This is a genomic window from Blautia sp. DFI.6.71 (assembly GCF_020593585.1).
Lineage (GTDB): Bacteria > Bacillota > Clostridia > Lachnospirales > Lachnospiraceae > Blautia_A > Blautia_A wexlerae.
On the sequence record NZ_JAJDMJ010000016.1, the window covers coordinates 1 to 57,671 of the forward strand.

Sequence of the window (57,671 nt, forward strand, 5' to 3'; positions counted from 1 at the left end):
GCGTATTGCCTGCAATCGTCAAAACATACACAATGAAGCAGTAAGAAGTATTCGTAAGGACTTCAATTTCTCGATGTGTTTGGGTATATTTAAACACATTTGGAGTGGCAGAACAAGTATGGACTTTAGAACAGATAAACTGCTCCATGGCGGTGATTACAACCCGGAACAGTGGTTAAAGAGGCCGGATATTCTGGCAAAAGATATTGATATGTTGGAGGAGTCTGGCTGTAATGTAGTAAGCCTTGGGATTTTTTCCTGGTCTACACTGGAACCGGAAGAAGGTGTATTTCATTTTGAATGGCTGCAGGAAATCATTGATAAGCTTTATAAAAGAGGAATTTCTACAATCTTGGCTACACCGTCAGGTGCAAGACCAAAATGGATGGCAGATAAGTATCCGGAGGTACTTCGTGTAGATGAAACGCGTCACAGAGCGTTATTTGGATTCAGACATAATCATTGTTATACTTCTCCTGTTTACAGAGAGAAGGTACATATTATTAACAAAAAGCTGGCACAGGAGGTTGCCACACATCCGGGTGTGATCCTGTGGCATATTTCCAATGAATATGGCGGAGAATGTCACTGCCCATTGTGTCAGGAAGCATTTCGTAACTGGTTGAAAGAGAAATACCAGACTATTGAAAACCTGAATGATCAGTGGTGTACCACTTTCTGGAGTCATACCTATAACAGCTTTGACCAGATTGAGAGTCCGTCTAAGATTGGTGAGACACAGCTTCATGCACTGAATCTGGACTGGAAACGCTTTGTCACTCATCAGACTGCTGATTTCATTCATCATGAGATTGCAGCACTGAGAGAGGGAGGAAGCACACTTCCGACTACTGCTAACCTGATGCATTATTTTGGAGGTTTAGATTATTTTAAGATTGCGAAAGAGATAGATGTGGTTTCCTGGGATACCTATCCTACATGGCATAAAGAGGCTGTGATCGATACAGCTTATGACAATGGAATGTGCCATGACCTGATGCGTTCTCTGAAAGGAAAGCCGTTTTTCCAGATGGAATCCTGCCCGACTTCTACAAACTGGCAGAGTGTGAGCAAATTAAAGAAACCGGGAATGCTTTTTGCACAGTCCATGCAGGCGATCGCACATGGCGGAGAGGGTGCTCTCTATTTCCAGATCCGTCAGAGCAGAGGTGCTTCTGAGAAGTTCCATGGAGCAGTGATCGATCATTACGGTGGAAATGATACAAGAGTGTTCAAAGAAGTTTCCAGAGTTGGAGAAACTTTGAAAGAAATAAGAGAACTGGCAGGAACAACTGTGAACAGTTCGGCTGCCATGCTTTATGATTGGGACAGCCAGTGGGCAATGGAGGACAGCCAGGGACCGAGAAATAAAGGACTTCATTATCTGGAAGCAATGCTGAAATTCTACAGAGGTTTCCGTAAGCAGGGCGTGAATGTGGATGTGATAGATATGACCTGTGAGCTGGACAAATATAAAGTATTGGCTCTGCCAATGGTTTATATGTTCAAGGAAGGTTTTGCCGAAAAGGTTCGTGAGTTTGTGGAAAACGGAGGTACACTGATCACAAGCTACTGGTCCGGAATTGCAGATGACACAGACAGGTGTTATCTGGAAGGAACTCCTCATGGTCTGATGGATGTGCTGGGAATCAGAAGTACAGAGATTGACGGCCTCTATGACTGGGAAGAGAATTCTTTTGTTCCTGTGGCAGGCAATGAACTTGGACTGGATAAGACTTATACATGCAAATATCTGTGTGATCTTGTGGAGCTTCGCGGAGCACGTACCTTAATGACCTACGGAAGTGATTTCTATGAAGGCTATTCCTGCCTGACAGTGAATGAATACGGCAAAGGTAAGGCATGGTATGTGGCAGCAGATGCTGATAAAGAATTCTATGGAGACTTCCTTGAAAAAGTGCTGAAAGACAGCGGCGTTTCCTGTGGAATCAAAGAAGAGATTCCGGACGCACTGGAGATCACAGTGAGAGAGAATGAAAATGAAAAATATTATATTTATCAGAACTTCGGAACAGAGGCTGTAAATATTCCTGTACCGGAAGGCCAGATCAGTTGGATTTATGGCAATGGAAGCGATAAACTTAAAGTTTATGGTCTTGCAGTTGCTAGGGTTATCGTGTAAAATAAATAGCGATGGATGAGGAAATCCCTTCACTTTAAGCAGAGATTGATACTGCCTGGTGAAGGGGTTCTTTTTTACTCAGGTTTAACCGGGAAAATGATACAAAAAGTTTTTAATTGTATCAGGAAAGGTATAGAAATATGATTTCAAAAACTCAGATCAGATATATGGCAAATTCTTCATCATACAGTAAAGGTGCAGAACTTTATGCAACAGGAAAAGTTTTGGATATGGATGTAAAAAATATGGGTGCGTTTGATGAAATTGTTGCATCTGTAAAAGGCAGTGGAAGAAATATCTATGAAGTAGATGTATCAATCGATACAGAGAATGATGAAGTTGATACCTGCTATTGTGAATGTCGGGCATATGCAGAATATGGTGGACTTTGTAAACATTGTGTAGCGGTTCTTCTGCAATATAATGATTATGAAAATGATATGGATAGTTATGATTACGGACAATCTGTAGAAAAAATTGTAAAAGGTGGTCTGACCCATACGATCAGAAAAGGAGTGCAGATGCATACCACGCCGGAATTGGCTTCATTATTGCAGAAGCAGGCAGTTGCGAAGTCTCTTCCACTGATTCAGGGAAGCACTTATGGAAAAGTAAGGCTGGAACCATATTTTAATTTTGACGGAAGAACATTTACAGTAGAATTTAAAATAGGAATTAATAAAATGTACGTACTGAAGGATGCATTTTCCTTTGATGTTCATATAGCAAATCAGGATGATTATAAATATGGGAAAAATCTTCAGTTTGTCCATACAATAGAATCCTTTGCCGAGGAATCCAGACCGCTTGCGAAATTTATCTGTAAATGGGCAGACAACAACAGGCAATTTCACAGATCCTCTTCCTATTATGGATACTATATGGGAACTCTGGAAAAGGTAAGGCATCTGGAGCTGTCAGGAAATGAACTGGCAGAATTTTTGCTTTTGATGGAAGGAAAGACATTGCAGGGAGAATCCATAGGAACCAGAAACACAACCTGGGAAATAACCAGAGAACATCTTCCGAGAAAAATGACCATAACAGGTGCAAAGCAGGGAATTGAACTGAAGGTAAGCAAATTTACGTGTGCGGCAAATACGGAACAGTATAAAATTTGCTTTTATGATAAAAAGATTTATATTGAGAATGTAGAAGAGCTTTTACCTGTTAAGGATTTTCTGGACAGTTTGTCTTTGATCCCCGGTGAGAAAGCGTTTATAGAAAATAAAGATGTACCGGCATTCTGTCAGGAACTTTTACCGGTGATCCAGAAGTTTTTTAAATGCAGAATGGTTGAATTTCATCCGGAAAATTATGGAATGGTTAAACCGGAGTTTCGATTTTATCTGGATGCACCGCAGGAAAATATGGTTACATGTAAGGCGACTGTTAAGTATGGAGACAGGGAATTTTCTTTATATACAACGGACGATATTGCAGCAAGGGATATGAATAGAGAAACAGTTGTCAGAAATGTGATTCATAAATATTCGAATGCTTTTAATCCATTTGAACAGTGTGCGGTAATTGCGGATGATGAAGAGATGGAATATGAATTTCTGACAGAAGGAATTCAGGCACTGCAGGCAGTGGGAGAAGTATTTATTTCTGATGCGCTGAGACGGATTGAAGTCCGGAATTCGCCAAAGGTTACAGTAGGTGTTTCCCTGAGTGGAAATCTGCTGGAGCTGAGTATGACAGCAGGAGATATTTCAAAGGAAGAACTGATTGACATTCTTTCCAGATATAATAAGAAGAAAAAGTTCTATCGTCTGAAAAACGGAGCTTTTGTAAATGCAGCAGACTCGGGTCTGGATACAGTGGAAGAACTCAGGGCAGGGCTTCAGCTGACGGATAAGCAGATGAAGCAGGATAAGATTGAAGTACAGAAGTACCGTGCGTTGTATTTGGATGCACAGTTGAAAGAGAATCCGGTTGTTTCGGCAGTAAAGGATAAATCTTTTAAGTCGCTGGTAAGAAATATGAAGACCATTGAGGATAATGATTTTGAGGTGCCGGAGAGCCTGGATAAAGTTCTGCGGGAGTATCAGAAACGGGGATTTCTGTGGATTAAGACATTGAATTATAATGGATTCGGCGGAATACTTGCAGATGATATGGGACTTGGAAAAACGTTGCAGGTGATTGCATTTCTACTGTCAGAATTTCTGGAAAGAAGGAATACTGTTGTTGAAAATATAGCAGTAAAAGAAACTGCAATGTTAAATATGCAGAGTGAAATTGAGACAGTGGAACAGGCGTGCAAGGCAGCAGAGGCGCAGAAAGCTGATGGAAAGAAGGCAGATGGACAAACTGGAAAGCTGCAAAGAAATACATTAATTATAGCTCCTGCATCATTGGTATATAACTGGAGCAGTGAAATTCAACGTTTTGCACCGGAGCTTACAGCAAAGATGGTGACAGGGACTGCAGCAGAGAGAAGACAGATCCTGGCAGAAGCAGATTCTGAGGATATTCTTCTGACTTCCTATGATTTGCTGAAAAGGGATATCAGCGAATATGAAGGATATAAGTTCAGATGTGAGATTATTGATGAAGCTCAGTATATCAAGAATGCAAACACTCAGGCTGCGAAAGCAGTAAAAGAGGTTCAGGCAGACTTCAGGCTGGCTCTTACAGGAACTCCGGTGGAAAACCGCCTGAGTGAATTGTGGAGTATATTTGATTATCTGATGCCCGGTTTCCTTTACAGTTATAAGAAGTTCAGGGAAGAAGTTGAAATTCCGGCAGTTCAGAATTCAGATGAAGATGCAATGAAACGTCTGCAGAAAATGATCCGGCCGTTTGTACTCCGAAGATTGAAGAAGGAAGTGCTTACAGATCTGCCGGATAAGCTGGAAGAGAATATGTTTGTACAGCTAACAGGAGAGCAGCAGAAGCTTTATGATGCACATGTGAAACGGATGATGCTGATGCTGGATAAGCAGTCCGAAGAAGAATTTAAGACCTCAAAGATTACAATTCTGGCAGAGCTGACAAAATTGCGCCAGATCTGTTGTGATCCGTCTCTTATTTTTGCAGATTATAAAGCTGATTCTGCAAAAGTGGATATGTGCCTGAATATGATCAGTAATGCAGTGGAGAGCGGACATAAGATTCTGTTGTTTTCGCAGTTTACGACAATGCTTGACCATCTTGCGAAGCGCCTTGAAGAGGAGAAGATCAGTTACTATATGCTGACTGGTTCTACAAGTAAGGAGAAGCGTGCACAGATGGTAGAGAACTTTAACACAGATAACACACAGGTATTCTGTATTTCTCTGAAGGCAGGAGGAACCGGTCTGAATCTGACGGCAGCAGATATTGTAATCCATTTTGACCCATGGTGGAATCTGGCAGTGCAGAATCAGGCAACGGACAGAGCACACAGAATTGGTCAGAAGAATGTAGTGAATGTATACAAGCTGATCGTGAAGGATACGATTGAAGAAAATATTTTGAAACTGCAGGAAAAGAAACGTGAACTGGCAGATCAGATCCTGGAGGGCGAAGGGCTTAACGGAGGCAGCTTCACAAAAGAGGAACTGATGGAATTACTTTCCGGGAAATAACCGCTTGATTGCAGTTAAATGGCATTTTTTGTAAATACAGAAATGTATATTCTCCCTGTTTTTCCACATAATAACCATACAACACATGATATGGAAACTGAAGGGTACAAAGACAGTAAACTTCGATAAAAGGAAAAACAGGAGGAAGAAAAGTGCATGAAAGCGACAGGAATTGTTCGGCGCATAGATGATCTGGGGCGTGTGGTCATTCCTAAGGAGATCAGAAAAACGCTGCGGATAAAAGAGGGGACACCACTGGAGATTTTTACTGACCGGGAGGGGGAGATTATTCTGAAAAAGTATTCCCCTATCGGAGAACTGAATGTTTTTGCAAAGGAATATGCAGAGGCGCTGGCGCAGTCAAGCGGGATGGTAGCGTGTATCACAGATCACGATCAGGTAGTGGCTGCTGCGGGACAGGGAAGCAGGGAATATATGGGAAAACCTATCAGCAAAGCTCTGGAAGATGCAATTACGGAGAGAAGCTCTGTGTTTGCCAACGGAAATGACAGAGGCAGGATACCTGTGACTCAGGAACAGAGAGAACCTTTGTATTCCCAGATCATGCAGCCTATTATCAGTGCAGGAGATACAGTAGGTTCGGTTCTTTTACTGGGAAAGAATGAAAGAGATGTGATGGGTGAATCAGAGAAGATGCTCATCAGAACAGCAAGCGGATTTCTGGGAAGACAGATGGAACAGTAAAATTAATAGAATCTTCAGCAGCTTATAGTGGCGGCTGAGGATTCTTTTTTGTATAATAAGAAGCAGTTATGATTTTCTGGAATTGTTATAGTAATAAAATTGTTATGGCAATGAGAGTTGGAAAGGAGACATATTATATGGCTGCAATATATCTGGCACCGTTTTATCTGTTGGTATGCGTGTATATCCTGCTTCGCAGCCTGCACTGGTTTCAGGTACTGCATACGGTTTTTCGGAATGTGTGGGTGTGCAGGGGGATTGGACTTGTATATTTATTTGTAGTGTTTAGTATACTGATCGCATTTATGGCACCTGCATCAGGATTCAGGAGATTTATGAAGCTTCTGAGTAATTACTGGCTCGGTGTTTTGATGTATACACTTATGACTCTGGGAATCGCGGATGGATTGAGACTGTTACTGAAATATCCTCTTAGAAATTTTGCCTTTCCGGGGAGAGAATTGCTTTTCAGTAATATGGGAACTGCTGTTGTGGGAGCTGTCTGTGCGGTGATCATTTCAACAGTCAGTATTTACGGAGTGCTCAGTGCCGGAAATATACATACAACGAAGTACAATATTTCTGTTGATAAAAAGGCAGGAAATATGAAGGAATTAAATGTGGTTCTGATCGCAGATCTTCATCTGGGATATAATATTGGATGCAAGCAGATGGAGCAGATGACAGAGAAGATCAATGAGCAGAATCCGGATTTGGTGGTAGTGGCAGGAGATATTTTTGACAATGAATATGAGGCACTGGATGATCCGGAAAAACTGGCAGAGATATTGAGAGGAATTCGGTCGAAGTATGGTGTGTATGCATGTTACGGAAATCATGATATTCAGGAAAAGATCCTGGCAGGCTTCACCTTTGGCAGTAAGGAAAAGAAAGAGAGTACCCCGGAGATGGATGAGTTTCTGGAGAAAGCGGGGATTACGCTTCTGAGAGATGAGTATGTGCTCATTGATGATTCTTTTTATCTGTATGGAAGACCGGATTATGAGCGTCCGGGACGGGGGATTGATAAACGAAAGACTCCGCAGGAAATCACAGAGGGTATGGATGTGTCACTGCCAGTGTTGGTTATCGATCATGAGCCGAGAGAACTTCAGGAACTGGCGGATACAGGTGTGGACGTAGATCTCTGCGGACATACCCATGACGGACAGGTATTTCCGGGAAATATTGTGATCAGATTCTTCTGGGAAAATCCCTGTGGTTATCTGAAAAAAGGAAATATGCATAATATCGTTACATCCGGTGTAGGGCTTTTTGGACCGAATATGAGAGTTGGGACTAAAAGCGAAATTTGTGATGTCAGCATATGTTTTAACTGAATCAAGTAAGTCCCCGGCTTCAACTGCCTGTTGATTTTTGCGGTTGGAGCCGGGGACTTGTCTGTTTTGTTACTCTTAATCTGAGTTTATGCTCAGTCGAGAGCTTTCTCACTCATTTCTTCCAGAAGATCTTTTTTCAGATCCCAGAGTTTCTGAGAAAGGTCTACATATACTTTCTGAGGATTTACGAAACGTCTGGATTCATCCCAGAGAGTATTCTGCTCTTTCTGGCAGTATTCGCGAAGTTCCATAACAGATGGAGATTCATAGACCCGTTTACCTTCTCTGATGACAGGAACGAGAAGTTCGCGTACTTCATAGGTTCCGCCGAGAACTTTTGTCTTTTTCCAGGTATCGATTGGATCAAAGAGAACCATGTTCTGGTCTGCATCAAGCTTTTCATCAGCAAGGCAGATAAGATCTGCCCTGATTTTTCCGGTTTTCTTATTATAGAGACGATATACGGTTTTATTTCCAGGGTTGGTTACTTTCTCTGTGTTTTCGGAAAGCTTGATCTTAGGTGTAAATTCGGTACTGTCTGCATCTTTGACAGCAGCAAGTTTGTATACACCGCCGAATGCAGGATTATCGTTGGCGGTGATCAGCCGTGTTCCGACACCCCAGGAATTAATCTTGGCATCCTGAGCCTTCAGGCTCTCAATGAGATATTCGTCCAGATCGCTGGAAGCGGAAATAACTGCATCGTCAAATCCGGCAGCAGCAAGCATCTTATATGCTTCTTTGGAAAGGTAGGCAAGATCACCACTGTCGATACGGATACCGTATTTGGTAAGCGGAATACCTTCTTCGCGCATTTCCTCAAATACACGAATTGCATTTGGAACACCGGATTTCAGGACATCATAGGTATCTACCAGTAAGGTGCAGGCATTGGGATAAAGTTTGGCATAGGTTTTGAATGCGGTATATTCATCCGGGAAGCTCATGATCCAGCTGTGTGCGTGAGTTCCAAGGACCGGTACGTCGAACATTTTGCCTGTGAGAACACAGGAAGTACCGGCACATCCACCGATGACTGCGGCACGTGCGCCAAAGATACCTGCATCCGGTCCCTGGGCACGACGCAGACCAAATTCCATGATCGCATCACCTTTTGCAGCATAGCAAACACGGGCTGCTTTGGTAGCAATGAGGCTCTGGTGATTGATGATATTCAGGATTGCTGTCTCTACAAGCTGAGCTTCCATGATAGGTGCTACAACTTTGACAAGCGGTTCTCTTGGGAAGACAACTGTTCCCTCAGGAATTGCATAGATATCACCTGTAAAACGGAAGTTGCTTAAATATTCAAGGAAGTCCTCTTCAAAAATATTCAGGCTTCTGAGGTATTCGATATCTTCATCTGTGAATTTAAGATTCTCAATATATTCAATCATCTGTTCCAGTCCGGCAGTGATGGCAAATGCACCTCCGCATGGATTGGTACGGTAAAACATATCGAAGATAACAGTCTGGTTTGTTGGGTTCTTAAAATAGCCCTGCATCATAGTAAGTTCATAAAGGTCTGTGAGCAGAGTAAGATTATTAGCTCTCATATATAGCTCTCCTTTTGGGTTCATAATAATATCTCGGGTGTAACTGTTTATCGCAATTTACAGATATCAGGCCAGGGCTGAATAGCTTTTGACCTCAGTATCATAATATATAGTCTGGAGAAATTATTATTAAGATTTCCTGCTGCTTTGGTCTCTATAGCAAGTTTCTAGTGTGCCGACAAGTTGATTCTTGAAACAATCTTGCGTCAACCTGTCGGCACACCAGTTACGAGAATTGTTATATTTAAGAAAGAGTATATCAGAAGCAGCAATAAGTTTTTATTGATTATAGCATAATTTTTCCCAGAGTACATAAAAAAACTCCGGGAAATAGGCGGTATTTTCATGTTTTTGAAGAAAAATAAAAAAAATTAAAAAAATTTCAAAAAAGGGGTTGCATTTTTTGAAAGACTATTATATAATACCAATTGTCGCGAACGAAGTAGCGAAAACAAAACATAAAGGGCTATCGCCAAACGGTAAGGCAACGGACTCTGACTCCGTCAGTTCAAGGTTCGAATCCTTGTAGCCCTGCTACATGAGGCACCTCGGTATGAGGTGCTTTTTTGTGCTATAAGAGAAACTGAAATTTTTTGGAAGTGAAAGGTAAGATTAAGATGGAAAATTCGGGTAAAAAATATCAGATAGATACAGAAGAAAATAAAATGTTCTTAGGTGAATTGCAGAAAAATCTTTTAAATTTTGGAAAAGGATTTTTATCACCGGGAGGAAGTGCTTATTTCCTTGGGGATGATGGAACACCATGGAAAGACAGAAACAGAGAAACATGGATCACATGCCGTATGGTCCATGTATATAGTATGGGAATCATGCTTGGGGATAAAGAAAGTCCGGCACTGGTACATGGTGCTGTACATGGATTACTGGAAGAACTGAAAGATCGTGAAAATGGAGGATGGTATCCGGGAATTACACCGGATAATAAATTCCTGCCAGATAAACAGTGTTATGCTCATGCATTTGTTCTTCTGGCTGCTTCTTCTGCTTTGCTGGCAGGAGAAAAAGATGCAGAAACTCTGCTTAAAGATGCATTGGAATTATTTGATAAACGGTTCTGGGATGAGAAACAGGGACTTACTTATGATACCTGGAATACAGAATTTACAGTTCTTGATGATTATCGCGGTCTTAATGCAAATATGCATACAGTAGAAGCGTTTCTGGCAGTAGCAGATGCAATAAAAGAAGAAAAGTACAGAATACGTGCAGGAAGAATTATAGATCATGTTATTGGATGGGCAAGCGCAAATGACTGGAGAATACCTGAACATTTTACAAAGGAATGGAAAGCTGATCTTGATTGCAATAAAGAATGTCCTGCTGATCGTTTTAAACCTTATGGAGCAACACCGGGCCATGGAATTGAGTGGGCCAGATTGATCGTGCAGTGGGCATATTCTTCTTATAAAGATACCCCTGATTCTGCAGAAGTATATTTAAAAGCTGCAGAGAAACTCTACAACAGAGCAGTTGAAGATTCCTGGAATGTGGATGGAAATCCTGGAATTGTGTATACGACTGACTGGGATGGAAAACCTGTTGTTCATGACAGAATGCATTGGACATTGGCAGAGGCAATCAATACATCAGCAGTCTTATGGCATATAACTCATAAGCAGAAATATGCAAAAGATTATGAAGAGTTTATGAGATACCTGGATGATAAGGTATTGGATTATAAAAATGGTTCCTGGTTTCATCAGTTAGATGAAAATAATAATGTGATAGGAACAGTATGGCCGGGAAAATCAGATGTATATCATGCTTTTCAGTCAACCTGGATCCCATATGGAACACCATATATATCAATCGCTTCAGATGTAAAACAGTATATGGAAGTATGCCATCAATAAAGTAAGTGTTTATTTGTACCCGGCGTACAAGATTTCTGTAAAATGCAGCCAGAACCTGATGGAACAAGGTTCTGGCTGCATTTTACTTCAGGATGATAAAAAGAATGATGTGGGTAACTATTTTTTAATCTCCGGCTGGAATTCTTTTACATCTTTGGCAATCTCGCCGCTTAACAGGAGCATGCAGATCTGGTTCGGGATAGCCATCAGTGCGTTGGCGATATCGGAGAAGTTCCATACCAGAGCTCCGGGACCACCGGAAACCATGGCTGTGGCAACACCGACGATATTTCCGGTACCGATGGTGGTTGCCAGTGCGGTTGTCAGTGCGGAAAAAGGGGATACATCTCCCTGTCCGCGGCTCTTGGTGCGGGCTTCCTTGCTGAGTGTGCTTTTCAGTGCATAGCCAAGGTTACGCCATGTAAGAAATCTGGTGCGCACAGTCAGGAAGATACCGGTTCCGACCAACAGGATCAGCATCACCGGTCCCCAGACAAAGTCATCAATTCTGGTAACAATTTCTTTATAAAATACTTCGAAGATTTACAGAGCTGAATATCCGTAGCTGCTGACAATGGCATCGATTTTCTGCTGCCTCTGACACATTGGACATTTTGTAGATGAATAGGAATGATAGTCCGGTATATCTTTGGTGTTAAAAATAGAATATACAGGGAGAGAAGCCACGCTGTCTACTCTGCTGAATATGGCTGCGATACCTCTGATAGTGCCTCCGTAATACAGAATGCTCTCGATTGCTTTGGACAAAGTAGAGCCTGTGGTAATCGAACCATTGAGGATCAGTACATTTTTGCCCTTGATCATTGGCTGAAAATTATCACGGAAGATAATCTGTCCGGAATTGCTGGATTCAGGAGTAATCACGTAGATCGTCTGATGAGCATTCAGGGAAAAAATGCCGGCTTTGGTAAGTTCTTCAGAAAGATATGCGCCAATTACTTCCAGTCCGTCCATACAGATAATGGTATCAACAGGAGTAGATACTTCATAATTAGCAGCCAGTTCGTGAGCAATATTCTGTGCCTCGGCAGTTCTGGATTTCATAGTTGTAAGATCCAGATAGTGAGTGATATGTGACTGAGATGTGACGAAATGTCCGGGAATTACCTTCAGCTGAATGCGGCTGTCACCACGGGCGTAGATTTTTGTCATGTTTTCCAGATTCATAAGAATACCTCCCTCGTTGAAAAAAAACGTGTAACTGTTCAGTAGCTTTGCGGTTATCAGACCATTGAACAGTTATAAATCAGTACATTAATCTTATAAAACATTGTAGCATTGTTTTGCCGAAAAATAAATAATATTGTACAAAATCAATAAAAAATTATGCGATATGTATGAAGATTGTTAATAAAATACCAAAAAACATATAACGATGATCCCCTGGTGCGTTGATGGAAGTATTATTTACGAGGGTTGCTATAGATTGGTTGTGAGTTATGGAGAATGGAATAAACAGTGATGGGTGTGGAAATGGGAAACAGAAGAGAATATTCTATAGAAGTAATATATGTGAAATGATATAATGATTTTCAGTCTATTATTGACTGTCAGAAAAAGAGAAAAGATGAGATAAAAAATGTATACAGCAGAACGAATAGAAGAATTGGATGAAAATAGGAGCCTGATAAAAGTGACAGATTAACAGCCTGATATTTTGACTGCGAAAAGTGAATAATCATAAGAAAATCTTAAGAATTTGTCCCTTTCATATTAAGATGCTTCGATTATTCTAATAGCAGAAACACAAAATAAGAAGCCGGAGTGTCTGTAATGAGAGATTTCAGACAGGCATTTCGGATGATGAGGGAGGTGTGTAAAGTGGCGAATATTCTGGTCTGTGATGATGATAAAGACATTGTAGAGGCAATCAGTATTTATCTGGAGCAGGAAGGCTATACGGTCCTGAAGGCATACGACGGTGTGGAGGCGATTAACGTATTGCGCAGTCAGCCGGTGGATCTGCTGATCATAGATATTATGATGCCGAAGTTGGATGGCATCCGGGCTACTTTGAAGATAAGGGAAGAGAATCCTCTTCCGATCATTATTCTTTCTGCAAAATCAGAAGATGCAGATAAGATCCTTGGATTAAATGTAGGAGCAGATGATTATGTGACAAAACCTTTTAATCCGCTGGAACTGGTGGCGAGGGTGAAATCACAGCTTCGCAGATATACAAGGCTGGGAGCAGCAATACCTGTGGAGAATGCTCATATCTACGAGACAGGAGGTCTGAGTATAAACGATGATCTGAAGGAAGTCAGGGTAGACGGTGATGTGGTAAAGCTGACACCTATTGAGTACAATATCCTGTTTCTTCTGATGAAGAATCAGGGAAGGGTATTTTCTATTAATCAGATTTATGAAAATATCTGGAATGAGGAAGCAGTTGCTGCAGATAATACGGTGGCAGTGCATATCCGGCATATCAGAGAAAAAATTGAGATTAATCCAAGGGAGCCAAGATACCTGAAGGTTGTGTGGGGACTTGGATATAAGGTGGAAAAAATTTAACCAAATCAAGTAAGTCCCCTGCTTCAATTGCGAAAAGCAATAAGCAGTGGGTGGGGACTTGCTTGTATCAGGAGGTGTGCAAGCACATTCTGATAAACTGTGAAGCAGTTATTTGGTTATGAGCAAGTAGCAAAGCGGATTGCGAATATCCGCTTGACAAAGCAATAAATTAAATAAAAAAGGAAAGGGACAAACATTATGAAGGGAAAAGGATACAGAAGCAGTTCTGTCAAGGCAATCTGGATCGTGATCGCGCATCTGGCAGCAGTTGCAGCAGCAGTCTGTGTAGCTATGTTTGTGATGATCTATCAGACTGGAATCCGCCTGGATGACAGAGGCAAAAGTTACACAGAATCAGAAGCATTTGAGAAACAGGTCAGCAACAGAGGATCAGATATTCTGGTCAGTCTGGCAGCGCAGGATGACATTAACTATCTGAAAAATGCTGGTTCATCGGCAGTGATCGATCTGGCAGAATTTGAGGAAAAAGGAAACACCCGTGATTCCATCAGAGACCTTTCTCTGAAAAATACTTCCGGGCTTGCGTACTCTGTAAGTGATCTTCTGGAGTGGGGAAAAGACTGGGAGGCAAACTATTATGAAGGTGTTTATGACGAAGATTCACAGGTCATAAGATGTGAATCTTTTGACGGAACCAGCCACTATTTTTATCGGACTGACTTTAAAAAGATGGTGGCAGATGGAACACTGAAAATTAATTACAATACAGATTTTCTTGAAGAAGATGATTTCGAATCAAAGACCGAGTCCGAGAAACTGGATACCGTAGCAGATGAACTTTATTACAGATATACCTCACAATCAGAGAATATCGGCAACGTTACGGATACCAGAACAAACACAGAATATCCGGGATGTTTTTTCGTAGAACTGAGTCAGCTGGACGAGAAATTTGCACCACAGGGAGCTGAGAATATCCTGGATGCGGTAAACAAAAGCACGGAATGGAATGGGAGACTGGAGGATGCATATAAGGAGTTATTCACACTTCTGGACTGCATCCGTGCCATACAGTCAGATGAACAGTTCAATGATTATGAAACATCACTGGCATCCGTCTTTCACAGCGTGGGAGACTATACCGAAGGGAGTACCAACCTCACATATCTTTTCGCAGATAAAGAAACACAGACAATCTATACAAATAAAAAAGCGTACAGCAGTTACGCACAGCTGGAGCAGAACCTTGAGAAAATATTTAAGGAAAAAGCATATGCAGTTGTTTACCCGGAATTAAGTGAGTGTGTTACAAATATTCCGGGTGCAGATCTGCAGGTGTGGAATCATACCATTGATCAGAGCTTTGACACAAAGGATTTTGTATTTGCAGTTTCGGTTGATACGAAATTTTCTGTGGCAGATTCCATGGCTGATGAGGCAGAGAACTATGAGACATATTCAAAGCTTATGTTTCCGATGCTGGCAGGAGCAATCTTCGGAAGTGTGCTCTGGCTGATCGGTATGGTGTGGCTGACTGTGACAGCAGGAAGGAAACCAAAGGATGAAGAAATTCATCTCAACGGATTTGACAGATGGTATACAGAAATTGCGGCAGGAACAGTAATCGGTATATGGCTGGCAGGAACGATCATATCGGGAACCTTGATCGCCAACTCATCATTGGGTTACAGTCATGCAGTAGTGACAGTGATTGTTATCTGTCTCATATGTGGGACTTATACAATGGCATGGTTTCTGATCGGATATCTCAGCCTGGTAAGAAGAATAAAAGCAGGAACCTTATGGAAAAACAGTATGATTAGAAAAGTTCTGAAATGGATTGGAAAATGCAGTGGGAAGCTTGCTGATTTTGCCAGAGCTTTTTCCAGAAATACAGCAGAAAAAATAAAAGTTCTGCTTGTGGGAGGTGCATTTTTATTTTTGCAGTTCCTGATCATCGGCTGCGTATTCAGTGGTGCAGGAGTATTCCTGCTGGCATTGATGGCTGTAGATGTGGCTGTTATGATTTTCGCCATCAGAAAAGCAGACGGGCAGGATCGTATTATGGATGGTCTGAAGAAAATAAGCGATGGAGAACTGCAGTATAAGATCAAAACAGATACACTTACCGGAAAACAGAAGGTGATGGCAGAATATATCAACAATATTGGCAGTGGTCTGGATGCTGCTGTGGAGAACAGCCTGAAAAAGGAAAGAATGCAGACAGAGCTGATCACAAATGTTTCCCATGACCTGAAAACACCTCTGACTTCCATTATCAATTATGTAGATCTGATGAAACGTGAGAACCCGACAGATCCGAAAATACAGGAATATCTACGCATCCTGGATGAGAAATCCCAGAGACTGAAGGTGCTCACAGAGGATGTGGTAGAGGCATCCAAGGCAAGCACCGGAAACATTAAGCTGGAGATGAATGATATTGATTTTGTGGAAATGGTGCAGCAGGTGATCGGAGAATTTGAAGAGAAATTCCAGGAGAAGAACCTGACTATGATGGTACATTTCACAGACGAACCGTCCATTATCTACGCAGACGGTCAGAGAATGTGGCGTGTCCTGGAAAACGTATTCGGCAATGTTGTGAAGTACGCAATGGAGGGCACCAGAGTTTACGCAGAGATCAGCAACAGAAATAAAAAAGTAACCTTTTCCCTGAAAAATATTTCAGCACAGCCTTTGAATATCTCTGCGGATGAACTGACAGAACGATTTATCAGAGGAGATGTGGCGAGAAATACAGAGGGAAGCGGACTGGGACTCTCTATCGCAAAGAGCCTGACAGAGCTGCAGGGAGGTGAGTTTAAGCTATACCTGGATGGGGATCTGTTTAAGGTAATGATCACATTTGTAGCAAAGAATTACAGTAAATAATATAACGTAGAACAAAGATAAGGCATAGGGCAGTTTATAAAAAACTGTTTTATGCCTTATACTTTTGGCTTGTTATAATAATAGAAAAGAAGTATATTAAAAAATCATAGCGACATAAGAAAAGAGGACATAAAAAATGAATTACAGTTTTAACAGTAGAGTCAGATACAGTGAGACAGGTGAGAACGGCAAACTGACATTACCGGGTGTTTTGAACTATTTTCAGGATTGCTGTACATTTCATGCGGAGTCGGTCGGGCTTGGAGGAGACGTGCTGAAGGCAAGAGACAGAGCGTGGGTTCTTTCTTCCTGGCAGGTAATTGTGGATGAATATCCTGCTATGGGAACGGAAATCAGGATCACGACAGCACCTTATGATTTCAAAGGATTCATGGGTATGCGTAATTTCACCATAGAAACAATGGATGGGAAGAAGCTTGCCTGGGCGAACTCCAACTGGACACATCTGGCCATCAGTACAGGGATTCCGGTGAGATTGACACCTGCAGATACAGACAATTACATACTCGGCGAAAAGCTGGAAATGGATTATGCACCGAGGAAAATCAAACTTCCGGATGACATGACTTCACAGGAATCGTTCACAGTGCAGAAGCATCATCTTGACACTAATCATCATGTAAACAACTGTCAGTATATCTGTATGGCAGAAGATTTCCTGCCGGAAGATTTCAAAGTATACCAGATGCGTGCAGAGTATAAGATGCAGGCAAAACTTGGAGATATAATCTGCCCGAAAGCAAAAGCAGAAACAGGAAAGGTGATTGTATCGCTTGATGATACAGACGGAAAAGCATACGCAATTATAGAATTTCAGCAAAAATAACGGTAAAAATCTTCTGAACAGGATGAATAGCAGGACAGAATTGACAAAGATATTTCGGAATTGATGTGTGGTTTTGTGAGAGATTTTTTGAATAAATTATTTACAAACAACAAGAAACAATATATAATACATTCATAAACAACAAGAAACAATATATTGTTAAAAACAAACAACATAAAACCACAAAAAAGCGGAGGAGATATATATTATGAAAATTCTGGAATCTAAATTTGTACAGGGATTTATCAAAATGGCAAATGACGGTTATCTTCAGGGATGGCATGAGAGAAACGGCGGAAACTTAAGCTATCGTCTGAAACCGGAGGAAGTAGAGATGATTCGTCCCCGTCTGAATGCACCTGGAGAATGGATACCGATCGGGGTAGAGGTTCCGGGATTAGCAGGAGAGTTTTTCCTTGTAACGGGAAGCGGTAAATATTTCAGAAATATTATCGTGGATCCGGAAGTATGTCTTGCGATCATTGAACTGGATGAGACAGGAACAAATTACAGAATCCGCTGGGGCCTGGTTGAGGGCGGCAGACCTACCAGTGAGCTTCCGACTCATCTGATGAATCATGAAGTGAAGAAGAAACTGACAAACGGAAAACATCGTGTTATTTATCATGCACATACGACAAATACAATTGCTCTGACATTTGTTCTGCCACTGGATGATAAGATCTTTACAAGAGAGTTATGGGAATCTGCTACAGAGTGTCCGGTTGTATTCCCGGACGGCGTAGGTGTTGTCGGCTGGATGGTACCGGGTGGAAGAGAAATTGCCATAAAAACAGCAGAATTAATGAAGAAATATGATGTTGTTATCTGGGCACATCATGGAATGTTCTGCTCAGGTGAAGATTTTGACCTGACATTTGGTCTGCTCCATACGGTAGAAAAATCTGCAGAGATCCTGGTGAAGATTCTTTCTATGACTCCAAATAAACTTCAGACTATTACACCGGACAATTTCCGTTCACTTGCAAAAGATTTCAAGGTAAGTCTGCCTGAAGAGTTTTTGTATGAGAAACAGTAAAATAATCAACATACAAGTTGGTACATGTACCGTACAAGTGCTATAATACAGATATTAAGAGATTTTCCGGGTGGGATATGCAGAAAAAAGCCGGAACATCTGAAAGCTGTTGTAAAAGAATATCTGAAAAGCAAAAGGAGAGGTACGAATCATGCTGGAGAAATTAAAAGAGGAAGTTTACAAAGCAAACATGGATCTTCCAAAATACGGACTTGTTACATTTACATGGGGAAATGTAAGCGGAATCGACAGAGAATCAGGACTTTTTGTCATCAAACCAAGTGGGGTTGATTATGATCTGCTGACACCGGATGATATGGTTGTTGTAGACCTGAATGGAAATAAGGTAGAAGGAAAATACAATCCATCTTCTGATACAGCAACTCATGTAGAACTGTACAAAGCATTCCCGAATATCGGAGGAGTTGTACATACACATTCTTCATGGGCAACAAGCTGGGCACAGGCCGGAAGATCAATCCCATGTTATGGAACCACACATGCAGATTATATTTATGGTGAAGTTCCATGTGCACGCTGCCTGGAAGGCAAGGAATTTGAAGAATATGAGAAAAACACAGGACTTCTGATCGTAGACCTGTTTAAGGACAAAGATTATGAAGCAGTACCTGCAGTACTTTGCAAAAACCATGGACCATTTGCATGGGGCAAGGATGCTCATGAAGCAGTACATAATGCAGTTGTTCTTGAGGAAGTTGCCAAGATGGCATCCCGCTGTGAGCTGATCAATCCACAGGTAAAACCTGCACCACAGGATCTGCAGGATAAGCACTACTTCAGAAAACATGGTGCAAATGCATATTATGGACAGAGAAATAAATAATTGCTGATCTGAAAATAAAAGATATGAACTTGTTAAAGATATAAAAAATCTCCCGGATAAGAGTAAGCGCTTCTCTTATCCGGGAGATTTTTTGTAGCAGAAGAAACAAGGAAAATTCTTCTGCCATATTGCAGAAAGTCCGGGCAATTTTCTGCAACTTTATCGAAGGAGGAGAACGTTTCAGGGCAGACCGTTAGCATGAATGCAAAAGATGTCATGATCCTTGAAAGATAATAACAGCTGAACTTTAATATTGTATGGTTCGTTTAATTTGCAGTAAACGTGACAGCAACATTTTATTTTGCACCTTAACAATTACATATATTTACCTTATAATGAACTCATAAGAAAATGCAAGAAATTAGGTTGATATACCGGAATAGTAACAGTAAGGATTTCAGACAACCGGAGGAAATGCATATGAAAGAGCAGCAGGAAAAAATAAGAGTATTAGATCCACATATAATACTGATATTATTTATATCAGCGTTTGTATTCGGCATAGGAATGCTGATGATTTTCCTGGAAAGAAAGGAAATAAGAACAGAGGGATATGAATTTATAATTGTTAGTGTGGAAATATTAATGTTGCTGTTAATCTTGTATTATATGAGAACTGTTGTGCTGAGCAGAGAAGGCTGTACGGTATCCTGGCTGTTTTGGAAGAGAAATTATAAATGGGAAGAGCTTGCTGTTATCAGAGAGGATGTCTGGTATACATATGGTAAAGGAGGGAGCATACGTTATCAGGGGATTTTATTTTCCAAATATGCAGTAAATAAGAAGAAAAAGAAATATACTACCAGGATGATCGTTGGTGCGTTTCCGCTTTCAGATTGTTTTTACATTACTTTTGATGAACATGGCAATGTTTTTTCTTATAAATTAGAAAAAGGAAAAAAGCAAGTTATTAGAAAAATGTACGTAAATGTTCGTGAAAAAATGAAGGAATGGGGAGTGGAGGCAGAAAAAGGAGAGGGAATAAAAGAAGAAGAAAAACAAAGACAATATGATGAAATGATAGAATTGAGGAGGCAACAAAGAAAAAAAATTCAAAGCAAAGGAGCAGACTGTACAAATTTAAAAGAATATCAGCAAGAAGTAATAAAGATCAGAGATTTTTTGCAGATAACCATGGTAATACTTATTACGGTACTGCTTATTTGGACAGGGCTGTCTGCTGAAGAGGGAGAAAGAATTCCAATATTGATTCTTGAGTTTTTGATTGATGCACCATTATTGTTTTTCTCTTCAAAAGTCGTAACATTAAGTAAAGAAGGCTGCAAAATATCGTATCTGTTTTTCAAAAAAATGTATAAATGGGAAGAACTTGAAATTATACGTGAAGATTATTTTCCAAGTTTCCGAGACAGGAGAAGCAGAGGGATTGTTTTTTCTAAAAGAAAAAAGAATAAAGCAGGATATATATATACAACACGGGAAATTGTAGGATCAGGTCATATTTTAGAGTGTTTTTATATTGTTCTTGATGCAGATGGAAATATACATTTATATAAGCGTCTGGCAGCAAAGGATGGCAAAACAAAACTGAGAAAAGTAGCTGTAAATATTCCCCAAAAATTAGCGGAATGGGGAGTAGAAATGGAAAAAATGATGAAATATACAGGAGGAACTTATGATTTATAAGAAGATTGAAATTGCAGTAGACGGATATAAAGAAACTGCAGATTTATACACTTATTTTCTGGATAATTCCATTGAAATGCATATCAACAGAAAGCGTCCGGTAGTTGTGATCTGCCCGGGAGGCGGGTATGCTATGACTTCTGACAGAGAAGCAGAACCGATCGCCATGCAGTATCTGGTAAGGGGATATCATGCAGTGATCCTGCGCTATAGCGTAGAACCTGCCAGATATCCACTGGCACTCTTGCAGCTTGCGAAGTCTGTTGCTTTTTTAAGAAAAAATGCTGCAGAGTTTCATATTGATACGAATAAAATTGTTCTGCAGGGCTTTTCCGCAGGTGGTCATCTGGCAGCAAGTCTTGGCGTTTTCTGGAAGAAAGATTTTATTGCACAGACACTTGGGGTAACTTCTGATATGGTGAAACCAAATGGTATGATCTTAAGTTATCCGGTGATCACTTCCGGTGAGTTTGCACATACAGGTTCCTTTGAATGCTTGCTTGGAGAGGATTATAATGATCTTGATAAGAGAAAAGAACAGTCTCTGGAATTCCAGGTATCTAAAGATACACCAACCACATTCCTGTGGCATACAGTGACAGATGATTGTGTTCCTGTAGAGAATTCTCTGTTGTTCTTCAATGCGTTGCGCAAATTTGAAATTCCGGTAGAAATGCATCTTTATCCGGTTGGCGGACATGGTTTAAGTCTTGCAAACGAAGAGACAAGCCACGAAGACGGCGGCTGTGTACAGAAAGAATGCCAGTCCTGGATAGAACTGGCATGCAAGTGGATGCAGAATATATAATAAACGATAAAGAATCTGTCTGAGTGTATGTGAAATCGAGTTGGAATAAAATACATCCTGATCCATAGTGAACAGTAACAATTTGTCTGACTAAAATAAGATAATAAAAATAATAAAGGCGGCATTGTGCCGCCTTTATTATTTATGTTATACTGAAATACAAAGCTTCCGTATTGTAGCGGATGAGTTTATCCGCTTGATTAACACAACAGAAATGGAGATTATATGATAGAGTTAGGAAAAAAACAGAAATTAACAGTAGTAAAGTCCGTAGATTTTGGTGTATATCTGGGTGAGGATATGCAGGCAGATGCAAAGAACCGTGTCCTTCTTCCGTCTAGACAGGTTCCGGAAGGAACAAAAGAAGGCGACAGCATTGAAGCATTTATCTACAAGGATTCCCAGGACCGTCTTATTGCAACAACAAAAGAACCGAAGCTTCAGGTAGGTCAGACAGCAGTTCTGAAAGTCTCTCAGGTGACCAGAATCGGTGCATTCCTTGACTGGGGACTGGAGAAAGACCTTCTGCTTCCATATCATGAACAGACTCTGAAAGTAAGAGAGGGAGAGGATGTACTGGTAGCTCTTTACATCGACAAGAGCAGCCGTCTCTGCGCAACTATGAAGGTTTATCATTACCTTTCCACCAGAACTCCTTATGTAGTGGGAGATATGGTGAAGGGCCGTGTTTATGAGATCAGTGACAGATTCGGTGTATTTGTGGCAGTTGATGATAAATATTCCGCACTGATCCCTGCAAGAGAAGCCAAGGGAAAATACCGTCCGGGCAAGATCCTTGAGCTGCGTGTCAGCGAAGTAAAAGAAGACGGAAAAATGAACGTCACAGATCGCCAGAAAGCATATCTTCAGATCAATGAGGATGCGGAGAATGTCCTTGAAGTGATCAATGAATTTGCAGGTGTTCTTCCATTTGATGACAAGGCATCACCAGAAGTGATCCAGAGAGAATTTGGTCTGAGTAAGGGAGCATTTAAACGTGCCATTGGCCATCTGATGAAGGAAGGCAAAGTAGAGATTAAGGATAAGAGAATCTACGCGAAATAGTAACAGACAAGCAAGTCCCCACCCAATGATTATTGCTTTTCGCAATTGAAGCATGGGACTTACCTGATTCAGTTAAATTTATAAAAATATTCTGCGATAAAATTGCAGATATTAGAACAGGAGAGAAATAGAGTTGGAGTTTACACATCTTCACGTCCATACAGAATACAGTCTGCTGGATGGTTCCAATAAGATAAAAGAATATGTAGCCCGTGTCAAAGAACTTGGCATGGACAGTGCGGCGATCACAGATCATGGAGTTATGTATGGTGTGATTGATTTTTATCGTGCAGCAAGAGCCGAGGGAATCAATCCGATTCTGGGATGTGAGGTATATGTAGCTCCCGGTTCCAGATTTGACCGTGAAGCAGGAAGCGGCGAAGACAGATATTACCACCTGGTTCTTCTGGCAGAGAATAATCAGGGTTATGCAAATCTGATGAAAATTGTGTCCAAGGGTTTTACAGAAGGATTCTATTATAAACCGCGAGTAGATCTTGCGGTATTAAAAGAGTACCATGAAGGGATTATTGCCTTAAGTGCCTGCCTTGCAGGTGAGGTTGCCAGATATCTTCAGAGAGGCATGTATGAGGATGCAAAGGCAGCAGCTCTTCGTTATCAGGATATTTTTGGAAAAGGCAATTTCTTCCTGGAATTACAGGATCATGGAATTCCTGCGCAGAGACTGGTAAATCAGGAACTTCTCCGTATGCACGAAGAAACAGGGATTGACCTTGTTACAACCAATGATGTGCATTATACAAGGGCGGAGGATGCTGATCCTCATGATATTCTTCTCTGTCTGCAGACAAACAAGAAACTGGCAGACGAGGACAGAATGCGTTATGAGGGCGGCCAGTATTATGTGAAATCCCCTGAGGAAATGGCAGAACTTTTTCCATATGCCCTGGAAGCTCTGGAGAATACACATAAGATTGCACAGAGATGTCATGTTGAGATTGAATTTGGCGTGACCAAGCTTCCAAGATTCGATGTGCCGGATGGTCTTACATCCTGGGAATATCTGAACAAGCTATGCTTCGAGGGACTGGAGGAACGTTATCAGCCGGTTACAGAGGAATTAAAAGCTCGTCTGAATTACGAATTATCTACTATAAAAAATATGGGCTACGTGGATTACTTCCTTATAGTATGGGATTTTATCAAATATGCCCGCGATCATGACATTATGGTAGGACCGGGACGTGGCTCTGCAGCGGGAAGTCTGGTTGCTTATACCTTGGGCATAACACAGCTTGATCCTATTCGTTATGATCTGCTCTTTGAGCGATTTCTGAATCCGGAACGAGTATCTATGCCTGATATTGACGTTGACTTCTGCTTCGAAAGAAGGCAGGAGGTTATTGAATATGTCCGCCGTAAATATGGGGATGACTGTGTGGTTCAGATCGTTACTTTTGGTACGCTGGCAGCCCGTGGTGTGATCCGGGATGTGGGCCGTGTACTGGATATGCCTTATGCACAGGTGGATTCCATTGCGAAAATGATCCCGCAGGAATTAAATATTACTATAGATAAAGCCCTTACTATGAACCCTGAGCTGAAAAAAGCATATGAAGAGCAGGATGAAATTCATTATCTGATCGATATGGCAAGACGTCTGGAGGGACTTCCAAGACATACCTCCATGCATGCGGCAGGTGTTGTTATCAGCCAGAAGGACGTATCAGAATATGTACCGCTTTCCAGAGCATCAGACGGGTCTATTGTCACTCAGTTTACCATGACAACACTGGAAGAATTGGGACTTTTAAAAATGGACTTCCTGGGACTTCGTACTCTGACTGTGATCCAGAATGCAGTAAAGCTGATCCAGAAGGATGCAGGAGTGACTCTGGACATGCAGAAGATTAATTATGATGATAAAAAGGTTTTGGATTCCCTCGGCACCGGTCGTTCTGATGGTGTATTTCAGCTTGAAAGTGCGGGAATGAAAAACTTCATGAAGGAACTGAAGCCTCAGAGTCTGGAAGATGTGATCGCAGGAATTTCTCTTTACCGTCCGGGCCCCATGGATTTTATCCCTCAGTATATCCGAGGCAAAAACCGTCCGGATACCATCCGTTACGACTGCCCTCAGCTGGAGCCGATCCTGAAGCCTACTTATGGGTGTATTGTCTATCAGGAACAGGTTATGCAGATCGTTCGTAACCTGGCAGGTTATACTCTGGGCCGAAGCGACCTGGTGCGCCGTGCAATGTCCAAAAAGAAGGCCTCTGTCATGGAAAAGGAGCGCCAGAACTTTGTTTACGGAAATGAAGCAGAGGGAGTTCCAGGCTGTATTGCAAATGGAATTGATGAGGCAACGGCAAATAAAATCTATGATGAAATGATTGATTTCGCCAAATATGCCTTTAATAAGTCCCATGCAGCAGCCTATGCAGTTGTTTCCTACCAGACAGCCTATCTGAAGTACTATTATCCTGTAGAATTTATGGCTGCACTTATGACATCGGTTATTGATTTTCCAAATAAGGTTGCAGAATATATTTTGGTCTGCAGACAGATGGGGATTAAGATCCTGCCGCCGGATGTGAACTGTGGAATGTACGGATTCTCTGTAGATAACGGTGCGATCCGATATGGTCTGTCCGCTATAAAGAGTGTGGGACGTCCGGTTATTGAAAGCCTGGTAAGAGAGAGGGAAGAGAACGGACAATATCGTTCCCTGAAGGATTTTATGGAACGAAACTCTCCGCAGATGAATAAGCGTGCAGTAGAAAACTTTATCAAAGCAGGTGCACTGGATTGCCTGGATGGTAACCGCCGCCAGAAAATGCTGGTTTATCAGAAGATTTCCGACAACATCAGTCAGGAGAAGAAGAATTCACTGGCCGGACAGATGAGTCTTTTTGATCTGGTAAGCGAGGAGGACAAGAAAGAATTTGAAATCCGTATGCCCGATGTGGAGGAATTCGGAAAAGAGGAACTTCTGGGATATGAGAAGGAAGTTCTGGGAATCTACCTCAGTGGTCATCCTCTGGAAAATTACCGGGAAATGATGGAGAAAACCATTTCTGCGAAAACCTCGGATTTTCAGCAGGATGAGGAGACAAATCTTCCGAAAGTCACGGATGGTCAGAAAGTAATTATCGGTGGAATGATTACGGATAAAACCATCAAATATACAAAGAATAATAAGGTTATGGCATTCCTCACAGTGGAGGATCTGGTAGGAACAGTGGAGGTAGTTGTGTTCCCCAGAGATTATGAGAAAAGTCAGCAGTTTCTAAATGAAGAAGGCAGAGTATTTATTCAGGGCAGAGTATCTGCAGAGGACGATCGCGCCAGCAAACTGATCCTTGAAAAAATCCGTCCCTTTGACAATATGCCAAGGGAAATCTGGATACAGTTTGACAATAAAGAAAGCTACACACAGCAATCTCAGGAACTGCTTGCAGACCTCAGACGTTCACCGGGTGACAGTGCTGTTGTGATCTACCTGAAAGACGTAAAGGCCATAAAGAAGCTTCCGGTTGGATATCATGCACAAATTCAGGACTCATGGCTGAACTATATGTACGAAAAATATGGTAAAACCAATGTTAAAGTTGTAGAAAGAGGATTGAAAAACTTATAGAAATGCGCTAAACTATACCCGAATATGTGTATAGTAAAAATGAGATAGATTCAGAAGATGGAGGAAGAAAAGATGGCAGAAAACAAGATAAAAACCATTGGTGTCCTTACCAGCGGTGGTGACGCACCTGGAATGAATGCTGCAATTCGTGCAGTTGTCAGAAGAGGTTTAAGCAATGGATTAAATGTAAAAGGTATTCTGAAAGGATACAATGGTCTGTTAAACGAAGAGATTATTGACATGAGCGCAAAAGATGTATCTGATACAATCGAGCGTGGAGGTACAATCCTTTATACAGCACGTTGTGCAGAATTCCGTACAGAAGAAGGCCAGAAACGTGGAGCAGAGATCTGCAGAAAACATGGAATTGACGGACTTGTTGTCATCGGTGGTGACGGATCTTTCGCAGGTGCTCAGAAGCTTGCGAATCTCGGAATCAATACAATCGGTCTTCCCGGAACAATCGACCTTGACATTGCATGTACAGAATATACCATCGGATTTGATACAGCTGTAAACACAGCAATGGAAGCAATTGATAAAGTACGTGATACTTCCACTTCTCATGAGAGATGCAGTATCATCGAGGTTATGGGACGTGGTGCAGGATATATTGCTCTGTGGTGCGGTATTGCCAACGGTGCTGAGGACGTTCTGGTTCCTGAGAAATATGACTATGATGAGCAGAAGCTGATCAATAACATTATCGAGAGTCGTAAGAAAGGCAAAAAGCATCACATCATCATCAATGCAGAAGGTATCGGTCATTCTGAAGCAATGGCAAAACGTATCGAAGCTGCCACAGGTATCGAAACACGTGCTACAATCCTTGGACACATGCAGCGTGGTGGAAGCCCGACATGTAAAGACCGTGTATATGCATCTATGATGGGTGCTCTGGCTGTAGACCTTCTTATTGCAGGCAAGACATGCCGCGTTGTCGGATATCGTCACGGTGAATTCGTAGACTTCGATATCAATGAAGCACTTGCTATGCAGAAAGGTATCTCTGACTATCAGTGGGAAGTATGCCAGTCACTTTCTCATAACTATGATAAAAACAACAAATAACAAATGAATAAAAAGATGCAGTTATATAACAGACTGCATAAATTAAATACTGCTCAGATAATTACCCTCGGTTTTGCGGGGGTGATTATCTTAGGGGGATTACTTCTGTGGCTGCCGTTTTGTACGGCACCCGGATACCACACATCTTTTACAGATGCCATGTTTACCGCAACCACAAGTATATGTGTAACAGGGCTTGTGACAGTTGTTACGGCAACTCACTGGACTCTGGCAGGCAAGATTATTATTCTTGTCCTGATCCAGATCGGAGGTGTGGGACTGATTTCCCTGGGCAGTATTATTTTTATAAGTCTGAGAAAGAAAATATCGCTGAGGAACCGACGTGTTATCCAGGAGTCCTATAATATGGACAGAATGGGTGGGATGGTCAGGCTGGTGAAGAAAGTTCTGATCTGTGTGTTTGGAGCAGAAGGAATCGGTGCAGTGTGTTATGCAGTTCGATTTATTCCGCAGTTCGGTCTGGCAAAAGGTCTGGGATACTCTGTTTTTACGGCAGTATCTGCATTCTGTAATGCTGGTATTGATCTGTTGGGAGAGGACAGCCTGGCTCAGTATGTTGCTGATCCGATCGTAAACTTTACAAGTGTAGGACTGATCATTATGTCAGGACTTGGATTTGTGGTCTGGTGGGATATCTGGGATAAGATCAAACGAGTCATCAGAGGGAAACTTCCTGTGGGACGTGTGTTTAAAAATCTCCGTCTTCACAGTAAGATCGTGTTGATGATGACGCTGATACTTGTTGTGGGCGGTACAGTACTGATCTTTCTGTTTGATCATGGAAATCCGGAAAGTATTGGGACATATTCGCCGGGAACGAAGTGGATGGCATCTTTGTTCCAGTCAGTTACCACAAGAACAGCCGGATTTTTCACTGTAAGCCAGGAGAGATTTTCCAATGCAACTTATATGCTGTGCCTGATATTGATGTTGATCGGCGGTTCCCCTATGGGAACAGCAGGTGGAATTAAGACAACAACAGTTGCGGTCCTTCTGCTGAGTCTGAAATCCAACCTTCAGGGAAAACGGGATGTGGAAGTACACCACAGGAGAATCAGAGACAGCTATATCCGTTCTGCCATCGTAGTGACAGGTATGGTACTTACAGTACTTATTCTCATGAGTATGCTGTTGTGTGCAGCCATGCCGGAAGCACCTATAGAAGATGTTGTTTATGAAATTACATCTGCGGTTGCAACGGTAGGACTTAGCAGAGGGCTGACACCCTGCCTGAATACAGCAGGCAAATGGATCGTGATCCTGACTATGTATCTGGGAAGAATCGGTCCGCTGACTCTGGGAACTGCAGTGACTGTACATGCACAGAAAATGCCGGCAGATTCACATCTGGCAGAAGAAGATATTATGATCGGATAGTAACGGTTCGGCAGTCAGGCGGATATTCGCAGAGGATAACGAATACATGTTCAGAAAGAGAAATGAGGAAGAAAATGAAGAACAAATCTTATGCAGTGATCGGTCTTGGGCAGTTCGGGATGACGGTAGCCCTTACTCTGGCAGAGGCGAACTGCGATGTACTTGCCATTGACGATAAAGATGATAATGTGCAGGATATCGCAGAGAAAGTTTCCTATGCTGTCAAGGCAGATGTGCGTGATCCGGGAATTCTGGAATCGCTTGGAGTTCAGAACGTAGATGTTGCGGTCATCGCAGTAGCCGAGAATATGGAGGCCAGTATTACAGCAACGATGCAGGTGAAAGAACTTGGAGTTCCTTTTGTCATGGCGAAGGCAATGAATTCTCTTCATGGCAGGATACTGGAGAAAATAGGGGCAGATAAGGTGATTTATCCTGAACATTCCATGGGTATCAGAGTTGCAAGAAATCTTCTCTCCAGTGGATTTGTCGATATGTTTGAGCTTTCTTCTGATTTCAGTATGGCAGAATTTAAGATCCCGCGGGAATGGATAGGAAAAACACTTCGGGAGCTGAAGGTCAGGGAAAAGTATAACATCAATCTGATCGGTCTGAAGCATGGCGATAAGATGAATATGAATGTGGCGCCGGATGAAGTGTTTCCGGCAGACTGCACAGTTGTTGCAGCAGGAGCAAACAGTGACCTGAATAAGGTTTCGGAAAATTGAGGATAAGATATGATCACCAGTGTAAATAACGGACAGGTAAAAAATATCATACAGCTGAACCAGAAAACAAAAGCCCGCAGAGAACAAGGGCTTTTTGTTGCAGAAGGAAGAAAAATGTTCGGCGAAGCACCTAGGGATTGGATTTCGAAGGTGTATGTATCAGAAGCTCTCAGCGGTGATGCAGAACTGATGGCTCAGGTGGAGAAACTTCCATATGAAATAGTAACAGATTCTGTTTTTCGACAGATGAGCGATACGCAGACGCCGCAGGGAATTATGACAGTGCTTAAGAAACCTTCCTATATAATGGAAGATATTCTCGGCGGGAAAAATCCGCTGGTTATGATTCTGGAAGATCTGCAGGATCCGGGAAATGCGGGAACTATTCTCCGTACAGGAGAGGGTGCCGGAGTAAGCGGAGTTCTTCTGACAAAGACCTGCGTGGATATCACAAACCCGAAGGTTATACGATCAACCATGGGTTCTGTCTACAGAATGCCTTTCCTATATGTGGAAAGTGTGGTATCATTAGCACAGGAACTGAAAGACAGAAATATCCGCACATTTGCGGCGCATCTGCATGGTAAGAACTCTTATGATCAGGAATCCTACACAGGAGGAACTGCTTTCCTGATCGGCAATGAGGGAAAAGGACTGACAGATGAAGCGGCAGACAGTGCTGATTGTCTGATACGGATTCCTATGTGTGGAAAAGTAGAATCTCTGAATGCTGCCATGGCATCCGGAATTCTCATGTATGAAGCTGCTCGTCAGAGACGATAGCAGACGAAAGGAGGAGTTTCATGCAGCCTTTGATCTGGCTTGGGATTCTTGCGTTATTGCTTGTTGTAGAGGCAATTACGGCAGGACTGACCACCATCTGGTTTGCCGGCGGCGCACTGGCCGCTGCTATTGCATGTTATGCAGGAGCGAACCTCACTGTACAGATATTGCTGTTTCTGTGTGTTTCATTGGTACTTCTCATCTTTACCAGACCACTGGCAATGAAGTACTTCAACAAAGAAACCATACAGACCAATGCAAACAGTCTGATTGGAAAGAAAGCAGTTGTGATTCAGGAGATTGACAATCTGGCGCAGACAGGCCAGGTTCGTATCAATGACATTGAATGGACTGCACGTTCTGCTGATGACGAAAAAATCGGCGAAGGCACCGTTGTAACGATCGAAGAGATCCGAGGTGTGAAACTTATCGTAAAACAGAATAAGGAGGATTAGTTATGGGCGTGGTTTTTCTGATAGTTATTATCGTTATTGCGGTATGGGTTCTTGCATCCTGCGTCCGCATTGTACCACAGGCATATGCAGTAATCCTGGAGCGTCTGGGAGCTTATCAGGCGACCTGGAGTACAGGAATTCACTTCAAGGTTCCGTTTATTGAACGAGTAGCCAGAAAGGTAAATCTGAAGGAACAGGTAGTGGATTTTCCACCGCAGCCGGTTATCACAAAGGATAACGTAACCATGCAGATCGATACTGTCGTATTCTTTCAGATCACAGATCCGAAGCTTTATACTTACGGTGTGGAGAATCCGATCATGGCAATCGAGAATCTGTCCGCAACAACCTTAAGAAATATTATCGGTGACATGGAACTGGATGAGACACTTACATCACGTGAGACAATCAATACCAAGATGAGAGCTTCTCTTGATGAAGCTACTGATCCATGGGGAATCAAGGTCAATCGTGTGGAACTGAAGAACATTATTCCTCCGGCAGCTATTCAGGATGCAATGGAGAAACAGATGAAAGCTGAGCGTGAACGTCGTGAAGCAATCCTGATCGCAGAAGGTCAGAAGAAATCTACGATCCTTGTTGCAGAAGGTAAGAAACAGTCTGCAATTCTGGATGCAGAAGCTGAGAAACAGGCAGCAATCCTCCGCGCAGAGGCTCAGAAAGAGCGTATGATCAAGGAGGCAGAAGGACAGGCTGAGGCAGTTCTGAAAGTTCAGAATGCCAATGCAGAGGGTATCCGCATGATCAGAGAGGCAGGAGCAGATGAGGCAGTTCTGACACTGAAGAGTCTGGAAGCATTTGCCAGGGCAGCAGACGGTAAGGCAACCAAGATCATTATTCCGTCGGATATTCAGGGAATCGCAGGTCTGGCAAGTTCTCTGAAAGAGATCGTCACTGATCCAAAAGCGGAGACAGATAAATAACAAAAGAGAATAAATGACATCGGGGAGAGAATTATTATGAACTTAAAAGGAAGAAACTTTCTGACACTGAAAGACTTTACACCGGAGGAGATCACATATCTTATTGATTTATCCGCAGAACTTAAAGCAAAGAAGAAAGCCGGCGAGCTTCACGAATATTACAGAGGCAAAAATATTGCACTTATTTTTGAAAAAACAAGTACAAGAACCCGCTGCTCTTTTGAGGTAGCTGCCCATGATCTTGGAATGGGAAGCACATACCTGGATCCGACAGGTTCTCAGATCGGTAAGAAAGAAAGCATTGCAGATACAGCAAGAGTTCTGGGAAGAATGTATGATGGTATCGAATATCGTGGATTTGGTCAGGAAGTCGTAGAAGAGCTTGCAAAACATGCAGGTGTTCCGGTATGGAATGGCCTTACGAACGAATATCATCCGACACAGATGATCGCTGATATGCTGACAATCCGTGAGCATTTCGGAGATTTAAAAGGACGTAAGCTTGTATACATGGGTGATGCCCGTTACAATATGGGTAATTCCCTGATGATTGCCTGCACAAAACTTGGCATGCATTTCGTAGCCTGCACAACTAAGAAATATTTCCCGAATGCAGAGTTAGTTGCTCAGTGCGAGGAATATGCAAAAGCATCCGGCGGAAGCATCACTCTGACAGAGGATGTTCAGGAAGGAACAAAGGATGCAGACGTTATCTATACAGACGTATGGGTATCTATGGGTGAGCCGGATGAGGTATGGACAGAGAGAATCCATGATCTGACACCTTATAAAGTAACAAAGGATGTTATGAAGAACGCAGGAGAGAAAGCAATCTTCCTTCACTGTCTGCCTGCATTCCATGACCTTAAGACAAAGATCGGCAAGGAAATGGGCGAGAGATTCAATCTGACAGACATGGAAGTAACAGACGAAGTATTTGAATCTGAGCAGTCCAAAGTATTTGATGAGGCAGAGAACCGTATGCATACCATCAAAGCTGTTATGGTAGCAACATTAGGAGAGCCGGAGAACAAATAATGGCACATCTGTATAATGAAGAAACAATTTCACAGGCGATAGACACAAAATGGGCGGGCAAAACCGTCCATTTTGCAAAAGAAACAGATTCTACCAATTCATGGATCAAGCGTCTGGCAAAAGATGGTGCAGAGCATGGAACTCTGGCAGTTGCGGAATTTCAGTCTGCGGGAAGAGGGCGTTTTGACAGAAGATGGGAAGCGCCGGAGGGCAGCTCTATTATGATGACACTGCTCTTACGTCCGGAATTTTCACCGCAGTATGCGTCTATGCTGACACTGGTTATGGGAATGGCAGTGGCACAGGCAGCAGAGGAACTGGGGTTTAACGTAAGTATTAAATGGCCCAATGATATTGTGATCTCTAAGAAGAAAATCTGTGGTATCCTGACCGAGATGGGAACAAATGGTGTGAAGATCAATTATGTTCTCATCGGAGTAGGAATCAATGTAAACCTGAAAGAATTTCCGGAAGAAATGCAGGACAAAGCGACTTCACTGATTCTGGAGGGCGGTCATGAATATGACAGAAATCAGGTGATTGCACAGGTGATGAAATATTTCGAGATCAACTATGAGAAATTTATCCAGACCTGTGATTTTACTCATCTGCTGGATGATTACCACAGAATCCTTGCAAATCTGAACCAGCCGGTCAGAGTGATCGATGGTGACAGAAGTTTCGAAGGAATCTGCAGGGGGATTGATGAAAAAGGTGAACTGCTTGTGGAAAGGCAGAATAAAGAAGTTGTGAAAGTCAGCGCAGGAGAGGTTTCAGTGCGTGGGCTTTACAGCTATGTATAAAGATTCTGAATAATTTCGAAAGAGGGAAACAGTAATTTATGTATCAGGACAACATTACTCTCTGCGGCGCAAGTGCCTATGAGAAGAAATTTTATTTTAATCAGGATTTCAATGCACTTCCGGATCATGTGAAGAAAGAACTTCAGATCATGTGTGTTCTTTACACAGAGGATGTAGGAGGAATCCTGACTCTGGAATTTGACGAAAACGGCAGACTTCAGTTTAAAACAGAAGCTCTGGAAGCAGATGCCCGCTACGATGAGATCGGAAGCGGACTGAAGATCAAACAGCTTCAGCAGGACAAGAAAGAACTTCTGGAATCTCTGGAAATGTATTATAAAGTATTCTTTCTCGGAGACATCCCGGAAGAAGAACTGAAGAAAACATCGGGCAGTGAGGACTGAATCCATGCAGACAAGGAATGAGCCGGTACGGGCAAGAGAACCATTCATGGAGATGCAGTGGAAAATAGGAAACGTACAGATTGATAATCCGTTTGTTCTTGCACCAATGGCAGGTGTCACAGACCTGCCATTTCGAACGCTCTGTAAAGAGCAGGGGGCCGGACTGATCTGTATGGAAATGATCAGTGCAAAAGCGATTTCTTTTCACAATAAGAACACCATTGCCCTGATGGAGATTGATCCATGTGAGCACCCGGTTTCCATGCAGCTTTTTGGCAGTGAACCGGATCTTATGGCAGAGGTTGCGAAATCCATTGAGGACAGAGATTTCGATATCCTGGACATCAATATGGGATGCCCTGTGCCGAAGGTTGTCAATAACGGTGAGGGATCTGCATTGTTGAAGAACCCGAATCTGATTGAAGAGATCGTTCGAAAAGTATCATCTGCAATCAGTAAACCGTTGACTGTCAAGGTGCGAATCGGATTTGAGAATGAACCGGTAGATATTGTTGAAATCGCGAAACGTATTGAGGATGCGGGAGCAGCAGCACTTGCAGTGCATGGGCGCACCAGACAGCAGTACTATTCCGGCACTGCAGACTGGGATACGATCCGCAGGGTAAAAGAAGCGATTACCATTCCTGTAATTGGAAACGGAGATGTAGATTCTCCGCTGAAAGCAGAAGCACTGGTAAAACAGACCGGATGTGATGCTGTTATGGTGGGACGTGCAGTAAGGGGAAATCCCTGGTTGTTCCGCGAACTGAATCATTATTTCCGGACAGGAGAACTGTTGGAACGTCCGTCTGTAGAGGAAATACGTGAAATGATCCTGCGTCATGCCAGAAAACAGATTGAATTAAAAGGGGAATTCGTAGGAATACGTGAGATGCGTAAACACGTTGCCTGGTATACTGCAGGCATGCGTCACAGCGCAGGGCTCAGAAGAGAGTCAAACACCATAGAAAGTTATGAAGCGCTGGAGGCGCTTTTATCAAGATTAGCATAAAAGTTAAAACCATGTGAAATGAGAAATATAAACAATAGCAAAGGCGCTCGGAATGCTTGACAATCCGGGTGCTTTTTTGTATAATACAGAAATTGTGAATATCCTAGAATAAGTCTGCCCTTTTTCAGGTATGATGTATCAGGAAGCACATAAATCCATGTAGTGATCCGGGGCGAAAAGAAACGCAGAAGACTATACCGGATGTTGAAAGGGAGTAAGGTTATTATGGAAGAAAAGAAAAACTTACTAACTTATGCAGGACTTAAAAAATTAGAAGAAGAGCTGCATGATTTAAAGGTAGTAAAGAGAAAAGAAGTAGCAGAGAAAATTAAGGAAGCCAGAGAACAGGGCGACTTATCTGAGAATGCGGAATACGATGCAGCGAAAGACGAACAGAGAGACATTGAAGCACGTATCGAAGAAATCGAGAAGATCTTAAAGAATGCTGAAGTTGTTGTAGAGGACGAAGTAGATCTGGACAAGATCAGCGTTGGATGTAAGGTTAAAGTACACGATTTTGAATTCGAAGAAGACATCGAGCTGAAGATCGTAGGTTCCACAGAGGCTAACAGCCTTGAAGGCAAAATCTCCAACGAATCTCCCGTAGGAAAAGCACTTATCGGTGCGCATACAGGCGATGTAGTAGAAGTAGAGATGCCGGCAGGAATCATGAAATACAAAGTTCTGGAGATCCAGAGAAACGTATAAGAGACAGATGACTGAGGTGCGCGTAGAGATTTATCATGCAAAGGCATAACGCGCACCTTTCTCTGACTATATAAGCAGATAATAAGAAGACAATAAGAAGTTTGTTATTTCTTATTTTTGTCTGTATATCTGATAAATTGATATTTGAAAATACAGGATTCTGTTGAATGGAATCTTCTGTTACATCTGATATCACATGGAAATGTAGAATAAATGTAACTATTCAGTAGTCTACTATCCCGCGAGGTGTTTTGGCACGTAAGTACCAAAATCCCGAGACATACAAGCCAAAATGCCATCACCGCAGGTGATTTTTAATGCATTTTGGCTCGTAACTGTGAAGGTACTGAACAGTTACGAACAAATAATAATTATACAAGTATATAAGGAGGAACCAAGGTGGCACAGCAGAAGCAGGAACAGGATTTAAACCAGTTACTGAAGGTACGTCGCGATAAACTGGCAGATCTTCAGGCTAATGGAAAAGACCCATTTCAGATCACAAAGTTTAACCAGACTCATCACTCAATGGAAGTGAAGAGTCTTTATGAAGCACATGAGGCAGAACTTCTCAAAGATCGTGCAGAAGTAGATGTAACAGGTCTTGATGAAGAACAGGCAAAGGAAGCTGTTAAGAAAGATTATGAAGAGAGAAGAGAAATCATGGACGCAAGCCCGATCCACGTAGCGATCGCAGGCCGTATGATGTTCAAGAGAGTTATGGGTAAGGCTTCTTTCTGCAATATCCAGGATTTACAGGGAAATATTCAGGTATATGTAGCAAGAGATGCGATCGGAGCAGATTCTTATGCAGATTTTAAGAAATCCGATATCGGTGATATCTTCGGACTGGAAGGTTTTGCATTCAGAACAAGAACAGGTGAGATTTCTATCCATGCAGAAAGCATGACTCTTCTTTCCAAGAGCTTACAGATTCTTCCTGAGAAATTCCATGGACTGACAGATACAGATATGCGTTATCGTCAGAGATATGTAGACCTTATCATGAATCAGGACAGCAAGAACGTATTTATCAAACGTTCCCAGATTCTGAAAGAAATCCGTAACTTCCTTGCAGACCGTGACTTCATGGAAGTGGAAACTCCGATGCTGGTTGCAAATGCAGGCGGTGCTGCAGCAAGACCGTTTGAAACTCATTATAATGCACTGAACGAAGATGTTAAGCTTCGTATTTCTCTTGAGCTTTATCTGAAGAGACTGATTGTTGGTGGTCTTGAGAGAGTTTATGAGATCGGACGTGTATTCCGTAATGAAGGTGTAGATACCCGTCATAATCCGGAGTTTACTCTGATGGAGCTTTATCAGGCATATACAGATTATGAAGGCATGATGGAACTGACTGAGTCTATGTTCCGTTATCTGGCAGAGAAGGTTTGTGGTTCTGCGAAGATTTCCTACAATGGTATCGAGATCGACCTCAGCAAACCTTTTGAACGTCTGACCATGAATGATGCGATCAAGAAATATGCAGGAATTGACTTTGATGAAGTTGCAGATGATGAAGCAGCTAAGAAGCTTGCAGATGAGCATCATATTGAATATGAAGAACGTCATAAGAAGGGTGATATCATCAACCTGTTCTTCGAGGAATACTGTGAAAAAGAACTGATCCAGCCAACATTTATCATGGATCATCCGATTGAGATTTCTCCGCTGACAAAGAAGAAACCTTCTGATCCGAATAAGGTAGAGCGTTTCGAGCTGTTCATTAATACATGGGAAATGTGTAACGCATATTCCGAGCTCAATGACCCGATTGACCAGAGAGAGCGTTTCAAAGCACAGGATGCTCTTGCTGACGCAGGAGATGAGGAAGCAAACCACACAGATGAAGACTTCCTGAATGCACTGGAGATCGGTATGCCGCCTACAGGTGGTATCGGATACGGAATTGATCGTCTGGTTATGCTGCTTACAGACAGCCAGGCAATCCGTGACGTACTGCTGTTCCCGACAATGAAGTCACAGGGAGCTGCTAAGAACGAAGCAAACAACGTTGCGCAGGCTAAAACGGTTTCAGAAAAGCCAGTTGAGAAGATTGATTTTTCAAAGGTAGAAATCGAACCATTGTTCAAAGATGAGGTAGATTTTGAGACTTTCAGCAAGTCCGATTTCCGTGCAGTAAAGGTAAAAGAGTGTGTCGCAGTGCCGAAGTCAAAGAAACTTTTACAGTTTACTCTGGATGATGGAACAGGCGTAGAACGTACCATTTTAAGCGGTATTCACGCATTCTACGAACCAGAAGAACTGGTAGGTAAGACACTTATAGCTATCACAAATCTGCCACCTAGAGCAATGATGGGAATTGAATCTTGTGGAATGTTACTTAGTGCAATCCATGAAGAAGAGGGCGAAGAAAAACTTCATCTTCTGATGGTAGATGACCATATTCCGGCTGGTGCAAAATTATATTAATATCAGGACACTTCGCTTTTAGTGAAATACTAAAGGCGGAGTGTTATTTATGTTATAGGAAATTACTCTGTAATGTTCCTATAACATAAATAACACTCCGGGCAGGATCGCACTGCGATGGAGAGTAATGATACTGTTGCAGGTATGCCATATATGGCATATATAAGGCACAAAAAGGAATATGTCAATATCCCCCCGCAGGGCTTACTGATGTCAGAATTGTCTGATATCATAAAAGTCAGTTACCAATAAAGAAAAAGCGAGGGAACATGAAATGAAAAAGGGTTTATTGACAATGGCCGGAGTGCTTCTGACTGTATCACTGGTCAGTGCCGGAACAACAGTGCCTGTACTGGCAGAGGAAGAAACAACACTGGTATACGGAAGCGGAGATTATACCAGGATCAATCCTGCTATGGATGAACATGGAGAGATCAATATTCTGATCTTCAACGGTTTAACTGCACATGACGGAGATAATCAGGTAGTTCCGGGACTGGCAGAGAGCTGGGATTTTGATGATGAAACCAATACTTATACATTCCATATGGCAGAAGATGCCAAGTGGCAGGACGGTGAACCTGTGACAGCAGAGGATGTTAAATTTACTATTGAAGCGATCATGGATCCGGAAAACGGTTCTGAGAATGCACCCAACTACGAGGACGTAGAAGAGATCAATGTTATTGATGATCATACGGTTGCGTTCAAGCTTGAGGACAAAAACGTTGCATTCCTTGACTATATGACAATGGCGGTTCTTCCTAAGCATCTGCTTGAGGGAGAAGATATGCAGACTTCAGATTTCTTCCGTAATCCGGTAGGAACAGGTCCATACAAGATTGAATCCTGGGATGAGGGACAGGCGATTACACTGGTTAAGAATGAAGATTATTTCAAGGGTGAGCCTTCCATCGATAAAATTGTATTCAAGATCGTACCGGATGACAATGCGAAAGCACTTCAGTTAAAATCCGGAGAACTTGATCTGGCATTATTAACACCAAAGGATGCAGCTGCTTTTGCTGATGATGAGGCATATACATGCTACGATATGAAGACTTCTGACTATCGTGGAATCATGTTCAACTTTGGAAATGAATACTGGCAGAAAAACCGTGATCTGATCCCGGCAGTATGCTATGGGCTTGACCGTCAGGCGATCATCGACGCAGTTATCCTTGGACAGGGAATGCCGGCTTATGGACCTCTTCAGAGAAATATCTACAATTATGAAGATGTAGAGCATTATGATTACAATCCTGAAAAAGCAAAAGAAATTCTGGAAGCTGCAGGATGCGAGATGGGTGATGACGGATTCTATTATCGTGACGGTGAAAAAGTGGGATTTGTGATCAGCGTAAGTGCAGGAGATCAGGTACGTATTGATATGGCTCAGATCGCAGCACAGGAACTGAAAGAAATCGGCATGGATGTATCAGTAGAGATCCCTGCACAGACAGACTGGGCAGGACAGATGGCATTCCTGATCGGATGGGGAAGCCCATTTGACGCTGACGACCATACATACAAAGTATTCGGAACAAATAAGGGAGCAAACTACTCCGGCTATTCTAATGCAGACGTTGACAAGTATCTGACAGAAGCAAGACAGTCAGCTGATCCGGAAGTTCGTGCAGAAGCCTATGCTAATTTCCAGAAAGCTCTGGCAGAGGATCCGGCTTATGCAATGATCTGCTATATTGATGCCAACTATGTTGCTGACAGCAATATTAAAGGAATTGATCCTGATACAATTATGGGACATCATGGAGTTGGAATCTTCTGGAATGTAGCAGACTGGACTATTGAATAAAAAGATAAAGGTTGTGACGGGGGCACTAAAGGTGCCCCCCTTTTTACACGAGCGGAAAAAGGATTAAAAATGGAACATTTATTAGAGGTTAAAAATCTTTCAGTCAGCATTGACGGTCCTGCCGGAGAAGTCCAGGCAGTAAGAGATGTGTCTTTTTCATTAAAAAAGGGAGAGGTGCTGGCCATAGTTGGAGAATCCGGATGCGGGAAGAGTGTGCTTTGCAAAAGTATCATGAAGATTTTGCCACCAAGCGCAAAAATAAAAGAGGGAAGCATCTGTGTGAACGGACAGGATATCACCTGTTACAGGGAAAAGGAGATGCAGAAACTGCGTGGAAGAGTTTTTTCTATGATCTTTCAGGATCCTATGACATCCCTGAATCCAACTATTAAAATTGGAAAACAGATTGGGGAAGCAGTGGTGATCCACAATAAGAACTACACGAAGGAACAGGTAAATAAGAAGGTTCTGGAGCTTATGGAACTGGTAGGTATCTCCCATCCAAAGGAACGATATCATCAGTATCCCTGGCAGTTCTCCGGGGGAATGCGTCAGAGATGTGTCATGGCCATCGCTCTGGCAGCAGATCCGGATATTTTATTTGCAGATGAACCAACTACTGCACTGGATGTGACCATACAGGCACAGATTCTGGATCTTCTGCGGGAAATACAGATGAAGCTTGGAACAGCTACCATACTGGTATCCCATGATCTGGGAGTTGTTGCACGTGTGGCAGACAGAGTAGCAGTCATGTATGCAGGCAAGATCGTAGAGATCGGTACAGCAGAGGAAGTTTATTATGATCCCAGACATCCATACACATGGGGGCTGATGAGATCACTGCCTGCATTTGCAAATGGAAAAGAAAGCCTGTACACCATTCCCGGCATGCCTCCTACTTTGATAGATCCGCCGAAAGGTGATGCTTTTGCATGTAGAAACGAATATGCCCTGAATATTGATTATGAAGAAATGCCGCCTATGTTTAAGATAACAAATACTCATTATGCGGCAACCTGGCTGCTGGATCCAAGAGCACCGCAGATCAAATCACCTGTGGGAGGAACAGCGCATGAGTAAAGAAGTTTTATTGGATGTCAGGCATCTGACTCAGCAGTTTCATCTGACAAAAAAGATCAAGGTAAAGGCTGTAGATGATGTCTCATTTCGGATCCATAAAGGTGAGATCTTTGGTCTGGTAGGGGAATCCGGTTCAGGAAAGTCCACAGTTGCCAGATGTCTGATGAATATATATCAGCCGGCTCAGGGAGAAATCTGGTATAAAGATGTAAATATCTGCGACAAAAAGGAATTCAAAAAGCATAAAAAAATGCTGCAGACCCGCCGCCAGATGATATTTCAGGATTCCGCATCCAGTCTGAACCAGAAAATGAAGGTGTCAGATATTATTACGGAACCAATGAGAATCCAGCATATCACACCTCCGAGAGGAAGCTTTGTGAAGGAAGCTGCTTTTCAGATGGAATATGTAGGACTTGAGAACAGTTTCCTGGATCGTTATCCATCTGAATTATCAGGGGGACAGAGGCAGCGAGTGGCCATAGCCAGATCTCTGTGTATGGAACCGGAATTTCTGGTGGCTGATGAACCGATAGCTTCCCTGGATGTGTCCATACAGGCACAGATTGTTAATCTGTTCCGTCATCTGCAGGAGGAGCATGGATTTACATTTCTGTTTATAGCTCATGACCTGGCTATGGTTGAGTATCTCTGTGACCGTGTGGGAGTTATGTATCATGGAAAACTGGTAGAACTGGCGCCATCAGAAGAATTGTATTCCAATCCGGTGCATCCTTATACAAAAACATTGCTGTCTGCAATTCCTGTTCCTGACCCGATCAGGGAGAGAAAAAGAGTTCTGCAGTACTATGATGGCGAAGGAATGGAAAACAGCGTGTGGACAGAAGTGTCACCCGGACATTTTGCAATGCTTCCGGCTGAAGGAAAGGGGTGCAGTATATAATGAGACAAAAAAAGTTAGTCTACTATGGTAAAAAATGCCTGATATTCCTGATCTCAGTATTTATATTGTCTGTAGCTGTATTTTATGTAGCCCGTCTTGCACCGGGAGATCCTCTGATCTCCTATTATGGTGACCGTACAGAGAAGATGAGTCCAAAAGAACGTGAATGGGCTATGGAGAAACTGGGACTGAACGAACCAATTTCTGTGCAGTATGTGAAGTGGGTAAAAAATGCCTTTCATGGAGAATTTGGAATTTCATTTAAATATAAACAGGATGTAGTAGAAGTGATCGGCGGACGTATTGGCAATACACTTGTGCTTGGAGGAATCGGATTTATCATTATGTTTGCCGGAGCCTTGCTCCTGGGAATCCTGTGTGCCTGGTACGAAAACCGGCTGGCAGACCGGATCCTGTGTAAGCTGGGAACCATATCCAGTTGTATTCCTGAGTTCTGGATGGCTCTGGTCCTGATCCTTGTTTTTTCCGTAAATCTTAAGATCCTGCCAAGCAGTGGAGCTTACAGTACAGGAAATGCAGGAGATATCGGTGACAGAGTGCTGCATCTGATCATGCCGCTGACCATCGTGGTCATGGAGCATTTATGGTATTACGCTTACATGATCCGAAATAAAATCCTGGAAGAGGTTCGCGCAGATTATGTACTTTTGGCAAAGGCAAAAGGCCTGGATAAGAAAAAGCTTATGTTCAGACATTGTGTCCGAAATGTAATGCCTGCTTATTTAAGTATTATGGCCATTGCAGTCCCCCATGTACTTGGAGGAACCTATGTGGTAGAAAGTGTATTTTCTTATCCCGGAATCGGAGCTCTGTCCTATGAGAGTGCCAGATACCATGATTATAATCTGCTGATGCTACTTTGCATGATGTCAGGAATCCTGGTTATTTTCTGTAATATTGTCAGTCAGACGATCAATGAACAGATAGATCCCCGCATGAAGGATGAAGTAATAACCGAGAAATCGGAGGTAGTAGAAGGATGACCAATCATTTATTTGAACTGGCAGGAAACAGAAAGACAGAAACCGTAATTCCCAAATCAAAGAAAAAGTGGTATCAGGGAAAACCCGTTGTTTCAGCAGTAATCCTGATTCTTATCGTACTGGGCTGTCTGTGTGCGGAACTGATCATGACAAAGGATCCTACTTATATGGATCTGTTAAACTATAATAAAGCTCCTGACAGGGAGTTCCTTTTTGGAACAGATACTATGGGAAGGGATATTTTTTCCATGATCTGGTATGGAGGAAGAATCTCGATCTTGATCGGTGGATTAGCCACAGTTATTTCTACTTTTATTGCAGTGGTAGTCGGTGCCTTCAGTGGAGTGGCACCTGCCTGGCTTGATGAACTGATCATGAGATTTACAGAAATATTCTTAAGTATACCAACTCTGCTCCTGATCATTTTGCTGCAGGCTATTATGGGAAATGCCAATATCCTGAGTCTGTCCTTTGTGATCGGTGTGACCAGCTGGACCAGTATTGCGAAAGTGGTACGTACAGAGGTAAGACAGATACGAAACAGTGAGTATATCATCGCAGCAAGATGTATGGGAGCCGGATTCTTCCGTGTTTTATGGAAGCATCTGGTGCCGAACTTTTTCTCGTCCATTATGTTTATGGTAGTCATGAATGTAAGAACTGCAATGATCTCTGAAGCTACTTTAAGCTTTATGGGCATTGGACTTCCGATAGAGGTTATCACATGGGGAAGTATGCTGTCTCTGTCAGATAAGGCATTAATGACAGGTTCCTGGTGGATCATTCTGATCCCCGGACTTTTCCTGATCACCACAGTGCTCTGCCTGACCAATATAGGAAACGCCTGCAGAGAGCAGACAAACAGAAAAGAAAGTAATTTTTAAAATTTGACCGAAATCTCGCTGTTTTGTTGCTGATTTGTCTGATTTATGATATTATGGAAATATCTTAAAAAATCTAAAAAATAAGGCAGGAGTGGTCAAAATGTATCAGGAAGAATACAAACGTTGGTTGGCAGCAGATCTGCAGGATGCGGATCTTAATCCGGAATTATCCAAAATCGAAGGAAATGATGAAGAGATAAAAGATCGTTTCGCAGTAGCGCTGAAATTTGGAACAGCCGGACTTCGCGGAGTTCTCGGAGCCGGAACCAACCGTATGAATATTTATGTAGTTCGCCAGGCAACACAGGGACTTGCGAACTGGGTAAAAACACAGGGCGGTAATCAGACAGTAGCCATCAGCTATGACAGCCGTCTTAAGAGTGATGTATTTGCAAAAACAGCAGCAGGCGTACTGGCGGCAAATGATATCAATGTCAGAATTTATGACGCACTGATGCCTGTACCGGCACTTTCCTTTGCAACACGTTACTATGAATGCAATGCAGGTATTATGGTAACAGCATCCCACAACCCGGCTAAGTACAACGGATATAAAGCATATGGTCCTGACGGATGCCAGATGACAGACGATGCAGCTGCCATTGTATATGAAGAGATCCAGAAAACAGACGTACTTACAGGTGCGAAATATATGTCTTTCGCAGAAGGCGTAGAACAGGGAAAGATCCGTTTTGTAGGAGATGACTGCAAGCAGGCTCTCTATGAAGCTATCGAATCCCGTCAGGTTCGTCCGGGTCTCTGCAAGACAGCAGGGCTGAAACTGGTTTACAGCCCGTTAAACGGATCAGGACTTGTACCTGTAACTCAGGTATTAAAAGATATCGGAATTACAGATATCACAATCGTTCCGGAACAGGAATATCCTAACGGATACTTCACAACCTGCAGTTATCCGAACCCGGAAATCTTTGCAGCTCTGGAGCTTGGATTAAACCTCGCAAAAGAAACAGGTGCAGACTTAATGCTTGCAACTGACCCGGATGCAGACCGTGTTGGTATCGCAATGAAATGCCCGGATGGTTCCTATGAACTGGTAACAGGTAATGAGGTAGGTGTACTCCTTCTTGACTATATCTGTGCAGGCCGTATCGAAAAAGGTACAATGCCAAAGAACCCGGTAGCAGTGAAATCCATTGTTTCCACACCACTTGCAGATGCAGTGGCAGAGCACTATGGAGTAGAACTCAGAAGCGTACTTACAGGATTCAAGTGGATCGGCGATCAGATCGCACAGCTTGAAGCAGCAGATGAAGTAGACAGATTTATCTTCGGATTTGAAGAGAGCTACGGATACCTTGCAGGCCCATATGTACGTGACAAGGATGCTGTTATCGGATCTATGCTGATCTGTGAAATGGCTGCATATTACAGAAGCATCGGAAGTTCCCTGAAACAGAGAATGGAAGAGATTTATGCACAGTACGGACGTTACCTGAACAAAGTAGACAGCTTCGAATTCCCGGGATTAAGCGGAATGGATAAGATGTCAGCTCTGATGCAGGGACTTCGTGATAAACCTCTCACAGAGATCGCAGGTCATGCCATCGTAAAAGTAACAGATTACCAGAAACCGGAAGAAACAGGACTTCCTGCAGCAAACGTACTGATCTACAAGCTGGATAACGGCGAGACAGTAGTTGTCCGCCCATCCGGAACAGAACCAAAGATCAAGATCTATTACACAACTCTCGGCAAGAACCTGGAAGAGGCAGAAGCTGAGAAAGAGAAGCTTGCAGAAGCATTAAAACCGATCATGGCATAAGCAATTGTAAGCAGAACTGAATAAAATATACTAAACCGGAAAGGCTGTGCTCATTGGAGGTGCAGTCTTTCTTTTTGTAACCCGCAGGGGCCTTACTGTTACTGTTCACTCCGTTCACAGTAACGACTTACTTGATTCGGTTAAATAGGATTGATATAATTAACACTCTTTGCTACAATAAAAAACAGCGAAAATAAGAATAAGACTGCTTATGAATGAAAGGAAAACATACTATGGAAGAATATGAAGTAATCAGCATCCCGGTATCTGACGGAACAGAACGGGATTTTGCGATCATGGATACCTTTGAATTTGAAGGACAGGGATATCTGGCAGTTTCTCTGATTGAAGGAGATGAGATCCAGGAAGGCGTTTACATTTACCGTTACCACAATGCAGAAGATGGAGATGTTGTGGTAGAGCAGATCACTTTGCCTGCAGAATACAAAAAGGTGACAAAATTTTACGAACAGATGTAAGCAAAAAAATATCTCGAAAAGAACCTGCATCTTGTGATAAAATAAAAAAGAAAATCAAATTTTGATCAATAAAAACAGGAGGAAAAAACGATGGAGAAATCAACCGTTTATTTTACTGATTTCAGATGTCCGGTTGGCACCAGCCAGCTTGATAAATTGAAGAAACTCTGTGTTACAGCCGGAATCAAAGACATTGATATGGATGGAAAATTCGTGGCTATTAAAATGCATTTCGGAGAACTTGGCAATCTGGCTTTCCTGCGCCCGAATTACGCAAAAACAGTAGCTGATCTCTGTAAAGAGCAGGGAGGACTTCCGTTCCTCACAGACTGCAACACTCTTTATCCGGGAAGCCGTAAGAATGCACTGGAGCATCTGGAGTGCGCAAATCTCAACGGATTTAACAGCATTTCAACAGGATGCCAGATCATCATCGGTGATGGCTTACGCGGTACAGACGAAGTAGAAGTACCGGTAGTTAATGGTGAATATTGTCAGACTGCACTGATCGGACATGCGATCATGGATGCAGATATTTTTATCAGCTTAAGCCACTTCAAAGGACATGAAGCAACCGGCTTCGGCGGTGCACTGAAGAATATCGGAATGGGATGCGGAAGCCGCGCAGGTAAGATGAAACAGCATGCCAGCGGAAAACCTGCAGTAAATGAAGAACTTTGCCGCGGATGCCGTCGCTGCGCGAAAGAGTGCGGAAGTGATGCGATTACATATCCGAATAAAAAAGCAGTCATTGATTATGATAAATGTAAAGGCTGCGGCCGTTGTATCGGAGCCTGCGGTTTTGATGCCGTATACAATCCAAACAGCAGTGCGAATGAACTTCTTGACCGTAAGATGGCAGAATATGCACAGGCAGTCTGTCATGGCCGTCCGCATTTCCATGTAGCGCTTGTTCAGGATATCAGCCCGAACTGTGACTGCCATGGCGAAAATGATGCACCAATCCTTCCTGATATCGGAATGTTTGCAAGCTTTGACCCGGTTGCTCTGGACCAGGCCTGCGCAGATGCCTGTCTGAAAGCAACTCCGATCGAGAACAGCCAGCTTGGAGAACACCTGGCAAAACCTGACTGGCATTGCCACCACGACCATTTCAAAGATTCCAACCCGAACATTGAATGGCAGGCAACACTGGATCAGGCAGAGAAGATTGGTCTGGGAACCAGACAGTATGAACTGAAGATTGTGAAATAATATGTTTATCAGCAGTGGAAAATAAATTCGAAAAAGTAATAAACAAAAAGGACCGGATGAATGAACTATATTGTCTTTGACCTGGAATGGAATCAGAATCCTTCGGGAAAGAAAACACGTAACGACAGGCTTCCATTTGAGATTATCGAGATTGGGGCTGTAAAAGTAAACAGCAAAAAAGAAATAACGGATCATTTTCACCGACTGATCAAACCACAGGTCTATAAATGGATTCATGACAGCATCCATGAGGTAATTCATGTAGATTATAAAGATCTAATGAAAGGAGTGCCCTTTGAGCAGGCAGTCAGGGAATTTATTGACTGGTGCGGAGAAGACTGGTACTTTTTTACCTGGGGAAATCAGGACGTGATGGAACTTCAGAGAAATATGAAGTTCTATAGCCTGCTGGATCTGCTTCCCGGACCTGTGACTTATTATGATGTGCAGAAACTATACAGTATCAGTTATGATGACGGTACACACAGGTGTGCATTGGAGCATGCGATCGATGAGCTGAAAATAGAGAAATCCAGGGGATTTCACCGGGCGCTTGCAGATGCCTGGTATACAGCGAAAGTCCTGGAGAAAATAAATAATATAATCATCATCAATCATCCGTCACTGGATGTTTACCAGAATCCAAAGAAGAAAAAAGACGAGATACATATTTCCTATCCGGATCATGACAAATATGTATCCAGAGAATTTGCCACAAGAGAGCGAATCATGAAAGACCGCGAGGTGACCAGCACCAGATGTCCGGTCTGTCATCTGCCTGCAAAGCGCAAACTCCGATGGTTTATGAATAATCCAAAGGTTTATTACAGCATATCCAATTGTGAAGAACATGGACTGATAAGAGGCAAGATCCGTATCCGAAAAACAGAAGATGAGAAATATTTCGCTGTGAAGACATTGCGTTTCACAGATACAGAAGAAGCGGAAGAACTTCGTGAAAGAAAAGAAGTCCTCCGCCTCAGGCGAAAACTAAAAAGAAGCGTTGAGAAGGAGATCTGAAAGGATCTCCTTCTCATATTGCATTCCATATCCGACCATATGGCCGTCTAAATAATATTTACTTTTAATTCGCTTTGGACCGACAGAATTGTTCAGAAGTTTCTGCTTCTTTACAAGCTGGCTCACATCGGTTCCTGTGGGGACAGTTACGTACACATGCCTCATATAATAGAAGGAACACAGATTATTCCAGTCCTTTAACAGGTGCTTTTCGCATGGGAGAAATACTGTCGGTACCGGATCGGTATCTATATTCAAGTCTACTTTTTCAAAATTGTCGAAGCCGTAATCCAGCAGAGAAGTTGTATCAGGAAAAGCACCGTTTGTAGAATTCAGCACAACTGCAATGAGAATGGAATTTCCTCTCTTGGCATAGGTGACAAGCGTACTTCCCGCTGCATCGGTGTATCCGGTCTTTCCTCCCAGAACCCCATCGTATGCATAAGACTGTCCGGGCATCATCTTATGGTGATTGAGAAGATAACGGGTTTCAGACTGCTTATTAGTCGGAGGAATCTCATAAACCTGTGTGGTCACAAATTTACGGAATCTAGGATTATACCAGGCTGCCTTAGCAATCTTCATCATATCACCTGCGGTGGTATAATGCGTCTCATCCGGAAGACCATTTGGATTATTAAAATGGGTGTTCTTACAGCCCAGCTGAGCTGCCCTCTGGTTCATCAGTTCAACAAACTTCTTTACAGAACCGCTTGTTTTTTCTGCCAGAGCAAGAGCCATCTCATTGGCGGATTCCAGCATCAGAGCCATCAGGGCCTGCTCTACTGTGAAAACCTCTCCTGTTTCTGCGTAAATGCTGGAGCTTCCGGCCTCAATCCCATAAGCCGCTTCCTGCGACATGGTGATCGTATCGTCCATATCCAGATATTCACAGGCCAGAAGAGCGGTCATGATCTTAGTGATACTGGCGGGATATAGCTTATCCTTGGCATTCTTGGAATAAAGAATAGTATCAGTGACTGCATCCATCAGCACTGCGGACTGTCCCTCGATATTAGGACCTGTGGGCCATCCTTTGACAGAATCGATATCTGAGGCCTGTGAATAGGTTTCTGAATGACCGGCTTCAGGAGTGGCAGAGGTCTCGGCAGCGTAAGTGACTGCAGGCTGGGAGGTCAGAATCCCTGCACAAAGCATTCCGGTGAGGAAACGTTTCATTAATTTATGAAATTTTGTTTTAAACATTTGAAATTACCCTTCATTAAATATACATAGTAGTTGCTTTCCATATCCTAGAGCGTGTCTGAAAAAGGCTTTCTGCAAGATGTGCGTCACAATTTGTGGTATATTTTGCCCGGATGAGGGCGCCGTAGCGGGCTACGGCAACTGAATTCGGGTGAAATATACCGCAAAGTGGGGCGTGCAGATTGCGGGAATGATTTTTTAGACACGCTCTAGTACATCGTTTTAAATGACGTTCGGACAAAATATTCTACCTTATTATATCATTAATTACAATGCCTGTGTAAAATTTATATGATAGTATGTTAACAGTGTGTTACTGTTCGGGAGTTTGACAGTAACCAGTGTTATTAAACAGTAACAGGATTACCCTAATATTCAAAAAAATACTTGACACAGTGAATTTTGTGACCTTATAATGAATCCGCATAGTTAAATAAATGATATGTCCACAAAAACGTTGATGGAGAGAGTAACTGCAGGGGAAAGCAGACAGCGAACCGGGGAGGGTGTGAGCCCGGTGGTGAGTAAATGCAGTGAAGATCACTCCGGAGTTGCAGCTCTGAAGGGTGTACAGACAGGTAAGAGCTGACGGAAATCCCCGTTAAAAGATTCATGTATCGGCAGAGGATGCCCGTACAATGTAACAGGTGGTATAGCGAACGTCAATAAACCTTCGTCCTTTTACAAAAGGGCGATTTTTTTATGGGCTTATTTTCGTTCTTAAAGGACACCGGAAATATTTTTCAGTGTATATAAACGTCCTGCATATTTTCAGGTGTCTGATACAAATAATTTAAACAGGAGGTAAATTACTGTGTACCAGAAAGTTGATACGAACTTAAACTTTGTAGACCGTGAGAAAAAAGTAGAAGAATTCTGGAAAGAAAACCATATCTTTGAGAAAAGTATGGAGAACAGAAAAGAAGGAGAAACCTATACATTCTATGATGGACCGCCCACTGCAAACGGCAAACCGCACATCGGCCATGTACTTACCCGTGTAATCAAGGATATGATTCCGAGATACCGTACAATGAAGGGCTACATGGTTCCGCGTAAAGCAGGATGGGATACCCACGGACTTCCGGTAGAGCTGGAAGTAGAGAAGAAACTTGGTCTGGATGGCAAAGAGCAGATTGAAGAATACGGTATGGAGCCATTCATCAAACAGTGTAAGGAAAGCGTCTGGAAATACAAAGGAATGTGGGAGGATTTCTCCTCTACTGTTGGTTTCTGGGCTGATATGGAACATCCATACGTAACTTACTATGACGATTATATTGAATCCGAATGGTGGGCATTAAAAGAAATCTGGAACAAGAAGCTTCTGTATAAAGGCTTCAAGATCGTTCCTTACTGTCCAAGATGCGGTACCCCTCTTTCCGCACAGGAAGTATCCCAGGGATACAAAACTGTAAAAGAGCGCTCCGCAGTTGTAAGATTCAAGGTTGTTGGTGAAGATGCATACTTCCTTGCATGGACAACAACACCATGGACACTTCCGTCCAACGTTGCACTCTGCGTAAACCCGGATGAGACTTACTGCAAAGTAAAGGCAGCAGACGGATATACCTATTATATGGCAGAAGCACTCCTTGACAAAGTCCTTGGCAAGCTTGCAAAAGAAGAAGGCGAGAAAGCATATGAAGTTCTGGAAACCTACAAAGGAACAGACCTGGAATACAAAGCATACGAGCCGCTTTTCGCATGTGCAGGAGAGGCAGCAGCAAAACAGAAAAAGAAAGCTCATTTCGTAACCTGTGATAACTACGTTACTATGAGTGATGGTACAGGTATCGTTCACATCGCACCTGCATTCGGTGAAGACGACAGCAGAATCGGACGTAACTATGAACTGCCATTCGTACAGTTTGTAGACGGACAGGGTAACCTGACAAAAGAGACACCATACGCAGGCGTTTTCGTAAAGAAAGCAGATCCTATGGTCCTCACAGATCTGGACAAAGAAGGCAAGCTCTTCGATGCTCCGAAATTCGAGCATGATTATCCACACTGCTGGAGATGTGACACACCACTGATCTACTATGCAAGAGAATCCTGGTTCATCAAGATGACAGCAGTTAAGGATGACCTGATCAGAAATAACAATACAATCAACTGGATCCCTGAGAGCATCGGTAAAGGACGTTTCGGCGACTGGCTTGAAAACGTTCAGGACTGGGGTATCAGCCGTAACCGTTACTGGGGAACACCACTGAACATCTGGCAGTGTGAATGCGGACATATGCATTCCATCGGAAGCCGTCAGGAGTTATTCGAGATGAGCGGTGATGAGAGAGCCAAGACAGTAGAGCTTCACCGCCCATATATCGATGAGATCACACTGAAGTGTCCGGAGTGCGGTGGAGAAATGCATCGTGTACCGGAGGTTATTGACTGCTGGTTCGACTCAGGAGCAATGCCTTTCGCACAGCATCATTATCCATTTGAAAACAAAGAATTATTTGAGCAGCAGTTCCCTGCAAACTTTATCTCCGAGGCAGTAGACCAGACCCGTGGATGGTTCTACTCACTCCTTGCAGAATCCACACTGCTCTTCAACAAAGCACCATACAAGAACGTAATCGTTCTGGGACATGTTCAGGATGAGAACGGACAGAAGATGAGTAAGTCCAAAGGAAATGCAGTTGATCCATTCGATGCACTGAACAAATACGGCGCAGATGCCATCAGATGGTACTTCTACATCAACAGTGCTCCATGGCTTCCGAACCGTTTCCATGGCAAGGCAGTTGTGGAAGGACAGCGTAAATTCATGAGCACACTGTGGAATACTTACGCATTCTTCGTATTATATGCAGACATCGACAACTTCGACCCGACCAAATATGAACTGAACTATGATCAGCTTCCTGTTATGGACAAATGGCTCCTCAGCAGATTAAATACAACTGTTCAGGCAGTTGACAATGACCTGGCTAACTACAAGATCCCGGAAGCAGCAAGAGCACTTCAGGAATTCGTAGATGAGATGAGTAACTGGTATGTAAGAAGAAGCCGCGAACGTTTCTGGGCAAAGGGAATGGAGCAGGATAAGATCAATGCTTACATGACTCTGTACCATGCACTGGTAACCATTGCCAAGACAGCAGCTCCGATGATCCCGTTCATGACAGAAGACATCTATCAGAATCTGGTAAGAAGCGTGGACAAAGATGCTCCTGAGAGTATCCATCTCTGCGACTTCCCAACTGTAAACGAAGCATGGATCGACAAAGATCTGGAAGCAGACATGAAAGAGCTTCTGGAGATCGTAGTTCTGGGACGTGCCTGCAGAAATACAGCAAACATCAAGAACCGTCAGCCGATCGGAACCATGTATGTAAAAGCTGAGAAGAAAATGAGTGAATTCTACACTGACATTATCGCAGATGAACTGAATGTCAAAGAAGTGAAATTCGCAGATGATGTAGAATCTTTTATCTCCTACAGCTTCAAACCACAGCTTCGTACAGTAGGACCGAAATACGGTAAACTCCTTGGAGGAATCAGACAGGCTCTCACAGACATCAATGGAACAGCAGCAATGAACGAACTGAGAACCAACGGTGTCCTGAAACTGGATATCAACGGAAACGATGTAGAGCTTACAGAAGAAGACCTTCTTATTGAAACAGCACAGACAGAAGGCTATGTATCCGAATCTGACGGTGAAACATCCGTAGTCCTGGATACAAACCTGACACCTGAACTGATCGAAGAAGGATATGTACGTGAGATCATCAGCAAGATCCAGACCATGCGTAAGGAAGCCGGCTTCGAAGTTATGGACAAGATCGTAGTATACGCTCACGGAAATGACAAGATCCAGGATGTCATGAAAGCACACGAAGATGAGATCAAGTCAGAAGTACTTGCAGACGAAATGGTACTTGGCGAGACCGATGGTTATGTGAAAGAGTGGAACATCAACAAAGAAGCAGTAACTATGGGTGTTAAGAAACTGTAATTGACAACATTCGGTCAATTACTGACAAGGTAATGATAAGTTACAGGTATTTCACAGGAAATATACTACTTTCGCAATGCACGATAACAAAAAAATGTTATAAAATTCGGCAATTATACACATGACAGACTGTCGAAAAAAGAGTATCATTATCCTTGACAGTCTGATTTCAGAGAGGAAATTGGAGGCAGAGATTCTTTGCCCCCAATTTCTCTGATATGAGAAAACAGAAGAGTTGACGGAATGAAGAGGTTCACCGGCAATATCCGCAAGGTGTATTGCTGAGAATAAAGTGAACAGTGAAACCATTACGGGAGGTATGAAATGACAAACGAAATGTTCAAGAAAGAGGCATTCAAGAAAAGCGTAAAAGACAACGTAAAATTCCTCTATCGAAAAACAATTGAAGAAGCTACACAGGAGCAGATTTTCCAGGCAGTAAGCTACTCTGTAAAAGACGTTATCATTGATAACTGGCTTGCAACACAGAAAGCATATGACGAACAGGATCCGAAGATCGTATACTATATGTCCATGGAATTCCTGATGGGACGTGCTCTCGGAAACAACCTGATCAACCTTTGCGCTTACGGTGAAGTAAAAGAAGCTCTCGAAGAGCTGGGATTTGACCTTAACTGTATCGAAGATCAGGAACCGGATCCGGCACTTGGAAACGGTGGTCTGGGAAGACTGGCTGCATGCTTCCTTGATTCTCTCGCAACTTTAAATTACGCAGCATATGGCTGCGGAATCCGTTATCACTACGGAATGTTCAAACAGAAAATCGAGAACGGATACCAGATCGAAGTACCGGATAACTGGTTAAAAAATGGATATCCATTTGAACTGCGCCGTCCGGAATATGCCAAAGAAGTACACTTCGGCGGATATGTAAGAGTAGAGTACGATCCTGAAAAGGGCGGAAACAAATTTATCCACGAAGGATATCAGGCTGTAAAAGCCATTCCTTATGATATGCCGATCACAGGATATGACAATGATGTAGTAAACACACTTCGTATCTGGGATGCAGAGCCGATCGTAGACTTCGAGCTTGATTCCTTTGACAAAGGTGATTACAAGAAAGCAGTAGAGCAGGAGAACCTTGCCCGTAATATCGTAGAAGTTCTTTATCCGAATGACAATCATTATGCAGGTAAAGAGCTGAGACTGAAACAGCAGTACTTCTTTGTATCTGCAAGCCTCCAGGCAGCAATTGCCAAATATAAAAAGAAACATGACGATATCCATAAATTATATGAAAAAGTAACATTCCAGATGAATGATACACATCCGACTGTAGCAGTAGCAGAGTTAATGCGTATCCTCATGGACGAAGAAGGACTTGGATGGGATGAAGCATGGGAAGTAACAAGAAAATCTGTTGCTTACACAAACCATACAATTATGTCCGAAGCACTTGAGAAATGGCCGATCGAACTCTTCTCCAGACTGCTTCCGCGTGTATACCAGATTATCGAAGAGATCAACCGTCGTTTCATCCTTGAGATCCAGGCAAAATATCCGGGAAATTATGAGAAGATCAAAAAGATGGCTATCATCTATGACGGACAGGTTAAGATGGCTCACCTTGCAATCGCAGCAGGCTACTCTGTAAACGGTGTTGCACGCCTTCATACAGAGATCCTGAAGAATCAGGAATTAAAAGACTTCTATGAAATGATGCCTGAGAAATTCAACAACAAGACAAACGGTATCACTCAGAGACGTTTCCTGCTCCACGCAAATCCACTCCTTGCAGACTGGATCACAGAGCATATCGGACCGGACTGGATCACAGACCTTCCACAGTTAAAGAAACTTGCAGTTTACGCAGATGATGAAAAAGCACTCCAGGAATTCATGAACATTAAGTTCAAGAACAAAGAGCGTCTGGCTAAATACATCCTTGAGCACAATGGCGTAGAAGTAGACCCGCACTCCATCTTCGATGTACAGGTTAAGAGACTTCACGAGTACAAACGTCAGCTCCTGAACATCCTGCATGTTATCTATCTGTACAACCAGATTAAGATGCATCCGGAAATGGAATTCTATCCAAGAACATTCATCTTCGGTGCAAAAGCATCCGCAGGTTATGCAACAGCCAAGAAGATCATCAAACTCATCAACTCCGTAGCAGATGTAGTAAACAACGACGCTTCCATCAACGGCAAGATCAAAGTTGTATTCATCGAAAACTACAGAGTATCCAACGCTGAGTGGATCTTCGCAGCAGCAGACGTTTCCGAGCAGATTTCCACAGCAAGTAAAGAGGCATCCGGTACAGGTAACATGAAGTTCATGCTCAACGGTGCTCCTACACTTGGAACAATGGACGGTGCTAACGTAGAGATCGTAGAAGAAGTTGGCGCAGAAAACGCATTCATCTTCGGTTTAAGCTCCGACGAAGTAATCAACTACGAAAACAACGGCGGATACGATCCAAACGTAATCTACAACACAGACGAAGAAATCCGTCAGGTACTGATGCAGCTCATCAACGGAACCTTCTCCAATGATACAGAACTCTTCCGTGACCTGTACGATTCACTTCTCAACACAAAGAACACAGACAGAGCAGACCGCTACTTCATCCTCGCAGACTTCCGTTCCTATGCAGACGCACAGAAACGCGTAGAAGCAGCATACAGAGACGAAAAAGGCTGGGCTAAGAAAGCGCTCCTCAACACAGCATGCAGCGGCAAGTTCACATCCGACAGAACTATCCAGGAATATGTAGATGATATCTGGCATCTGGATAAGGTTATTGTCAGAAAGAAATAATATGTTTGCTTTAACACCTTAAAGCAGATGGTAGAGAAACAGCAGAGAATGATAAAAAAGTTCTCTGCTGTTTTTGTGATGCTGGAAACAGGAAGATATTTTTGATAAAATAAGAAAAGATAATCAGTTTTGACAGAATGGAGGAATACAAGATGCTGAAAATATTTTTTGGGGACAATCCGGGAGACAATTATATTTTTAATCCTGATGTGTTCTTCAATAACACATATGAAGATGAGTGGATCACATCAGAAACTTCCAGAAAAATGATCAAAGATATAGACGGATCAGAGGTAAAAGGTCCATGCATGATCGACAGTCCATTTCTCGGCCCGATTCCACCGGAACGCCTCTCAGGAGGAGTAAAAACTCTGATATTGATGCAAAATGATTCAGATCATATATTTAACGCATCTGCCTGCGGAAACAACTGTGCACAATGGATTTTAAAACTGGCAGAACAAAAAGACATCACAATTCGCCTGGGCTATATCATGGACTTTGGAAAACAGCCATTTGATATCTATATTGTAAACACAGGAAAAACGGTTCACTCCATGCTTGAACTGGATGACGAAATCATTGTAAACCGATTATTGAGAGGATGATAAAACATGACAGGAAAGTATGATATTGAGATATACAACAAACGAGTTCATTATCATCTTACAGTAAAGAGAAATATCACTGTCATTCAGGGAGATTCTGCAACAGGAAAAACAGAACTCCTTCGAATGATTTCTGATTATGAGAACAATGGCATATCATCAGGAATTACCCAAATATGTGAAAAACGATGTGTAGTAATAGAAAACGCTTCCTGGAAAGAAAGGCTTGCCACACTGCAGCAATGCATTATATTTATTGATGAAGGAGCACCATTTTTACGCAGTAAAGAATTTACCAGAATGGTAAAAGGCAACGACAATTACTTCGTTTTGGTCACAAGGGACAGCCTGGAACATTTACCATATAGTATTGAAGAAATTTACGGCATGAGACAAGAGCGAGACAGTCAGAAATATCAAAACGCCAAAAGAATATATAATGAAACTTATCAGTTATATAATTTGCAGGCAAAAGAGGATATTCAACCAGATCTGGTAATAACAGAAGACTCTAATTCAGGATATGAATTCTATCATAAATTATTCGGAGAAAGAAAGATTGTAAGCCAGCTTCCAGAACAGATCAGGATTAACTGTTAGAATCGGTAAAAAAGAGAATACTACATCATCTTGTGATAAACAAGAAAAACTCACCACATTTGTAACAAGTTATAGATTTTAAACCTGAAAAATC

At 42.5% G+C, this 57,671-nt stretch carries 44 protein-coding genes, 1 tRNA gene and 1 other annotated feature; of the genes, 41 read left to right on the plus strand and 4 right to left on the minus strand.

Annotation, left to right across the window (positions count from 1 at the left end):
* Positions 1-118: 118 nt before the first annotated feature.
* The 4 genes from LJE12_RS08720 (at position 119) to LJE12_RS08735 (ending at position 7,763) form a co-directional block, all read left to right on the plus strand.
* Positions 119-2,143 carry a beta-galactosidase gene (locus LJE12_RS08720; protein WP_177976497.1) on the plus strand — a complete coding sequence of 675 codons (2,025 nt, stop codon included), beginning with the start codon at positions 119-121 and terminating at the stop codon, positions 2,141-2,143.
* Positions 2,144-2,283: 140 nt separating this feature from the next.
* On the plus strand, positions 2,284-5,718 hold the full coding sequence (locus LJE12_RS08725) for a DEAD/DEAH box helicase (protein ID WP_055151736.1): 3,435 nt from the start codon (positions 2,284-2,286) through the stop codon (positions 5,716-5,718).
* Positions 5,719-5,874: 156 nt separating this feature from the next.
* Entirely contained in the window at positions 5,875-6,423 is a 549-nt protein-coding gene (gene spoVT, locus LJE12_RS08730; protein ID WP_025578988.1) for a stage V sporulation protein T, read from the plus strand.
* Between the two features lie 137 nt (positions 6,424-6,560).
* Positions 6,561-7,763: a metallophosphoesterase gene (locus LJE12_RS08735; RefSeq protein ID WP_025578990.1), complete on the plus strand. Its 1,203-nt coding sequence runs from the start codon at positions 6,561-6,563 to the stop codon at positions 7,761-7,763.
* A gap of 92 nt (positions 7,764-7,855) precedes the next feature.
* Here LJE12_RS08735 and LJE12_RS08740 read toward each other — a convergent pair whose 3' ends face one another.
* On the minus strand, positions 7,856-9,319 hold the full coding sequence (locus LJE12_RS08740) for a nicotinate phosphoribosyltransferase (protein ID WP_026649484.1): 1,464 nt from the start codon (positions 9,317-9,319) through the stop codon (positions 7,856-7,858).
* A gap of 462 nt (positions 9,320-9,781) precedes the next feature.
* Here LJE12_RS08740 and LJE12_RS08745 point away from each other — a divergent pair.
* Together LJE12_RS08745 and LJE12_RS08750 are read left to right on the plus strand one after the other, a co-directional pair.
* Positions 9,782-9,853 (plus strand) — tRNA-Gln (locus LJE12_RS08745).
* A 65-nt stretch (positions 9,854-9,918) separates the two neighbouring features.
* Positions 9,919-11,193: an AGE family epimerase/isomerase gene (locus tag LJE12_RS08750; RefSeq protein WP_227226881.1), complete on the plus strand. Its 1,275-nt coding sequence runs from the start codon at positions 9,919-9,921 to the stop codon at positions 11,191-11,193.
* A 117-nt stretch (positions 11,194-11,310) separates the two neighbouring features.
* Here LJE12_RS08750 and LJE12_RS08755 read toward each other — a convergent pair whose 3' ends face one another.
* Positions 11,311-11,673 (minus strand): alanine:cation symporter family protein, encoded by a 363-nt coding sequence (locus LJE12_RS08755; protein ID WP_118593540.1) that lies wholly within the window; start codon positions 11,671-11,673, stop codon positions 11,311-11,313.
* Positions 11,674-11,736: 63 nt separating this feature from the next.
* Positions 11,737-12,381, minus strand: coding sequence for a phosphoribosyltransferase (locus LJE12_RS08760; protein ID WP_008707815.1), 645 nt, complete (start codon positions 12,379-12,381; stop codon positions 11,737-11,739).
* Between the two features lie 654 nt (positions 12,382-13,035).
* Between LJE12_RS08760 and LJE12_RS08765 the strand changes: the two genes are divergently transcribed.
* The 30 genes from LJE12_RS08765 to LJE12_RS08910 all read left to right on the plus strand — a co-directional run bounded on the left by LJE12_RS08765 (position 13,036) and on the right by LJE12_RS08910 (position 48,406).
* The gene (locus LJE12_RS08765) at positions 13,036-13,731 is read left to right on the plus strand and encodes a response regulator transcription factor (protein ID WP_118593552.1); all 696 of its coding nucleotides are present in this window, start codon (positions 13,036-13,038) and stop codon (positions 13,729-13,731) included.
* Between the two features lie 198 nt (positions 13,732-13,929).
* The gene (locus LJE12_RS08770) at positions 13,930-16,587 is read left to right on the plus strand and encodes a sensor histidine kinase (RefSeq protein WP_227226867.1); all 2,658 of its coding nucleotides are present in this window, start codon (positions 13,930-13,932) and stop codon (positions 16,585-16,587) included.
* A 136-nt stretch (positions 16,588-16,723) separates the two neighbouring features.
* Complete coding sequence (locus LJE12_RS08775; protein WP_008707812.1) at positions 16,724-17,434, plus strand: acyl-[acyl-carrier-protein] thioesterase; 711 nt, start codon at positions 16,724-16,726, stop codon at positions 17,432-17,434.
* A gap of 208 nt (positions 17,435-17,642) precedes the next feature.
* Entirely contained in the window at positions 17,643-18,473 is an 831-nt protein-coding gene (gene rhaD / locus LJE12_RS08780) for a rhamnulose-1-phosphate aldolase (protein ID WP_173720450.1), read from the plus strand.
* A 151-nt stretch (positions 18,474-18,624) separates the two neighbouring features.
* Entirely contained in the window at positions 18,625-19,317 is a 693-nt protein-coding gene (locus LJE12_RS08785; protein ID WP_271737466.1) for an L-ribulose-5-phosphate 4-epimerase, read from the plus strand.
* 420 nt (positions 19,318-19,737) lie between these two features.
* Entirely contained in the window at positions 19,738-20,964 is a 1,227-nt protein-coding gene (locus LJE12_RS08790; RefSeq protein WP_227226868.1) for a hypothetical protein, read from the plus strand.
* Positions 20,954-21,772, plus strand: a complete 819-nt coding sequence (locus LJE12_RS08795; protein ID WP_055058294.1) for an alpha/beta hydrolase — start codon at positions 20,954-20,956, stop codon at positions 21,770-21,772. The genes LJE12_RS08790 and LJE12_RS08795 overlap by 11 nt, the downstream gene beginning before the upstream one ends.
* 225 nt (positions 21,773-21,997) lie before the next feature.
* Positions 21,998-22,837 carry a CvfB family protein gene (locus LJE12_RS08800; RefSeq protein ID WP_008707806.1) on the plus strand — a complete coding sequence of 280 codons (840 nt, stop codon included), beginning with the start codon at positions 21,998-22,000 and terminating at the stop codon, positions 22,835-22,837.
* 133 nt (positions 22,838-22,970) lie between these two features.
* Positions 22,971-26,438 (plus strand): DNA polymerase III subunit alpha, encoded by a 3,468-nt coding sequence (locus LJE12_RS08805; RefSeq protein WP_227226869.1) that lies wholly within the window; start codon positions 22,971-22,973, stop codon positions 26,436-26,438.
* A 72-nt stretch (positions 26,439-26,510) separates the two neighbouring features.
* Positions 26,511-27,509, plus strand: a complete 999-nt coding sequence (gene pfkA, locus LJE12_RS08810; protein ID WP_020993323.1) for a 6-phosphofructokinase — start codon at positions 26,511-26,513, stop codon at positions 27,507-27,509.
* 3 nt (positions 27,510-27,512) lie between these two features.
* Positions 27,513-28,907 carry a TrkH family potassium uptake protein gene (locus LJE12_RS08815; RefSeq protein ID WP_227226870.1) on the plus strand — a complete coding sequence of 465 codons (1,395 nt, stop codon included), beginning with the start codon at positions 27,513-27,515 and terminating at the stop codon, positions 28,905-28,907.
* Between the two features lie 74 nt (positions 28,908-28,981).
* A complete protein-coding gene (locus tag LJE12_RS08820; protein ID WP_022380134.1) occupies positions 28,982-29,635 on the plus strand; it encodes a potassium channel family protein in 654 nt (217 codons plus the stop codon).
* Between the two features lie 9 nt (positions 29,636-29,644).
* The gene (locus tag LJE12_RS08825; protein WP_025579019.1) at positions 29,645-30,418 is read left to right on the plus strand and encodes a TrmH family RNA methyltransferase; all 774 of its coding nucleotides are present in this window, start codon (positions 29,645-29,647) and stop codon (positions 30,416-30,418) included.
* A gap of 20 nt (positions 30,419-30,438) precedes the next feature.
* Positions 30,439-30,873: an NfeD family protein gene (locus tag LJE12_RS08830; RefSeq protein ID WP_173701783.1), complete on the plus strand. Its 435-nt coding sequence runs from the start codon at positions 30,439-30,441 to the stop codon at positions 30,871-30,873.
* A gap of 2 nt (positions 30,874-30,875) precedes the next feature.
* Entirely contained in the window at positions 30,876-31,817 is a 942-nt protein-coding gene (locus LJE12_RS08835) for an SPFH domain-containing protein (protein ID WP_008707794.1), read from the plus strand.
* Positions 31,818-31,853: 36 nt separating this feature from the next.
* Entirely contained in the window at positions 31,854-32,855 is a 1,002-nt protein-coding gene (gene argF / locus LJE12_RS08840) for an ornithine carbamoyltransferase (protein ID WP_008707793.1), read from the plus strand.
* The gene (locus LJE12_RS08845) at positions 32,855-33,658 is read left to right on the plus strand and encodes a biotin--[acetyl-CoA-carboxylase] ligase (protein WP_022380136.1); all 804 of its coding nucleotides are present in this window, start codon (positions 32,855-32,857) and stop codon (positions 33,656-33,658) included. Before argF ends, LJE12_RS08845 begins: the two co-directional genes overlap by 1 nt.
* 38 nt (positions 33,659-33,696) lie before the next feature.
* Entirely contained in the window at positions 33,697-34,062 is a 366-nt protein-coding gene (locus tag LJE12_RS08850) for a DUF6145 family protein (RefSeq protein WP_008707791.1), read from the plus strand.
* A gap of 52 nt (positions 34,063-34,114) precedes the next feature.
* Positions 34,115-35,074, plus strand: a complete 960-nt coding sequence (gene dusB / locus LJE12_RS08855) for a tRNA dihydrouridine synthase DusB (RefSeq protein WP_044951790.1) — start codon at positions 34,115-34,117, stop codon at positions 35,072-35,074.
* A 225-nt stretch (positions 35,075-35,299) separates the two neighbouring features.
* A complete protein-coding gene (greA, locus tag LJE12_RS08860) occupies positions 35,300-35,782 on the plus strand; it encodes a transcription elongation factor GreA (protein ID WP_008707789.1) in 483 nt (160 codons plus the stop codon).
* Between the two features lie 399 nt (positions 35,783-36,181).
* Positions 36,182-38,218: a lysine--tRNA ligase gene (gene lysS / locus LJE12_RS08865; protein ID WP_008707788.1), complete on the plus strand. Its 2,037-nt coding sequence runs from the start codon at positions 36,182-36,184 to the stop codon at positions 38,216-38,218.
* Between the two features lie 274 nt (positions 38,219-38,492).
* The gene (locus LJE12_RS08870) at positions 38,493-40,034 is read left to right on the plus strand and encodes an ABC transporter substrate-binding protein (RefSeq protein ID WP_025579900.1); all 1,542 of its coding nucleotides are present in this window, start codon (positions 38,493-38,495) and stop codon (positions 40,032-40,034) included.
* A gap of 69 nt (positions 40,035-40,103) precedes the next feature.
* A complete protein-coding gene (locus tag LJE12_RS08875) occupies positions 40,104-41,117 on the plus strand; it encodes an ABC transporter ATP-binding protein (protein ID WP_227226871.1) in 1,014 nt (337 codons plus the stop codon).
* The gene (locus LJE12_RS08880) at positions 41,110-42,021 is read left to right on the plus strand and encodes an ATP-binding cassette domain-containing protein (RefSeq protein ID WP_227226872.1); all 912 of its coding nucleotides are present in this window, start codon (positions 41,110-41,112) and stop codon (positions 42,019-42,021) included. The genes LJE12_RS08875 and LJE12_RS08880 overlap by 8 nt, the downstream gene beginning before the upstream one ends.
* Entirely contained in the window at positions 42,021-43,025 is a 1,005-nt protein-coding gene (locus LJE12_RS08885) for an ABC transporter permease (protein ID WP_173697018.1), read from the plus strand. The genes LJE12_RS08880 and LJE12_RS08885 overlap by 1 nt, the downstream gene beginning before the upstream one ends.
* Positions 43,022-43,909, plus strand: a complete 888-nt coding sequence (locus LJE12_RS08890; protein WP_227226873.1) for an ABC transporter permease — start codon at positions 43,022-43,024, stop codon at positions 43,907-43,909. The genes LJE12_RS08885 and LJE12_RS08890 overlap by 4 nt, the downstream gene beginning before the upstream one ends.
* A gap of 100 nt (positions 43,910-44,009) precedes the next feature.
* A complete protein-coding gene (locus LJE12_RS08895) occupies positions 44,010-45,692 on the plus strand; it encodes a phospho-sugar mutase (protein ID WP_055053573.1) in 1,683 nt (560 codons plus the stop codon).
* 233 nt (positions 45,693-45,925) lie between these two features.
* On the plus strand, positions 45,926-46,171 hold the full coding sequence (locus LJE12_RS08900) for a DUF1292 domain-containing protein (protein WP_026649908.1): 246 nt from the start codon (positions 45,926-45,928) through the stop codon (positions 46,169-46,171).
* A 90-nt stretch (positions 46,172-46,261) separates the two neighbouring features.
* Complete coding sequence (locus LJE12_RS08905) at positions 46,262-47,386, plus strand: DUF362 domain-containing protein (protein ID WP_008707773.1); 1,125 nt, start codon at positions 46,262-46,264, stop codon at positions 47,384-47,386.
* Positions 47,387-47,446: 60 nt separating this feature from the next.
* Positions 47,447-48,406: a 3'-5' exonuclease gene (locus LJE12_RS08910; protein WP_227226874.1), complete on the plus strand. Its 960-nt coding sequence runs from the start codon at positions 47,447-47,449 to the stop codon at positions 48,404-48,406.
* Here LJE12_RS08910 and LJE12_RS08915 read toward each other — a convergent pair.
* Entirely contained in the window at positions 48,377-49,612 is a 1,236-nt protein-coding gene (locus tag LJE12_RS08915) for a D-alanyl-D-alanine carboxypeptidase family protein (protein ID WP_227226875.1), read from the minus strand. The two genes, LJE12_RS08910 and LJE12_RS08915, sit on opposite strands and share 30 nt — an antisense overlap.
* A gap of 79 nt (positions 49,613-49,691) precedes the next feature.
* Between LJE12_RS08915 and LJE12_RS20610 the strand changes: the two genes are divergently transcribed.
* The 5 genes from LJE12_RS20610 (at position 49,692) to LJE12_RS08935 (ending at position 57,577) form a co-directional block, all read left to right on the plus strand.
* Positions 49,692-49,757, plus strand: coding sequence for a DUF6783 domain-containing protein (locus LJE12_RS20610; RefSeq protein WP_320055409.1), 66 nt, complete (start codon positions 49,692-49,694; stop codon positions 49,755-49,757).
* Between the two features lie 303 nt (positions 49,758-50,060).
* Positions 50,061-50,296: a binding site (T-box leader), on the plus strand.
* A 130-nt stretch (positions 50,297-50,426) separates the two neighbouring features.
* Complete coding sequence (gene ileS / locus LJE12_RS08920) at positions 50,427-53,582, plus strand: isoleucine--tRNA ligase (RefSeq protein WP_227226876.1); 3,156 nt, start codon at positions 50,427-50,429, stop codon at positions 53,580-53,582.
* A 324-nt stretch (positions 53,583-53,906) separates the two neighbouring features.
* Positions 53,907-56,369 (plus strand): glycogen/starch/alpha-glucan phosphorylase, encoded by a 2,463-nt coding sequence (locus LJE12_RS08925; protein ID WP_119253212.1) that lies wholly within the window; start codon positions 53,907-53,909, stop codon positions 56,367-56,369.
* A gap of 152 nt (positions 56,370-56,521) precedes the next feature.
* Positions 56,522-56,977, plus strand: a complete 456-nt coding sequence (locus tag LJE12_RS08930) for a DUF4869 domain-containing protein (RefSeq protein WP_118569709.1) — start codon at positions 56,522-56,524, stop codon at positions 56,975-56,977.
* A gap of 6 nt (positions 56,978-56,983) precedes the next feature.
* Positions 56,984-57,577: a hypothetical protein gene (locus tag LJE12_RS08935; protein WP_195302987.1), complete on the plus strand. Its 594-nt coding sequence runs from the start codon at positions 56,984-56,986 to the stop codon at positions 57,575-57,577.
* Positions 57,578-57,671: the final 94 nt, after the last annotated feature.

Excerpts from the sequence above, each read along its gene's own strand:
- spoVT (WP_025578988.1), top strand. The coding sequence starts at position 5,875 with ATGAAAGCGACAGGAATTGTTCGGCGCATAGATGATCTGGGGCGTGTG.
- LJE12_RS08900 (WP_026649908.1), top strand. The coding sequence starts at position 45,926 with ATGGAAGAATATGAAGTAATCAGCATCCCGGTATCTGACGGAACAGAA.
- LJE12_RS08725 (WP_055151736.1), top strand. The coding sequence starts at position 2,284 with ATGATTTCAAAAACTCAGATCAGATATATGGCAAATTCTTCATCATAC.
- LJE12_RS08890 (WP_227226873.1), top strand. The coding sequence starts at position 43,022 with ATGACCAATCATTTATTTGAACTGGCAGGAAACAGAAAGACAGAAACC.
- LJE12_RS08880 (WP_227226872.1), top strand. The coding sequence starts at position 41,110 with ATGAGTAAAGAAGTTTTATTGGATGTCAGGCATCTGACTCAGCAGTTT.
- LJE12_RS08885 (WP_173697018.1), top strand. The coding sequence starts at position 42,021 with ATGAGACAAAAAAAGTTAGTCTACTATGGTAAAAAATGCCTGATATTC.
- LJE12_RS08915 (WP_227226875.1), bottom strand. The coding sequence starts at position 49,612 with ATGTTTAAAACAAAATTTCATAAATTAATGAAACGTTTCCTCACCGGA.
- rhaD (WP_173720450.1), top strand. The coding sequence starts at position 17,643 with ATGAAAATTCTGGAATCTAAATTTGTACAGGGATTTATCAAAATGGCA.
- LJE12_RS08845 (WP_022380136.1), top strand. The coding sequence starts at position 32,855 with ATGGCACATCTGTATAATGAAGAAACAATTTCACAGGCGATAGACACA.
- LJE12_RS08905 (WP_008707773.1), top strand. The coding sequence starts at position 46,262 with ATGGAGAAATCAACCGTTTATTTTACTGATTTCAGATGTCCGGTTGGC.
- LJE12_RS08875 (WP_227226871.1), top strand. The coding sequence starts at position 40,104 with ATGGAACATTTATTAGAGGTTAAAAATCTTTCAGTCAGCATTGACGGT.
- greA (WP_008707789.1), top strand. The coding sequence starts at position 35,300 with ATGGAAGAAAAGAAAAACTTACTAACTTATGCAGGACTTAAAAAATTA.
- LJE12_RS08790 (WP_227226868.1), top strand. The coding sequence starts at position 19,738 with ATGAAAGAGCAGCAGGAAAAAATAAGAGTATTAGATCCACATATAATA.
- pfkA (WP_020993323.1), top strand. The coding sequence starts at position 26,511 with ATGGCAGAAAACAAGATAAAAACCATTGGTGTCCTTACCAGCGGTGGT.
- LJE12_RS08935 (WP_195302987.1), top strand. The coding sequence starts at position 56,984 with ATGACAGGAAAGTATGATATTGAGATATACAACAAACGAGTTCATTAT.
- dusB (WP_044951790.1), top strand. The coding sequence starts at position 34,115 with ATGCAGTGGAAAATAGGAAACGTACAGATTGATAATCCGTTTGTTCTT.
- LJE12_RS08820 (WP_022380134.1), top strand. The coding sequence starts at position 28,982 with ATGAAGAACAAATCTTATGCAGTGATCGGTCTTGGGCAGTTCGGGATG.
- LJE12_RS08910 (WP_227226874.1), top strand. The coding sequence starts at position 47,447 with ATGAACTATATTGTCTTTGACCTGGAATGGAATCAGAATCCTTCGGGA.
- LJE12_RS08895 (WP_055053573.1), top strand. The coding sequence starts at position 44,010 with ATGTATCAGGAAGAATACAAACGTTGGTTGGCAGCAGATCTGCAGGAT.
- LJE12_RS08755 (WP_118593540.1), bottom strand. The coding sequence starts at position 11,673 with ATGCTGATCCTGTTGGTCGGAACCGGTATCTTCCTGACTGTGCGCACC.
- LJE12_RS08925 (WP_119253212.1), top strand. The coding sequence starts at position 53,907 with ATGACAAACGAAATGTTCAAGAAAGAGGCATTCAAGAAAAGCGTAAAA.
- LJE12_RS08850 (WP_008707791.1), top strand. The coding sequence starts at position 33,697 with ATGTATCAGGACAACATTACTCTCTGCGGCGCAAGTGCCTATGAGAAG.
- LJE12_RS08720 (WP_177976497.1), top strand. The coding sequence starts at position 119 with ATGGACTTTAGAACAGATAAACTGCTCCATGGCGGTGATTACAACCCG.
- LJE12_RS08815 (WP_227226870.1), top strand. The coding sequence starts at position 27,513 with ATGAATAAAAAGATGCAGTTATATAACAGACTGCATAAATTAAATACT.
- LJE12_RS08825 (WP_025579019.1), top strand. The coding sequence starts at position 29,645 with ATGATCACCAGTGTAAATAACGGACAGGTAAAAAATATCATACAGCTG.
- argF (WP_008707793.1), top strand. The coding sequence starts at position 31,854 with ATGAACTTAAAAGGAAGAAACTTTCTGACACTGAAAGACTTTACACCG.
- LJE12_RS08800 (WP_008707806.1), top strand. The coding sequence starts at position 21,998 with ATGATAGAGTTAGGAAAAAAACAGAAATTAACAGTAGTAAAGTCCGTA.
- LJE12_RS08770 (WP_227226867.1), top strand. The coding sequence starts at position 13,930 with ATGAAGGGAAAAGGATACAGAAGCAGTTCTGTCAAGGCAATCTGGATC.
- LJE12_RS08760 (WP_008707815.1), bottom strand. The coding sequence starts at position 12,381 with ATGAATCTGGAAAACATGACAAAAATCTACGCCCGTGGTGACAGCCGC.
- LJE12_RS08795 (WP_055058294.1), top strand. The coding sequence starts at position 20,954 with ATGATTTATAAGAAGATTGAAATTGCAGTAGACGGATATAAAGAAACT.
- LJE12_RS08930 (WP_118569709.1), top strand. The coding sequence starts at position 56,522 with ATGCTGAAAATATTTTTTGGGGACAATCCGGGAGACAATTATATTTTT.
- LJE12_RS08735 (WP_025578990.1), top strand. The coding sequence starts at position 6,561 with ATGGCTGCAATATATCTGGCACCGTTTTATCTGTTGGTATGCGTGTAT.
- LJE12_RS08740 (WP_026649484.1), bottom strand. The coding sequence starts at position 9,319 with ATGAGAGCTAATAATCTTACTCTGCTCACAGACCTTTATGAACTTACT.
- LJE12_RS08830 (WP_173701783.1), top strand. The coding sequence starts at position 30,439 with ATGCAGCCTTTGATCTGGCTTGGGATTCTTGCGTTATTGCTTGTTGTA.
- LJE12_RS08785 (WP_271737466.1), top strand. The coding sequence starts at position 18,625 with ATGCTGGAGAAATTAAAAGAGGAAGTTTACAAAGCAAACATGGATCTT.
- LJE12_RS08870 (WP_025579900.1), top strand. The coding sequence starts at position 38,493 with ATGAAAAAGGGTTTATTGACAATGGCCGGAGTGCTTCTGACTGTATCA.
- LJE12_RS08775 (WP_008707812.1), top strand. The coding sequence starts at position 16,724 with ATGAATTACAGTTTTAACAGTAGAGTCAGATACAGTGAGACAGGTGAG.
- LJE12_RS08835 (WP_008707794.1), top strand. The coding sequence starts at position 30,876 with ATGGGCGTGGTTTTTCTGATAGTTATTATCGTTATTGCGGTATGGGTT.